General features: G+C 63.0%; 60 protein-coding genes and 1 other RNA gene (1 of these 61 only partly in view). 36 read left to right on the top strand and 25 right to left on the bottom strand.

Features of this window, described 5'->3' with window-relative positions:
• From M729_RS0119350 to M729_RS0119340, 3 genes are all read right to left on the bottom strand, one after another.
• Positions 1-1,363 carry the 5' portion of a phospholipase D-like domain-containing protein gene (locus M729_RS0119350; protein WP_027162553.1) on the bottom strand. The gene continues 794 nt to the left of window position 1, outside the view, so only the first 1,363 of its 2,157 coding nucleotides appear in the window; its start codon is at positions 1,361-1,363; the stop codon falls past the left edge of the window.
• Complete coding sequence (locus M729_RS0119345) at positions 1,360-1,803, bottom strand: hypothetical protein (protein ID WP_013529084.1); 444 nt, start codon at positions 1,801-1,803, stop codon at positions 1,360-1,362. Before M729_RS0119345 ends, M729_RS0119350 begins: the two co-directional genes overlap by 4 nt.
• Before the next feature lie 216 nt (positions 1,804-2,019).
• The gene (locus M729_RS0119340) at positions 2,020-2,901 is read right to left on the bottom strand and encodes a LysR family transcriptional regulator (RefSeq protein ID WP_013529085.1); all 882 of its coding nucleotides are present in this window, start codon (positions 2,899-2,901) and stop codon (positions 2,020-2,022) included.
• Positions 2,902-3,118: 217 nt separating this feature from the next.
• On the opposite strand from M729_RS0119340, the gene M729_RS0119335 reads away from it, so the two are divergent.
• Together M729_RS0119335 and M729_RS0119325 are read left to right on the top strand one after the other, a co-directional pair.
• Complete coding sequence (locus tag M729_RS0119335; protein WP_013529086.1) at positions 3,119-4,615, top strand: CoA-acylating methylmalonate-semialdehyde dehydrogenase; 1,497 nt, start codon at positions 3,119-3,121, stop codon at positions 4,613-4,615.
• Between the two features lie 315 nt (positions 4,616-4,930).
• Positions 4,931-5,230: a hypothetical protein gene (locus tag M729_RS0119325; protein WP_024502890.1), complete on the top strand. Its 300-nt coding sequence runs from the start codon at positions 4,931-4,933 to the stop codon at positions 5,228-5,230.
• Between the two features lie 52 nt (positions 5,231-5,282).
• Here M729_RS0119325 and M729_RS0119320 read toward each other — a convergent pair whose 3' ends face one another.
• Positions 5,283-5,975 carry a GntR family transcriptional regulator gene (locus tag M729_RS0119320; protein WP_050596296.1) on the bottom strand — a complete coding sequence of 231 codons (693 nt, stop codon included), beginning with the start codon at positions 5,973-5,975 and terminating at the stop codon, positions 5,283-5,285.
• Positions 5,976-6,044: 69 nt separating this feature from the next.
• Between M729_RS0119320 and M729_RS0119315 the strand changes: the two genes are divergently transcribed.
• The 13 genes from M729_RS0119315 to M729_RS0119255 all read left to right on the top strand — a co-directional run bounded on the left by M729_RS0119315 (position 6,045) and on the right by M729_RS0119255 (position 21,319).
• Entirely contained in the window at positions 6,045-6,938 is an 894-nt protein-coding gene (locus tag M729_RS0119315) for a dihydrodipicolinate synthase family protein (protein ID WP_024502892.1), read from the top strand.
• Positions 6,939-7,086: 148 nt separating this feature from the next.
• Entirely contained in the window at positions 7,087-8,319 is a 1,233-nt protein-coding gene (locus tag M729_RS0119310; protein ID WP_084652672.1) for an FAD-binding oxidoreductase, read from the top strand.
• A 32-nt stretch (positions 8,320-8,351) separates the two neighbouring features.
• Positions 8,352-9,353, top strand: coding sequence for a 4-hydroxyproline epimerase (locus M729_RS0119305; protein WP_013529091.1), 1,002 nt, complete (start codon positions 8,352-8,354; stop codon positions 9,351-9,353).
• Positions 9,354-9,687: 334 nt separating this feature from the next.
• Positions 9,688-10,590 carry a branched-chain amino acid ABC transporter permease gene (locus tag M729_RS0119300; RefSeq protein ID WP_013529092.1) on the top strand — a complete coding sequence of 301 codons (903 nt, stop codon included), beginning with the start codon at positions 9,688-9,690 and terminating at the stop codon, positions 10,588-10,590.
• A 4-nt stretch (positions 10,591-10,594) separates the two neighbouring features.
• Positions 10,595-12,190, top strand: coding sequence for a high-affinity branched-chain amino acid ABC transporter permease LivM (gene livM, locus M729_RS0119295; protein ID WP_013529093.1), 1,596 nt, complete (start codon positions 10,595-10,597; stop codon positions 12,188-12,190).
• Complete coding sequence (locus M729_RS0119290) at positions 12,190-13,746, top strand: ATP-binding cassette domain-containing protein (protein WP_027162550.1); 1,557 nt, start codon at positions 12,190-12,192, stop codon at positions 13,744-13,746. The genes livM and M729_RS0119290 overlap by 1 nt, the downstream gene beginning before the upstream one ends.
• Positions 13,746-14,474: an ABC transporter ATP-binding protein gene (locus M729_RS0119285; RefSeq protein ID WP_013529095.1), complete on the top strand. Its 729-nt coding sequence runs from the start codon at positions 13,746-13,748 to the stop codon at positions 14,472-14,474. The genes M729_RS0119290 and M729_RS0119285 overlap by 1 nt, the downstream gene beginning before the upstream one ends.
• A gap of 111 nt (positions 14,475-14,585) precedes the next feature.
• Positions 14,586-14,933, top strand: coding sequence for a DUF6867 family protein (locus M729_RS0119280; protein ID WP_013529096.1), 348 nt, complete (start codon positions 14,586-14,588; stop codon positions 14,931-14,933).
• Positions 14,934-15,070: 137 nt separating this feature from the next.
• Entirely contained in the window at positions 15,071-16,189 is a 1,119-nt protein-coding gene (locus M729_RS0119275; RefSeq protein WP_013529097.1) for a branched-chain amino acid ABC transporter substrate-binding protein, read from the top strand.
• Between the two features lie 291 nt (positions 16,190-16,480).
• Positions 16,481-19,939: a pyruvate carboxylase gene (pyc, locus tag M729_RS0119270; protein ID WP_027162549.1), complete on the top strand. Its 3,459-nt coding sequence runs from the start codon at positions 16,481-16,483 to the stop codon at positions 19,937-19,939.
• A gap of 159 nt (positions 19,940-20,098) precedes the next feature.
• Complete coding sequence (locus tag M729_RS0119265) at positions 20,099-20,359, top strand: DUF2312 domain-containing protein (protein WP_013529099.1); 261 nt, start codon at positions 20,099-20,101, stop codon at positions 20,357-20,359.
• Positions 20,360-20,559: 200 nt separating this feature from the next.
• The gene (locus M729_RS0119260; protein WP_027162548.1) at positions 20,560-21,000 is read left to right on the top strand and encodes a hypothetical protein; all 441 of its coding nucleotides are present in this window, start codon (positions 20,560-20,562) and stop codon (positions 20,998-21,000) included.
• A 7-nt stretch (positions 21,001-21,007) separates the two neighbouring features.
• Positions 21,008-21,319 carry a hypothetical protein gene (locus M729_RS0119255; RefSeq protein WP_027162547.1) on the top strand — a complete coding sequence of 104 codons (312 nt, stop codon included), beginning with the start codon at positions 21,008-21,010 and terminating at the stop codon, positions 21,317-21,319.
• A 100-nt stretch (positions 21,320-21,419) separates the two neighbouring features.
• Here the strand turns inward: M729_RS0119255 and msrB are convergent, their stop codons facing one another.
• The 5 genes from msrB to M729_RS0119230 all read right to left on the bottom strand — a co-directional run bounded on the left by msrB (position 21,420) and on the right by M729_RS0119230 (position 25,406).
• Positions 21,420-21,824: a peptide-methionine (R)-S-oxide reductase MsrB gene (gene msrB / locus M729_RS0119250; RefSeq protein WP_013529102.1), complete on the bottom strand. Its 405-nt coding sequence runs from the start codon at positions 21,822-21,824 to the stop codon at positions 21,420-21,422.
• A 192-nt stretch (positions 21,825-22,016) separates the two neighbouring features.
• Positions 22,017-22,814, bottom strand: coding sequence for an MBL fold metallo-hydrolase (locus M729_RS0119245; protein WP_027162546.1), 798 nt, complete (start codon positions 22,812-22,814; stop codon positions 22,017-22,019).
• Positions 22,815-22,833: 19 nt separating this feature from the next.
• Positions 22,834-24,024, bottom strand: coding sequence for a VWA domain-containing protein (locus M729_RS0119240; protein ID WP_027162545.1), 1,191 nt, complete (start codon positions 24,022-24,024; stop codon positions 22,834-22,836).
• A gap of 6 nt (positions 24,025-24,030) precedes the next feature.
• Positions 24,031-24,477: a GNAT family N-acetyltransferase gene (locus M729_RS0119235; RefSeq protein WP_027162544.1), complete on the bottom strand. Its 447-nt coding sequence runs from the start codon at positions 24,475-24,477 to the stop codon at positions 24,031-24,033.
• A 65-nt stretch (positions 24,478-24,542) separates the two neighbouring features.
• Positions 24,543-25,406: a LysR family transcriptional regulator gene (locus tag M729_RS0119230; RefSeq protein ID WP_024502900.1), complete on the bottom strand. Its 864-nt coding sequence runs from the start codon at positions 25,404-25,406 to the stop codon at positions 24,543-24,545.
• Between the two features lie 136 nt (positions 25,407-25,542).
• Here M729_RS0119230 and M729_RS01000000135450 point away from each other — a divergent pair, with 136 nt between their 5' ends.
• Positions 25,543-27,111: an MFS transporter gene (locus M729_RS01000000135450; RefSeq protein WP_050596297.1), complete on the top strand. Its 1,569-nt coding sequence runs from the start codon at positions 25,543-25,545 to the stop codon at positions 27,109-27,111.
• A gap of 15 nt (positions 27,112-27,126) precedes the next feature.
• Here M729_RS01000000135450 and M729_RS0119220 read toward each other — a convergent pair whose 3' ends face one another.
• Positions 27,127-27,966, bottom strand: coding sequence for a MoxR family ATPase (locus M729_RS0119220; RefSeq protein WP_013529106.1), 840 nt, complete (start codon positions 27,964-27,966; stop codon positions 27,127-27,129).
• 148 nt (positions 27,967-28,114) lie between these two features.
• Between M729_RS0119220 and ssrS the strand changes: the two genes are divergently transcribed.
• The 4 genes from ssrS (at position 28,115) to M729_RS0119205 (ending at position 30,685) form a co-directional block, all read left to right on the top strand.
• Positions 28,115-28,270: non-coding RNA, 6S RNA (gene ssrS, locus M729_RS1000000137390), on the top strand.
• A gap of 96 nt (positions 28,271-28,366) precedes the next feature.
• Complete coding sequence (locus tag M729_RS0119215) at positions 28,367-28,954, top strand: 5-formyltetrahydrofolate cyclo-ligase (protein WP_024502903.1); 588 nt, start codon at positions 28,367-28,369, stop codon at positions 28,952-28,954.
• Positions 28,955-29,024: 70 nt separating this feature from the next.
• The gene (locus M729_RS0119210) at positions 29,025-29,849 is read left to right on the top strand and encodes a YmdB family metallophosphoesterase (RefSeq protein WP_024502904.1); all 825 of its coding nucleotides are present in this window, start codon (positions 29,025-29,027) and stop codon (positions 29,847-29,849) included.
• A 74-nt stretch (positions 29,850-29,923) separates the two neighbouring features.
• Complete coding sequence (locus M729_RS0119205) at positions 29,924-30,685, top strand: TerC family protein (RefSeq protein WP_013529109.1); 762 nt, start codon at positions 29,924-29,926, stop codon at positions 30,683-30,685.
• Positions 30,686-30,910: 225 nt separating this feature from the next.
• On the opposite strand, the gene M729_RS0119195 is transcribed toward M729_RS0119205, so the two are convergent.
• Positions 30,911-31,393, bottom strand: coding sequence for an SRPBCC domain-containing protein (locus tag M729_RS0119195; RefSeq protein WP_027162541.1), 483 nt, complete (start codon positions 31,391-31,393; stop codon positions 30,911-30,913).
• A 52-nt stretch (positions 31,394-31,445) separates the two neighbouring features.
• Here M729_RS0119195 and M729_RS0119190 point away from each other — a divergent pair, with 52 nt between their 5' ends.
• From M729_RS0119190 to M729_RS0119180, 3 genes are all read left to right on the top strand, one after another.
• Positions 31,446-31,769 carry a helix-turn-helix domain-containing protein gene (locus tag M729_RS0119190; RefSeq protein WP_027162540.1) on the top strand — a complete coding sequence of 108 codons (324 nt, stop codon included), beginning with the start codon at positions 31,446-31,448 and terminating at the stop codon, positions 31,767-31,769.
• A 213-nt stretch (positions 31,770-31,982) separates the two neighbouring features.
• Positions 31,983-32,732 (top strand): YebC/PmpR family DNA-binding transcriptional regulator, encoded by a 750-nt coding sequence (locus M729_RS0119185; RefSeq protein WP_013529113.1) that lies wholly within the window; start codon positions 31,983-31,985, stop codon positions 32,730-32,732.
• A 38-nt stretch (positions 32,733-32,770) separates the two neighbouring features.
• The gene (locus M729_RS0119180) at positions 32,771-33,067 is read left to right on the top strand and encodes a SelT/SelW/SelH family protein (RefSeq protein WP_127218697.1); all 297 of its coding nucleotides are present in this window, start codon (positions 32,771-32,773) and stop codon (positions 33,065-33,067) included.
• A gap of 18 nt (positions 33,068-33,085) precedes the next feature.
• On the opposite strand, the gene M729_RS1000000137385 is transcribed toward M729_RS0119180, so the two are convergent.
• Both M729_RS1000000137385 and M729_RS0119170 read right to left on the bottom strand, forming a co-directional pair.
• On the bottom strand, positions 33,086-33,235 hold the full coding sequence (locus M729_RS1000000137385) for a hypothetical protein (RefSeq protein ID WP_013529115.1): 150 nt from the start codon (positions 33,233-33,235) through the stop codon (positions 33,086-33,088).
• A gap of 21 nt (positions 33,236-33,256) precedes the next feature.
• Positions 33,257-33,736, bottom strand: coding sequence for an anthrone oxygenase family protein (locus M729_RS0119170; protein WP_027162539.1), 480 nt, complete (start codon positions 33,734-33,736; stop codon positions 33,257-33,259).
• A gap of 126 nt (positions 33,737-33,862) precedes the next feature.
• Here M729_RS0119170 and M729_RS0119165 point away from each other — a divergent pair, with 126 nt between their 5' ends.
• Positions 33,863-34,504, top strand: coding sequence for a TetR/AcrR family transcriptional regulator (locus M729_RS0119165; RefSeq protein WP_027162538.1), 642 nt, complete (start codon positions 33,863-33,865; stop codon positions 34,502-34,504).
• A 128-nt stretch (positions 34,505-34,632) separates the two neighbouring features.
• Here M729_RS0119165 and rpmE read toward each other — a convergent pair whose 3' ends face one another.
• Positions 34,633-34,854: a 50S ribosomal protein L31 gene (gene rpmE / locus M729_RS0119160; protein ID WP_013529118.1), complete on the bottom strand. Its 222-nt coding sequence runs from the start codon at positions 34,852-34,854 to the stop codon at positions 34,633-34,635.
• Between the two features lie 206 nt (positions 34,855-35,060).
• On the opposite strand from rpmE, the gene M729_RS0119155 reads away from it, so the two are divergent.
• Positions 35,061-36,860: an ABC transporter transmembrane domain-containing protein gene (locus M729_RS0119155; protein ID WP_027162537.1), complete on the top strand. Its 1,800-nt coding sequence runs from the start codon at positions 35,061-35,063 to the stop codon at positions 36,858-36,860.
• A 27-nt stretch (positions 36,861-36,887) separates the two neighbouring features.
• Here the strand turns inward: M729_RS0119155 and M729_RS0119150 are convergent, their stop codons facing one another.
• The gene (locus M729_RS0119150; protein ID WP_027162536.1) at positions 36,888-38,375 is read right to left on the bottom strand and encodes a carboxypeptidase M32; all 1,488 of its coding nucleotides are present in this window, start codon (positions 38,373-38,375) and stop codon (positions 36,888-36,890) included.
• A gap of 140 nt (positions 38,376-38,515) precedes the next feature.
• On the opposite strand from M729_RS0119150, the gene M729_RS0119145 reads away from it, so the two are divergent.
• Positions 38,516-38,869: a DUF1304 domain-containing protein gene (locus M729_RS0119145; RefSeq protein ID WP_027162535.1), complete on the top strand. Its 354-nt coding sequence runs from the start codon at positions 38,516-38,518 to the stop codon at positions 38,867-38,869.
• Positions 38,870-38,944: 75 nt separating this feature from the next.
• Here M729_RS0119145 and M729_RS0119140 read toward each other — a convergent pair whose 3' ends face one another.
• The 9 genes from M729_RS0119140 to M729_RS0119100 all read right to left on the bottom strand — a co-directional run bounded on the left by M729_RS0119140 (position 38,945) and on the right by M729_RS0119100 (position 46,939).
• Entirely contained in the window at positions 38,945-39,379 is a 435-nt protein-coding gene (locus M729_RS0119140) for a hypothetical protein (protein WP_027162534.1), read from the bottom strand.
• A 238-nt stretch (positions 39,380-39,617) separates the two neighbouring features.
• Positions 39,618-40,649, bottom strand: coding sequence for a peptidoglycan -binding protein (locus tag M729_RS0119135; RefSeq protein WP_027162533.1), 1,032 nt, complete (start codon positions 40,647-40,649; stop codon positions 39,618-39,620).
• Position 40,650: 1 nt separating this feature from the next.
• Entirely contained in the window at positions 40,651-41,676 is a 1,026-nt protein-coding gene (locus M729_RS0119130; protein WP_013529124.1) for a MotA/TolQ/ExbB proton channel family protein, read from the bottom strand.
• A gap of 104 nt (positions 41,677-41,780) precedes the next feature.
• Entirely contained in the window at positions 41,781-42,467 is a 687-nt protein-coding gene (locus tag M729_RS0119125) for a hemolysin III family protein (protein WP_027162532.1), read from the bottom strand.
• Positions 42,468-42,571: 104 nt separating this feature from the next.
• Positions 42,572-43,372, bottom strand: coding sequence for an inositol monophosphatase family protein (locus M729_RS0119120; RefSeq protein ID WP_013529126.1), 801 nt, complete (start codon positions 43,370-43,372; stop codon positions 42,572-42,574).
• 85 nt (positions 43,373-43,457) lie between these two features.
• The gene (gene efp, locus M729_RS0119115; RefSeq protein WP_027162531.1) at positions 43,458-44,024 is read right to left on the bottom strand and encodes an elongation factor P; all 567 of its coding nucleotides are present in this window, start codon (positions 44,022-44,024) and stop codon (positions 43,458-43,460) included.
• A gap of 173 nt (positions 44,025-44,197) precedes the next feature.
• Entirely contained in the window at positions 44,198-45,238 is a 1,041-nt protein-coding gene (locus M729_RS0119110) for a tetratricopeptide repeat protein (protein WP_027162530.1), read from the bottom strand.
• A 1-nt stretch (position 45,239) separates the two neighbouring features.
• On the bottom strand, positions 45,240-45,887 hold the full coding sequence (locus M729_RS0119105) for a thiamine phosphate synthase (protein ID WP_013529129.1): 648 nt from the start codon (positions 45,885-45,887) through the stop codon (positions 45,240-45,242).
• Positions 45,888-46,021: 134 nt separating this feature from the next.
• The gene (locus M729_RS0119100) at positions 46,022-46,939 is read right to left on the bottom strand and encodes a DMT family transporter (protein ID WP_027162529.1); all 918 of its coding nucleotides are present in this window, start codon (positions 46,937-46,939) and stop codon (positions 46,022-46,024) included.
• Positions 46,940-47,074: 135 nt separating this feature from the next.
• Here M729_RS0119100 and M729_RS0119095 point away from each other — a divergent pair, with 135 nt between their 5' ends.
• The 3 genes from M729_RS0119095 to M729_RS0119085 all read left to right on the top strand — a co-directional run bounded on the left by M729_RS0119095 (position 47,075) and on the right by M729_RS0119085 (position 49,237).
• The gene (locus M729_RS0119095; RefSeq protein WP_027162528.1) at positions 47,075-47,554 is read left to right on the top strand and encodes an Lrp/AsnC family transcriptional regulator; all 480 of its coding nucleotides are present in this window, start codon (positions 47,075-47,077) and stop codon (positions 47,552-47,554) included.
• A 65-nt stretch (positions 47,555-47,619) separates the two neighbouring features.
• Complete coding sequence (locus M729_RS0119090; protein ID WP_027162527.1) at positions 47,620-48,348, top strand: class I SAM-dependent methyltransferase; 729 nt, start codon at positions 47,620-47,622, stop codon at positions 48,346-48,348.
• Positions 48,349-48,466: 118 nt separating this feature from the next.
• Positions 48,467-49,237: a sulfite exporter TauE/SafE family protein gene (locus tag M729_RS0119085; protein ID WP_013529133.1), complete on the top strand. Its 771-nt coding sequence runs from the start codon at positions 48,467-48,469 to the stop codon at positions 49,235-49,237.
• Positions 49,238-49,271: 34 nt separating this feature from the next.
• Here the strand turns inward: M729_RS0119085 and M729_RS0119080 are convergent, their stop codons facing one another.
• Positions 49,272-49,823, bottom strand: coding sequence for a DUF2269 family protein (locus M729_RS0119080; protein ID WP_027162526.1), 552 nt, complete (start codon positions 49,821-49,823; stop codon positions 49,272-49,274).
• Positions 49,824-50,155: 332 nt separating this feature from the next.
• On the opposite strand from M729_RS0119080, the gene M729_RS0119075 reads away from it, so the two are divergent.
• The 7 genes from M729_RS0119075 (at position 50,156) to ruvB (ending at position 54,557) form a co-directional block, all read left to right on the top strand.
• A complete protein-coding gene (locus M729_RS0119075) occupies positions 50,156-50,536 on the top strand; it encodes a hypothetical protein (RefSeq protein WP_013529135.1) in 381 nt (126 codons plus the stop codon).
• Between the two features lie 450 nt (positions 50,537-50,986).
• A complete protein-coding gene (locus M729_RS0119070; protein ID WP_013529136.1) occupies positions 50,987-51,520 on the top strand; it encodes a DUF1465 family protein in 534 nt (177 codons plus the stop codon).
• A gap of 75 nt (positions 51,521-51,595) precedes the next feature.
• Positions 51,596-52,105, top strand: a complete 510-nt coding sequence (gene ruvC / locus M729_RS0119065; RefSeq protein ID WP_027162525.1) for a crossover junction endodeoxyribonuclease RuvC — start codon at positions 51,596-51,598, stop codon at positions 52,103-52,105.
• Between the two features lie 56 nt (positions 52,106-52,161).
• Positions 52,162-52,431 carry an AbrB/MazE/SpoVT family DNA-binding domain-containing protein gene (locus M729_RS0119060; RefSeq protein ID WP_027162524.1) on the top strand — a complete coding sequence of 90 codons (270 nt, stop codon included), beginning with the start codon at positions 52,162-52,164 and terminating at the stop codon, positions 52,429-52,431.
• Positions 52,409-52,828: a type II toxin-antitoxin system VapC family toxin gene (locus M729_RS0119055; protein WP_027162523.1), complete on the top strand. Its 420-nt coding sequence runs from the start codon at positions 52,409-52,411 to the stop codon at positions 52,826-52,828. The genes M729_RS0119060 and M729_RS0119055 overlap by 23 nt, the downstream gene beginning before the upstream one ends.
• A 27-nt stretch (positions 52,829-52,855) precedes the next feature.
• Positions 52,856-53,476 (top strand): Holliday junction branch migration protein RuvA, encoded by a 621-nt coding sequence (ruvA, locus tag M729_RS0119050; protein ID WP_027162522.1) that lies wholly within the window; start codon positions 52,856-52,858, stop codon positions 53,474-53,476.
• A 43-nt stretch (positions 53,477-53,519) separates the two neighbouring features.
• On the top strand, positions 53,520-54,557 hold the full coding sequence (gene ruvB, locus M729_RS0119045; protein WP_023811851.1) for a Holliday junction branch migration DNA helicase RuvB: 1,038 nt from the start codon (positions 53,520-53,522) through the stop codon (positions 54,555-54,557).
• The last annotated feature ends 149 nt before the right edge of the window (positions 54,558-54,706 follow it).

Raw genomic sequence — 54,706 nt, 5'->3', positions numbered from 1 at the left:
CGTCATGGATGTTGCGGCCGCCGACGATGGCGCGCGACCGCCGTGGATCGTCGGCAAGCGTCGCCAGCATCTTGACGTGATGGACCTTGTGCAATTGTGAAATCTGCTCGTCGATCGGCGCGCCCCGGTCCGCCCGCCAGCGATATTCCTGCAGCCCGACATTGGGGAATTCGGTCGCCAGCCGATGCAGCATGGCGTCGTCCTTGTCGCGCTCCAGCACGTCGGTGACCAGGATGCGCACCTTGGTGCCGAGGGCTGCATGATGACGGATCAGCCGTTCGATGATGCGGCCGGAGAAGTCGGCCTTGAACTCCAGGGATGACAGATAGATCAGCTTCAGTTTTGGGGCCCTGGAGAAGTCGAGCGGCAGCTCCGGGTCGCCCTTGTCGATGGCGCTGTCGGACAGCGGCGCTCCCATCAGCGCCTCGACCTTGGCGTTGAAGCCATCGCGCGATTTGCGCAGCAGGCGCGGCTTTCCGATCGGCAAGGCACAGGTCTGCGACAGCCAACGGCTGGCATAGAAGGCGCGGCTGAGAGGATCGAGGCCGGTTGGGTCTGGCGTCGGGCAACGCTCGTAGCGACTGTCGAAAGCGGCAAGCGCCGGATCGGCGGTCTCTTCGCGTCGGATGGTGAGCGGCGCGCCGGCCGGAGCAAGGCTGGAGCGGATTCTTGCCGCGCAGCGGTTCAGGCCGTCACTTGGAAACAGGCTGACCGTATCGTCCTCGCCGGACAGGCGAAAGCGAAATGCCGTGCCCGTGGCGATGGTGCGTGAAGCGCCGCCGGCACGGATCGCCAGCGTGCCGTCGCAGACGCCTTCGATGTCGGCCGGTTGCTTGCCGGCCTGGCGCAGCACGATCTCGACGCTGCGCGCTTGCAGGCCGGAGAAATCGAAGGTCTTGGGCGCCGAAGGCCGCGCCGCCGCATCGATGTAGAGCGTCTGTCGCGACACCCGCCAGCGTCCGTCAAAATGACCCTCGCCGCTGTTGGCGCCGGCTGGCGGCAGATGCGTTTCGGCGACCGGCCCGGCGAGTTTTTGCAGCGTCCGGTAGGTCGCCTGGAAATCGCTGTTGGCGATCTCATGGCGGTCGTGGCCGAAAGGGCCGGTGCCGTTGGCGCGGTCCATGGCGCCAAGCTGATGGCGGGCGAGCAGCGCCAGGAAGCGTTTTTCGTAGTCGCTGGTGCCGGCGTCGCCGAAAAACTGCGCGGCGACGATCCGTGGCCCAGCTGTCTCCGCGGAGAGCGCGGGTCGCGCGCAAGCGCTCTGGCCTTGCAGGAGATCGCAGGCATTGCGACCAGTACCGGCACAGCCGGCAAGGACAGCCAGCCCGAACAGAACGACGGCGATGAATGCGCGACCCTTCACCCGGCCGCTCCGGTCTTCAGAGCGCTCAATTGCGCCGGATCGCGCGGCGGCATGAAGCCCTGGGGGAAGACCTTGCAGACGGGAATGGCGAAGGTGGCGATCAGCAGTTCGGCCTCGCCGCGCATCTTGCGCGGCGTTGCGTTGTCGTCACGGATCGCTTTCGCCGAGGCGACCAGGGCGCCGTCGCAGTCGCAATGGTTGTGGCGGGCGATGTAGCAGGCATCATGCGTCTGGCAGGCCGCGTCGAGGCGGTCGGCCGGTCGGGCCGACAGATCGCCGGTGCGGGTGCCGGGGCCGCAATAATTGCCGAAGACGAAAGGCGAAGGCCGCGCCATGGCGTAGCGGATCGGTTTGGGCAGTTCGGCCTCCGGAACCTTCGTCCACGGATTGGCGCAAGCGGAAACGAAAAGCAGCGGCAGGATGGCAAGAACGGCTCGCATGTCTATCCGCGCCAGCTTTCTGAAAGGTTTCCCACCCGGCGACCTGCCCGTGGCCGGTGACCGCACGCCTGATGCCACACTGGCCGGTTTTGTGGCAAGGAAAAGGCGGCACGGCCAAAGCGTATCGCGTTTGATCGGATTCATGCGATGCGCTTTAGCGTCTTAGTTTATGCATGTCGTTCGCCCAAAACCGAGATCAGTTTTGGGCGACATGCCTCAGACGAACAGGTTCCGCTCCCGCTCCACCATCTTGGTGATGAAGCTGGCGACGATCTGGACGCGGCGCAGCGGCCTGACCGATTCGTGATAGACCAGCCAGTAGGCGCGGCGGATGGGTGCCACGACATCGACCGGGACGAGTTCCGGCATCGAGCGGGCGACGAAGGTGTGCAGGATGCCGATGCCGGCGCCCGAGCGCACTGCTTCGGCCTGGCCGAGCGCCGAGGAGATGGCGAAACTGGTGCGCCAGTCCGCGCTGAATTCGGCCGCGTAGTCGAGCGAAGGGCTGACAATGAGATCCGGCACATAGCCGATAAGGGTGTGCTGGCCGAGTTCGGCCGCTGTTTTGGGCAGACCATTGGCATCGACATAAGCGCGCGAGGCAAACAGGCCGAGCGAATAGTCGACCAGCTTTCCCGCCACCAGCCGGCCTTCGGTCGGCCGCTCGACAGTGATGGCGATGTCCGCCTCGCGGCGCGACAGGGAGAAGGAGCGCGGCACCGGCACCAGCTGGATCGTCAACTCGCGGTGCAGGGCGGTCAGCGCGCCAAGGCGCTTGGCCAGGAAGGCAACGCCAAAACCGTCCGGGGCGCCGATGCGCACCGTGCCGGAAACATCGTCGCCTTCGCCTGATATGGTCGAGCGCGCGGCGATCATGTCGCCCTCCATGCGCTCGGCAATGTCGAGGAAGCGCTCGCCGGCGGGAGTCAGCTCGCTGCCGGTGGTCAGCCGGCGAAACAGCTTTGTCCGCAGCGCATCCTCGAGTGCGGCGATGCGGCGTGAGACGGTGGCGTGGTTGAGCTCCAGCCGTTTGGCGGCGCCAAGGATCTGGCCGGCACGCGCCACGGCAAGGAAGATGCGGACGTCATCCCAGTTCATGGGGATGGTCCAGATGACAATCGCTGACGCCGCGTCCTGTGGTGGGAACTCAATCTCTCAATCCCTGCTGCTATCAGACGGGTCTCCGCATTTGCGAGAATTGATGCTCGTCCGTCAACCGCTATCTACTTTCCGCACAACGGTTGCGTTCTCCGTCGCGTTGCCATCCGCCGGCCAAAGGCGGACAATGCAGCATCACAAACAAGGGAGAGAAATCATGATCGACTATGGTCATTTCATCGGCGGCAAGCATGTCGCCGGGACCAGCGGCCGCAAGCAGGATGTCATGCAGCCGATGGATGGCTCCGTGCGCGGCACGGTGGCGCTGGCATCACAGGCGGAACTGCGCGCTGCGGTGGAGAACGCCAAGGCTGCGCAGCCGAAATGGGCCGCAACCAACCCGCAGCGTCGCGTGCGCGTGCTGATGAAGTTTCTCGAACTGGTCGCCCGCGACTATGACGAACTGGCCGACATCCTGGCGCGCGAGCACGGCAAGACGATCGCCGACGCCAAGGGCGACATCCAGCGCGGCCTCGAAGTGGTCGAAGTCTGCATCGGCGCGCCGCACATGATGAAGGGTGAATTCACCGACGGCGCCGGCCCCGGCATCGACGTCTATTCGATGCGCCAGCCGCTCGGCGTCGTCGCCGGCATCACACCGTTCAACTTCCCGGCAATGATCCCGCTGTGGAAGATCGCGCCGGCCATCGCCTGCGGCAACGCCTTCATCCTGAAGCCTTCGGAGCGCGATCCGGGCGTGCCGATGCGCATCGCCGAACTGTTCCTCGAAGCTGGCCTGCCGGCGGGCATCCTCAATGTTGTCAATGGCGACAAGGACGTGGTCGACGCCATCCTCGACGATCCCGACATCAAGGCCATCGGCTTTGTCGGCTCGACGCCGATCGCCCACTACATCTATTCGCGCGGCACGGCCGCCGGCAAGCGCGTGCAGTGCTTCGGCGGCGCCAAGAACCACATGATCATCATGCCCGATGCCGACATGGACCAGACGGTCGACGCGCTGATCGGCGCCGGCTACGGCTCGGCCGGCGAGCGCTGCATGGCGATCTCGGTTGCCGTCCCGGTCGGCAACGACACCGCCAACCGGCTGATGGAAAAGCTGATCCCGCGCGTCGAAAGCCTGAAGGTCGGTCCTTCGACCGACTCTTCCGCCGATTTCGGCCCGCTGGTGACGCGCCAAGCCCTGGAGCGGGTCAAGGGCTATGTCGACACCGGCGTCAAGGAAGGCGCCAAGCTGGTGGTCGACGGCCGCGGCTTCTCCATGCAGGGCTATGAAGACGGCTACTATATGGGCGGCTGCCTGTTCGACAACGTCACCGCGGACATGCGCATCTACAAGGAAGAGATCTTTGGGCCGGTGCTGTCGGTTGTGCGCGCGCCGACCTATGAGAGCGCGATCAAGCTCGCCAACGACCACGAGATGGGCAATGGCGTCGCCATCTTCACTCGTGACGGCGATGCCGCGCGCGATTTCGCAAGCCGTGTCCAGGTCGGCATGGTCGGCATCAATGTGCCGATCCCGGTGCCGATCGCCTACTACACCTTCGGCGGTTGGAAGGCGTCTTCCTTCGGCGACCTCAACCAGCACGGCCCGGACGCGTTCCGTTTCTACACCAAGACCAAGACGGTGACCTCGCGCTGGCCGTCCGGGATCAAGGACGGTGCCGAATTCGTCATCCCGACGATGAACTGACCGGACGATTTCCTGGTTACGCGTCCTCGCCTTCGGCTGCGGTCGCGCGGGCAGGCATCAAGGACGGTGCCGAATTCGTCATCCCGACGATGAACTGACCGGACAACAGATTGATTTTGAATTTGAGGCCCGGGCGCTCGCGCCCGGGCCTTTTTGCAGTCCGGCGACGACCCTATCTGCGTGAACGCTAATGTGATGGAACCAAGTGGGCATCTGCCGTCTTGGTTTGCAGTCCTGCCGCAAGGAGGTACGGCAGATCAAGCAACGGCGCTGGCGACAGCTTCGGGGACATCGTCTGGCGCAAGGAGGTGTCAGATGACCCGTCTTGTGGCAACGCTATTTTTCGCGGCGGTTTCCGCGTTTGCCGCCGTCCCGGCGATGGCGGAGCAATGCGCAGCCCGTGCGGATATGATCAAAGCGCTCGGGGAAAAATTCCACGAAAGCGAGGCTGCGCGCGGCCTGGTCAACCCGAGCGTCATTCTTGAGATATTCGTCTCCGACCAGGGCACCTGGACGATCCTTGCCACCGACACGCATGGTCAGAGCTGCGTCATCACGGCGGGCGAAGGCTGGGACGGTTCGTTGATGGCGGCGGCTGCCTTGCCAGGGACGTGATCCGAGCTTCGAGGAAGCACCGGCGACGAAAGCGCATCGGATTAAAAGACGTTCAGCGCGTCGCCGCCGTTTCGGCGTGGCCGCGGAGCAGCGCCATCAGGCGTTTGGCATCCTTGGCCGCGGCCTCCTCGTCGCCGGCAAGGATCGAGCGGATCAGCGCGACATGGTGCTCGGCGGATTCGGCAAGACCGGTCTCGGCCTTGTAGCGGAACCAGAAGCGGCGGCTGTGGGTCTGCAACGGGGCGGCCAAACGGGCGGCGAAGGGATTGTCGGCAGCGAGCGCCAACGCTTCGTCAAGTGCCTTGTCGGCCTGAATGAAGGCAAGCACGTTGCCCGAGATCACCGCTTTCTGCATGGCAAGCGCTGCTTCGTGAAACAGGTCGGCGGCCTCGCGGGTGACGAAGCGGGCGGCCGAGCGGGCCAGCACCACCTCGACGCCGCGACGCGCGTCGAGCACGCGCAGCCAGTCGCCGGGATGCAGCGGGGCGATGGCGATGCCTGCGCGCGGCCTGATGTCGAGCAGCCCTTCCCAGGCCAGCCGCTGGATCGCCTCGCGCACCGGTGTCCTGCCAAGCCCGAGCCTGTCGATCAGGGCGCCCTCGGTGACGAAGCTTGCCGGGGCCAGTTCGAGCGTGACGATCATGTGCTCGAGCACATGGTAGGCCCTGGTCGCGGCCGGCTCCGCCGAGGTGCTTGCTGCCGTGGATATCAAATGCGCTCTCCTGATATATCTTGAATATATCATAACGGATTTCTCATTGACAGCGGGTTTGTTAATAGATATACCAGTGATATATCAGATGGAGAGATGATCATGTGGACCGGAGTTTTTCCTGCCGTCACGACCAAATTCACCGCGGATGATCGCCTCGATCATGCCGAGATGGAGCGCTGCTTCAACCTGCAGATGGAAGCTGGCTGCGACGGCATCATCGTTTGCGGATCGCTCGGCGAGGGGCCGATGCTGTCGCCCGATGAGAAGATCGAGGTGCTGAAGACCGCACAAAAGGTCGCCGGCAAGAAGCCGGTGCTGCTGACGGTCAACGAGGCCGGCACACGCGAGGCCGCCAGCATCGCCAAGCGCGCGAGCCGGGAAGGCGCCAACGGCCTGATGGTCGTGCCGAGCCCGATCTACCACACCAATGCGGAAGAGACGGTCGCGGCGCTGCGCGCGGTCGCGCAGGCTGGCGACCTGCCGGTCATGATCTACTCCAACCGGCTTGCCTACCGCGTCGACGTCAGCGTCGACCAGATGGAGGAGCTGGCGTCGGACGAGCGCTTTGTCGCGATCAAGGAATCCTCCGACGACATCCGTCGTTCGACCGAGATCATCAATCGCCTGGGCACTCGCTACGACCTGTTCACCGGCGTCGACAATCTGGCCTTCGAGGCGCTGTCGGTCGGCGCCATCGGTTGGGTGGCCGGACTGGTCACCGCGTTCCCGCGCGAGACGGTCGCCATCTACCAGCTGATGAAGCAGGGTCGCCGCGAAGAGGCGCTCGGCATCTACCGCTGGTTCCGGCCGCTGCTCGATCTCGACGTCTCGACCTATCTGGTCCAAAACATCAAGCTTGCCGAAGTGTTCGCGATCAACACAAATGACCGCGTTCGCATGCCGCGACAGCCGCTGTCTGGCGATCGCCGCAAGTCCGTCGAGAAGATCGTCAAGGATGCGCTCGCGGTGCGGCCGACACTGCCGCAGTTCTGAGGCTTCTTCTTCCTGTTCGCAGGGAGAAGATGGTGGCAGCCAGATAAGGGGCAGCGCCCACGTGCAAGGAAATTCCAAGTCGACAGAAGCGGGGCGCAGCCCCTCATCCGCCCTTCGGGCGCCTTCTCCCCGTGAACGGGGAGAAGGGTTGGACATAGCCATCGTCGGTGGCGGCATCATCGGTATCTGTGCCGCTGCTTCTCTCGCTGAGGCGGGACGCAGGGTCACCGTCTTCGATCGCACAGGCATTTGCGAGGAGACGAGCTCGGGCAATGCCGCCGCCTTCGCCTTCTCCGACGTGCTGCCGCTGGCGCACAAGGGCATGATGCGGCAGCTGCCGAAATGGCTGGCCGATCCGCTCGGCCCGCTCAGCATCCCGCCCGCCTACCTGCCGACGCTTCTGCCCTGGCTGATCCGCTTCTGGCGCGCCGGTGCGCCGGGGAAATACGAGGCGAGCCTTGCCGCTCAAGCAGGCATGATGAAGCTTGCCGAGGCGGAGTGGATGGGCTTGCTCGACCGCTCCGGCACGCGGTCGATGCTGCGCGAGGATGGCTCGCTCGAGCTTTACGAAAGCGAAGCCGAATTTCAGGCCGGGCTGCCCGGCTGGGCGGCGCGTAAGCGTTTCGGCATCGGTTTCCGCCACGTCGAGGGCGAGGAACTGGCCGCCTTGCAGCCGGGCCTGTCGCCGCGCTTCATCAAAGGCACATTCGTGCCGGGATGGAAGACGGTCGCCGACCCGAAACTGCTGGGCAAAGCGGTGTGGACCTATGCGCAGGCCAAGGGCGCTCGCTTTGAGCTGGTCCGGATCAGCCAAGTCGCGGCGGATCAGGATGGAGCGACGCTGACGTTGGCAGACGGCACGACCAGACAGGCCCGGCACCTCGTCGTCGCCGCCGGCGCCTGGTCGCATCTGCTGGCCAAGCAACTCGGCGATCGCATTCCGCTGGAGACCGAGCGCGGCTACAACACCACCTTGCCCACGAGTGCCTTCGACGTGAAGCGGATGCTGATCTTCTCCGGCCATGGTTTCGTCGTCACGCCGCTCGAAACGGGCCTGCGGGTCGGCGGCGCCGTCGAACTCGGCGGCATCGAGCGGCCGCCCAATTATGCCAGGTCGAAGGCGCTGCTGCAGAAGGCACAGAAATTCCTGCCGGGGCTCGATCCCTCGGGCGGGCGCGAATGGATGGGGTTCCGCCCCTCGCTGCCGGATTCAGTGCCCGTCATCGGCGGCGCGCCGGGAAAGCGGTCGGTGGTCTATGCCTTCGGCCATGGCCATCTCGGCCTGACCCAGGCGGCGGCCACCGGACGGTTGATCAGGGATCTTGTCCTGGGGCAGATTCCGCCGATCGATCTGGCCCCCTTCAGTCCGCAACGATTTTGATTTTTTCGGGTTTTTGATTTTCGAGGAGCGTCATGGCCAAGAAATCCTTCTTCTGCATAGACGGCCACACCTGCGGCAATCCTGTGCGGCTGGTCGCCGGCGGCGGCCCGCTGTTGCAGGGCGCGACGATGATGGAGCGGCGTGCGCATTTTCTGGCCGAGTATGACTGGATCCGCACCGGGCTGATGTTCGAGCCGCGCGGCCACGACGTGATGTCCGGTTCGATCCTCTATCCGCCGACGCGCGAGGATTGCGACATCGCCATCCTGTTCATCGAAACCTCCGGCTGCCTGCCGATGTGCGGCCATGGCACGATCGGTACGGTGACGATGGCCATCGAGCACGGACTGATCAAACCAAAGACGCCGGGCGTGCTCAGGCTCGACACGCCGGCCGGGCTGGTCGTCGCCGAATACAAGCAGGTCGGCGACTATGTCGAGGAGGTGCGCATCACCAATGTGCCATCCTTCCTCCATGCCGAGGGGCTGACGGTCGAATGCCCTGGGCTCGGTGAAATCACCGTCGACGTCGCCTATGGCGGCAACTTCTACGCCATCGTCGAACCGCAGGAGAACTATCGCGACATGGCCGATCATTCGGCGGGCGACTTCATCGCCTGGAGCCCGGTGGTGCGGCAGCGGCTCAACGAGAAATATTCCTTCGTGCATCCGGAAAATCCTGGCATCAACCGGCTGTCGCACATGCTGTGGACCGGTGCGCCGACGGTGGATGGGGCGGATGCCCGCAATGCCGTGTTCTACGGCGACAAGGCGATCGACCGCTCGCCCTGCGGCACCGGCACCTCGGCGCGCATGGCGCAGCTTCATGCCAAGGGCAAACTCAAGGCCGGAGACAGCTTCGTGCATGAATCGATCATCGGTTCGCTGTTCAAGGGCAAGGTCGAAAAGGATGTCAGCGTGGCCGGCAAGCCGGCCATCATTCCCTCGATCGGCGGCTGGGCGCGCATGACCGGACTGAACACCATCTTCATCGACGACCGCGACCCGTTCGCGCACGGGTTTGTTGTCAAGTGATGGGAATCCTGCCCTTGCGGAAAGCAACGACCTGAAAAATGGACCGTGCCAAAAACGCAAGGATTCCTTTCATCACCTAATTTTGACGGCGATTTCTTCGAAACGGAGCGCATGATGCGGTCGAATCGTCAAAGACATTGCGTTATGCCAATGGTAGGGTCCGCGATAGTCCAGGGGTCGGATGATGGAAAACGGGCAATCGGGCGGCGTGCTTCGAAAACACGCATGACGATTGAAAAATGACGTTGCAATCCGGGCTCGAAACTTTACGACTAGGGGAAATACGAAAAGGAATGCGTCTGCATGGGCGACATTCCAGGGGAGCCATGTACACATGCAGTACTTTGTCCAGCAGCTTATCAACGGGCTGACGCTGGGATCGATCTATGGGCTGATCGCGATCGGCTACACGATGGTCTACGGCATCATCGGTATGATCAATTTCGCCCATGGCGACATCTTCATGGTGGGTGCCTTCACGGCACTGATCGTCTTCCTCGCCCTTGGCGCGCTGTTCTATTCCGTGCCGGTTGTGCTGGCGCTGCTGATCATGATGATCGTGGCGATGCTGCTCACCAGCCTCTACAACTGGACGATCGAAAAGGTGGCCTACCGGCCGCTGCGCGGTTCGTTCCGACTGGCCCCGCTGATCACTGCCATCGGCATGTCGATCGCGCTGTCGAACTTCGTCCAGGTGACGCAGGGTCCCCGCAACAAGCCGATCCCGCCGATGGTCAGCCAGGTTTACAACATCAACGGCATCAGCGTGTCGCTGAAGCAGATCATCATCGTCGTCGTCACGGCGCTGCTGCTGGCGCTGTTCTGGTATCTGGTCAACAAGACCTCGCTTGGACGAGCGCAACGGGCCTGTGAGCAGGACCGCAAGATGGCGGCGCTGCTCGGCATCGATGTCGACCGTACCATCTCGATCACCTTCATCATGGGTGCGGCCCTTGCCGCGGTCGCCGGCACTTTGTTCCTGATGTATTACGGCGTCATTGCCTTCTCGGATGGTTTCACGCCGGGCGTGAAAGCCTTCACGGCGGCGGTGCTGGGCGGCATCGGTTCGCTGCCGGGCGCGGTGGTCGGCGGGCTGATGATCGGCTTTATCGAGAGCATGTGGTCGGCCTATTTCTCGATCGACTACAAGGATGTCGCGGCGTTCTCGATCTTGGCCATCGTGCTGATCTTCCTGCCTTCCGGCATATTGGGCCGGCCAGAAGTCGAAAAGGTCTGAGACTATGGCCGTCACCGTATCTCCGGAGCGCGACACCGTCGCCACCCCCATGCAGCGCGCATTGCGCGAGGCGCTCTATGCCGCTGCCATATCGTTTGGCCTGTTCGTGCTGTTCATCGGCCTGAAGACCGGCCAGAACATTTCCAATGAACTGGTCCTGACGACACGCTGGGGCCTGCTTGCCGCCGTGGTTATCGCCACGGCTGTCGGGCGCTTCCTCTATGTCGCCTATGGACAGCCCTTCCTGGCCAACCAGAAGATCACCGACGTCGCCACCGGCCTGCTGCCGGCCAGCGTGGCGTCACGCTTCTTCCAGTTGCCGGCCTTCATCGTGGCCTTGGTCGCGGCGGTGGTGTTGTTTGCGGTCAACAGCTCTCTCGTCGGATGGGTGGGAGCGGAGCCGGCGGGCTATCTGCAGTTCCTGCGCGCCTTGTCGGTCATCTATGTGCTGGCCTGCGTGATCTATTATTTCCGCGGCTTCATTCATGCCAACTTCACCAAACTCGGCATTGCCGCGCTGATCCTCTATCCGATCCTGGTGGTGGCGATCCTGTCGCTGATGTCCTGGTCGTTCGTCGGCGGACTGCAAGGCTCGCTGAAATGGGTCGACAATTTCGGCATCCAGATCCTGATCTATGTGATGCTGGCCTGGGGCCTGAACATTGTCGTTGGCCTCGCCGGCCTGCTCGACCTCGGTTATGTCGCCTTCTACGCGGTCGGCGCCTATGCCTATGCGCTGCTCGGCACGCAGTACGGCCTGTCGTTCTGGATCCTTTTGCCGGCCGCCGGCGCCATGGCCGCTTTCTGGGGCGTGCTGCTCGGTTTCCCGGTGCTGCGCCTGCGCGGCGATTACCTGGCGATCGTCACCTTGGCTTTCGGTGAGATCATCCGCCTGGTGCTGATCAACTGGCGGGAGGTCACCAACGGTTCAGCCGGTATTTCCGGCATCCCGAAGGTCACCTTCTTCGGCCTGATGACCTTCAACGTGTCGGACCCCAATTACGTCGCCAAGGTGCTGCATCTGGCGACATCGAGCGCCTACTACAAGATCTTCCTCTATTACCTGATCCTGGCGCTGGCGCTGCTGACAGCCTTCGTCACCATCCGGCTGCGGCGCATGCCGGTCGGCCGTGCCTGGGAAGCGTTGCGCGAGGACGAGATCGCCTGCCGCTCGCTCGGCATCAACACCACCACCACGAAGCTTACAGCCTTTGCCACGGGTGCGATGTTCGGCGGCTTCGCCGGCGCGTTCTTCGCCGCGCGGCAGGGCTTCGTCAGCCCGGAATCCTTCGTCTTCCTGGAATCGGCCATCATCCTGGCCATCGTGGTTCTCGGTGGCATGGGCTCGCTGGTCGGCATAGCGGTCGCCGCAATGGTGATGATCGGCGGCACCGAGGCGTTGCGCGAACTCGACTTCCTCAAGCAGGTCTTCGGACCGGACTTCACACCGGAACTCTACCGCATGCTTCTGTTCGGCATGGCCATGGTCATCGTCATGCTGTGGAAGCCGCGCGGCTTCGTCGGCAGTCGCGAACCAACCGCCTTCCTGAAGGAGCGAAAGGCCGTCTCAAGCTCCTTCACCAAGGAAGGACACGGCTGATGAATGCGAACCCTGTTCAGAAAGCCGCTTCGGGCATGAACGACGCTATCCTTCAGGTCGATCATCTGTCGATGAAGTTCGGTGGCCTGGTGGCCATCGGGGATCTGTCTTTCGCCGCCAAGCGCGGCGAGATCACCGCGCTGATCGGCCCCAACGGCGCCGGCAAGACCACGGTGTTCAATTGCATCACCGGCTTCTACAAGCCCTCGGAAGGCATGATCACGCTCAACCGGAACGATGGTTCGACCTTCCTGCTCGAGCGGCTGCCCAACCATGAAATCCCGGCGCGCGCCAAGGTGGCGCGCACCTTCCAGAACATCCGCCTGTTCTCCGGCATGACCCTGCTGGAGAACCTGCTGGTCGCCCAGCACAACAAACTGATGAAGGCATCGGGGTACACGGTGCTTGGCCTGTTCGGCTTCAGTGGCTATCGCAAGGCCTCGGCCGAATCGGTGGAACTCGCCAAGCATTGGCTGGAAAAGGCCGATCTTGTCGACCGTGCCGACGACCCGGCCGGCGACCTGCCCTATGGCGCGCAGCGCCGTCTCGAGATCGCTCGCGCCATGTGCACGGGACCCGAGCTTCTGTGCCTCGACGAGCCGGCGGCCGGCCTCAATCCGAAGGAATCGGCGGCGCTCAACGAGCTGCTGATCGACATCAAGAACACATCCGGCGCCTCGATCCTGTTGATCGAGCACGACATGTCGGTGGTCATGCAGATCTCCGACCATGTCGTGGTGCTGGAGTATGGCCGCAAGATCTCCGACGGCAGTCCGCAGTCGGTGCGCACCGATCCGCGCGTCATCGCCGCCTATCTCGGCGTCGACGACGAGGAAGTCGAAGCGGTCCTTACCGAAGTCGGCGACGAAGATGTCATCGAACAGCTCGATACGGGGCCGGATGCCGCGCACGGTCCGGGAACATCGTCGTCCTATCTCGCCGGGCCGGTGACCGACACGGTCGGCCATAGTTCGGGCGAGCGGGTTACGGTGGCCAAGGGAGCGTCAAAGGCCGGTCAGGTCGACGCCAGGTCGCTCGCCGCGGCAAACAAGGCAGCCTCGCTGGCAGCCGTGCCGCCGGCGAAGGCAAAGCCTGCTCCGAAAGCGACGTCGAAGGCGGCAACCGGCACGGCGGCGAAGTCGACCGCATCCGCCAAGCCTGCGGCGAAGACTGGAGAGATCTCCAACCGGCTGGCTGCGCCTCGCGGCGGCAAGGCCGACAATTTGACCCGCATAAAGGGCATCGGTACGGTCAACGAGAAGAAGCTCAACGACCACGGCATCTTCCACTTCGACCAGATCGGCGCCTGGAAAAAGGCCGACGTCGAGGCCGCCGAAGCCTATCTTGCTTTTGACGGACGGATCGCGCGCGAGGAATGGGTCAAACAGGCCAGGCTGCTCGGCCAGGGCAGGGACACGGAATTTTCGCGCCGCGTCGACGCGGGCAAGGTGGCGACGAGCCATGCTTCCGCAAAGACTGCAAAGGCAGCCTCCGGAAAGACCGCGAGCAACACCGCTGCCAAGCCCGTGGCGGGCAAGCGTGGAGGGGGCAAGTGATGGCCGCGACAACGCTGCTCGATATCAAGGGCGTGCAGACCTATTACGGCAACATCCGGGCGCTGAACGGCGTCGATGTCACCGTCAAGCAGGGTGAGATCGTGGCGCTGATCGGTGCCAATGGCGCCGGCAAGTCGACGCTGATGATGACTATTTTCGGTGCGCCGCGGGCTCGCGCCGGGACTATCACCTTTGCCGGCACCGACATAACCCAGATGCCGACGCACGAGATCGCGCGCATGCGCATTGCCCAATCGCCCGAGGGCCGGCGGATCTTTCCGCGCATGACGGTGATGGAAAACCTGCAGATGGGCGCCAGCCTCGACAACCTCAAGCACTATGACGAGGACGTCGAGAAGGTGTTCACGCTGTTCCCGCGTTTGAAGGAGCGCATCACCCAGCGCGGTGGCACGCTGTCGGGCGGTGAGCAGCAGATGCTGTCGATCGGACGCGCGCTGATGGCACGGCCGAAGCTGCTTTTGCTCGACGAGCCGTCGCTGGGTCTCGCGCCGCTGATCGTCAAGCAGATCTTCGACGCCATCCGCGAACTGAACCGCACCCAGGGGCTGACCGTGTTCCTGGTCGAGCAGAACGCCTTCGGCGCGCTCAAGCTCGCCACGCGCGGCTACGTCATGGTCAACGGCAATGTGACGATGAGCGGTACCGGCAAGGAACTGCTCGCCAATCCGGAAGTGCGCGCCGCCTATCTCGAGGGCGGGCACCACTGAGTTCGAAGCGGAATGCGTGCACCGCTATTCCGCTCCAGATTGTTTGTTTGTCGCATGATCTTTGTCCGGAAAGTCCGCAACTTTTCGGGATCATGCTAGGGAGACTTCACCATGCAGGGCATTCTTTACGAGGAACCCTCGATCTGGCAGTTCTTCTTCGTCACCTGTCTGCTCGGCGGCTGGGCGGCGTGGATGACGGGCAAGGCCAGTGCCCAGACGTGGCGCAGCTTCATCCAGCTGTTCGCCTATGTGCTGGGCCTCGGCATCGCGATCCGCTTCATCCATCACGCGCTGTTCGGCGGCACCATGTTCTCGCTGCATTATTATGTCGTCGACACCATCGTGCTGATGATCCTCGGCTTCGTCGGCTATCAATACACGCGCACCAACCAGATGGTGACACAGTATAATTGGCTCTACGAAAGAGCTTCACTCTTGAGCTGGAAACCGAAAGGTTGACGTTCATCATTAACGCCGCCTCGAAATTGAATCGGCGTGACAAGTGCCTGAAAATCGGCAAACTATGCTTTCTGCGATAAGGGTGGGCATCGCATGAAAGCTTCATCCACGCCCACTCCGTTAATGGGAGCGTTTAAATGAAAAAGTCACTTTTGTCCGCCGTCGCCCTGACCGCGCTTGTCGCGTTCGGCGGCAGCGCGTGGGCTGACGTAATGATGGGCGTCGCGGGCCCGATCACCGGTCCGAACGCCGCCTTCGGCGCGCAGCTGCAGAAGGGGGCGGAAGCTGCTGTCGCCGACATCAATGCCAAGGGCGGCATCAACGGCGAGCAGATCAAGCTCGAAGTCGGCGACGACGTCTCCGATCCGAAGCAGGGTATCTCGGTCGCCAACAAGTTCGTCGGCGACGGCGTCAAGTTCGTGGTCGGCCACTTCAACTCCGGCGTCTCTATCCCGGCATCTGAAGTCTATGCGGAAAACGGCATCGTCGAAGTGACGCCGGCCGCGACCAACCCGCAATTCACCGAGCGCGGTCTGTGGAACGTGTTCCGCACCTGCGGACGCGACGACCAGCAGGGCAGCATTGCCGGCGCGTATCTCGCCGCCAACTTCAAGGACGCCAAGATCGCTGTCGTTCACGACAAGACCACCTATGGTCAGGGCCTTGCCGACGAAACCAAGAAGGCGATGAACGCCAAGGGCGTGACGGAAGTCATGTATGAAGGCATCAATGTCGGCGACAAGGACTTCTCGGCGCTGATCGCCAAGATGAAGGAAGCCGGCGTTTCCATCATCTATTGGGGCGGCCTGCACACCGAAGCCGGCCTGATCATCCGTCAGGCGGCCGACCAGGGCCTCAAGGCAACGCTGGTTTCCGGCGATGGCATCGTGTCGAACGAACTGGCTTCGATCGCTGGCGACGCAGTTGCGGGCACGCTCAACACGTTCGGCCCGGATCCGCGCCTGATCCCCGCCAACAAGGAACTCGTCGAGAAGTTCCGCGCGCAGGGTTTCGAGCCGGAAGCCTACACGCTCTACTCCTACGCCGCCGTGCAGGCGATCGCGGAAGCAGCGACCGCTGCCAAGTCGAACGACCCGCAGGCAGTTGCCAAGGCGCTGCATGAAAACGGCCCCTTCAAGACCGTTCTCGGCGACCTGTCCTATGACGCCAAGGGCGATCCGACGCTGCCCGGCTACGTCATGTACGAATGGAAGAAGGGCGACGACGGCAAGTACACCTACGTCCAGAAGATGTAAGCTCGTCAGTCTCCAGACCATTTACGGATGCCCGGCGCCTCGCGCCGGGCATTTTCTTTTGCCATCGTCATGTTCAGGGGCGGCCGGTGGAGCCGATGCTTAGCCGGGCAATGATCGTGCATTAACCGGAAAGCCGGCTCTTTTTTGGCTGTTCGGAGGAATGGGAAAGGTCCTTGGCGCAATGTTTCCATTTCAATCGGTTTAAATGCGCGTCAATTTCGTTTGCACTGCAGCATTTTCACGCTAATCATTGCGCCGATTTCTCTTCCTTCCGTCGCTGGAGCCCAGTCCTTGGCCATCACGAAGATCCTCGTCGCCAACCGGTCCGAAATCGCCATTCGCGTCTTCCGCGCGGCCAACGAACTCGGGCTCAAAACCGTGGCGATCTGGGCGGAGGAAGACAAATACTCCCTGCATCGCTTCAAGGCCGACGAGAGCTACCAGGTCGGACGCGGGCCGCATCTGACCAGGGACATGGGGCCGATCGAAAGCTATCTGTCGATCGAGGAGGTGATCCGCGTCGCCAGGCTGTCGGGTGCCGATGCTATCCATCCCGGCTACGGATTGTTGTCGGAAAGTCCCGAATTCGCCGACGCCTGTGCCGAAGCCGGCATTACCTTCATCGGGCCGAGGCCGGACACAATGCGGCGGCTCGGCAACAAGGTCGCGGCGCGCAATCTCGCCATCGAGGTCGGCGTGCCGGTGATCCCCGCCACCGATCCGTTGCCGGATGACATGGAGACGGTCAAGACACTGGCCAAGGAAATCGGCTATCCGGTGATGCTGAAGGCATCATGGGGCGGCGGCGGCCGCGGCATGCGGGCCATCCGCGCCGAAGCCGACCTTGCCCGTGAAGTCACCGAAGGCAAGCGCGAGGCGAAAGCCGCCTTCGGCAAGGACGAGGTCTATCTCGAAAAGCTGATCGAGCGCGCCCGTCATGTCGAGGTGCAGGTGCTGGGCGATACCCATGGCAATGCCGTGCACCTGTTCGAGCGCGACTGTTCGATCCAGCGCCGCAACCAGAAGGTCGTCGAGCGGGCGCCGGCGCCCTATCTCGAAATGTCGCAGCGCGAGGAGCTTTGCGGCCATGCGCTCAAGATCGCCCGCGAGACCAGCTATATCGGCGCCGGCACGGTCGAGTTCCTGCAGGATGCCGACACCGGCCAATTTTATTTCATCGAGGTCAACCCGCGCATCCAGGTCGAGCACACCGTCACCGAGCAGGTGACCGGCATCGATATCGTCAAGGCGCAGATCCATATCCTCGACGGCTTTGCCATCGGCACACCGGAATCAGGCGTGCCGGCGCAGAAGGACATAAGGCTGAACGGCCACGCGCTGCAGTGCCGTATCACCACGGAAGATCCCGAGCACAATTTCATCCCCGATTACGGCCGCATCACCGCCTATCGCGGCGCGACGGGCTTCGGCATCCGCCTCGACGGCGGCACCGCTTATTCGGGCGCGGTCATCACCCGCTTCTACGATCCGCTGCTGGAGAAGGTGACGGCGTGGGCGCCGACGCCGGCCGAGACGATCGCCCGCATGAATCGGGCGCTGCGCGAGTTCCGCATCCGCGGCGTCGCCACCAATTTGACCTTCCTCGAAGCGATCATCAACCATCCGAGCTTCGCCGACAATTCCTACACGACCAAGTTCATCGACACGACGCCGGAACTGTTCCAGCAGGTCAAGCGCCAGGACCGCGCCACCAAGCTCATCAACTATCTCGCCGACGTCAGCGTCAACGGCCATCCTGAGACGCGCGGCCGACCGCAGCCGAAGGCCGACGCCGCGGCACCCGTGGTGCCTTACCTCAACGGCAATGTGCCCGGCGGCAGCAAGCAGAAGCTGGATGTGCTGGGCCCGCAGAAGTTCGCGGCCTGGATGCGCGATCAGAAGGAGGTTCTGGTCACCGACACGACGATGCGTGATGGCCATCAATCGCTGCTGGCGACGCGCATGCGCACGCATGACATTGCCGGCATCGCCGGTACCTATGCGCGTGCCTTGCCGCAGCTTCTATCGCTGGAATGCTGGGGTGGCGCCACCTTCGACGTCGCCATGCGCTTCCTCACCGAGGATCCGTGGGAGCGGCTGTCGCTGGTGCGCGAGGCGGCGCCCAATCTGCTGTTGCAGATGCTGCTGCGCGGTGCCAATGGCGTCGGCTACACCAACTATCCCGACAATGTCGTGCAGCATTTCGTCAAGCAGGCAGCAAGCGGTGGCATCGACCTGTTCCGGGTCTTCGATTGCCTGAACTGGGTCGACAACATGCGCGTCGCCATGGATGCGGTCGGAGCCGAGGGCAAGCTGATCGAAGCGGCGATCTGCTACACCGGCGATATCCTCGATCCGGCGCGGGCGAAATACGACCTCAAATACTATGTCGGCCTAGCCAGGGAATTGCAGGCGGCCGGCGCCCACATCATCGCCGTCAAGGACATGGCCGGCCTGCTGAAGCCTTCCGCAGCACGCGTGCTGTTCAAGGCGCTGCGCGAGGCGACCGACCTGCCGATCCATTTCCACACCCACGACACGTCGGGCCTGTCGGCGGCGACGGTGCTGGCGGCGGTGGAAAGCGGCGTCGACGCCATAGACGCGGCGATGGATGCCTTCTCCGGCAACACCTCGCAGCCATGCCTTGGCTCACTCGTCGAGGCGCTGAAGGGCACCGAACGCGACCCCGGTCTCGACCCGCAATGGATCAGGAAGATCTCGTTCTACTGGGAAGCGGTGCGCAACCAGTACGCCGCATTCGAAAGCGACCTCAAGGGGCCGGCCTCGGAAGTCTATCTGCACGAGATGCCGGGCGGGCAGTTCACCAATCTGAAGGAACAGGCTCGCTCGCTCGGATTGGAGACGCGCTGGCACGAGGTGGCGCAGACCTATCACGACGTCAATCTGATGTTCGGCGACATCGTCAAGGTGACGCCGTCGTCCAAGGTCGTCGGCGACATGGCATTGATGATGGTCAGCCAGGACCTGACCGTTGCCGATGTCGAAAACCCGGATAGGGATATCGCCTTCCCGGATTCGGTCGTCTCGATGCTGCGCGGCGATCTCGGCCAGTCGCCAGGCGGGTGGCCGGCGGCGCTGCAGAGGAAGGCGCTCAAGGGCGACAAGCCGATCACGGTGCGGCCCGGCTCGCTGCTCAAGCCAGCCGACCTCAAGGCCAACCGCAAGGAAATCGAGGAGAAGCTCGAGCGCAAGCTGTCGGAGTTCGAATTCGCCTCGTGGCTGATGTATCCGAAGGTGTTCACGGATTTCGCCGGCGCGCAGGAAACCTATGGGCCGGTCAGCGTGCTGCCGACGCCGACGTATTTCTACGGCATGAAGCCGGAAGACGAGATCTTCGTCGACATCGAGAAGGGCAAGACGCTGGTGGTGCGCTGCCTGGCCATCGGCGATGTCGACGAGAAGGGCATGGTCACCGTGTTCTTCGAGCTCAACGGCCAGCCGCGCCGTGTCAAGGTGCCCGACCGGGCGCATGGCGCGTCCGCCGCCAAGGCCCGCCGCAAGGCCGAACCCGGCAACGAGGCGCATGTCGGCGCACCGATGCCGGGCGTCGTTTCTGCGCTTTCGGTGGCTGCCGGCCAGGCTGTGAAGGCCGGTGACGTGCTGCTTTCCATCGAAGCGATGAAGATGGAGACGGCGCTGCATGCCGAGCGCGACGGCACGGTCGCCGAGGTGCTGGTCAAGGCAGGCGACCAGATCGATGCCAAGGATCTGCTGATCGCTTTCAGCTAATTGATACCTTCCTGGGGATCGCTGTCCGCATCGTGGCGGCAGCATCAGTTCGATCATCGATAACAGCTTGACCCGCCGCCGCCGGTCGGGCATCGAGCCCGCTCAATTCGCCGCTGCATGCATCCCGAGTCGCGGCGCAGAAACGATGTGGAGAAAAATATGGCCGACGATATCACCGATACCAGCCAGACTGTTGCCGCCGGCCAGCTGCGTGCCTTCATCGAGCGCATAGAGCGGCTCGAGGAAGAGAAGAAGACCATTTCCGACGACATCAAGGAAGTGTTCGCCGAGGCCAAGGGCACAGGCTTCGACACCAAGGCGATGCGCACGATCATCCGGCTGCGCAAGAAGGACCAGGCCGAGCGTCAGGAAGAGGAAACCATCCTCGATCTGTATAAGGCCGCACTCGGCATGGTGTAGAGACCGTCTGGAATTCTACTCCGGCGGCCATCTGGTGGCGTTTTCTGCGCTTCCCTAGTTCTACTGCAATGCAGTAGAACTGAGCTCACGTACTTTAAGTACGCTCCGCTCCGGTTCTCGAAACCACCACCATATGACTCGCCGGAGCGAATTTCGAAACAGTCTCCGGCCGAGCATGATGCCGAAGCGAGCATCGAGCCATGAGCGAATTCGACTTCGGCGCCCGCCGCGCCTCTGAATTCCGCCAGCGCGGCTTCTGGACGCTGTTCGCCGAGCGGCATCCGGAAGAAAGGGCTCTGATGGCGAGGCGCGGACCCTGGTTCTGGCAGCGCGGGCTGCCCGATTTCGCCTTGGTCCTTTCCATGTATGTCGCGCCGGCGCAGAACCAGGTCGGCGTCTTCTTCGGCCGCAACGAGAAGTTCGGCGCCACGCAAGCGTGGTCGCGGTTGAAACCGTTCCAGCCTGATATCGAAGTCAGGCTGAAGCTCAGGCCGGAACAGAGTTGCGAGGATCTCGGCATCAATTCGATGTGGCGGGTGAACTGCTATGCCGAGGACAACTGGCCAGCCATGGCCGACTGGCTGGTGACCGAATGTTCGCGCTTCGAGCGCGCGGTAACCGAAGTCCTGAGGCAGGGATAGACATCCGGTGTTGCCAGAGGGTATCGGCTCCTTTTTCCGCTCACGCTGGCAAGGCCAGGTGCCGCTCGACCGGCTGTTCTGGCGCGACCTTGTTCTTGTCGGCACGGCGCTCAACGTCGCATCTCTGGTGGCCGCGATCGTCCTGCTCGGACTGAAGCTGCCGCTCGCGCTGGTTCTGGCGGTGCATTTCGCACCGGTGCCCTACAACCTCTTTCTGACCTTTTCCGTATGGCGAACCACGGAAAAGGCCAGTGGCGCCAAGGCCTCGCTGATGACGCTCGGCGCCACATTATGGCTAATCCTGACGGTCGTGGTCTGAGAGCGGACACGGGCGCCCACCGCGTTCGCCGGGTTCGGCCGGGGGGCAATGAAAAGGGCGGCCGCAGCCGCCCTTTTCATTCATTCAATCGAATTTCGGTTCAGGCCGCCGGCTCGAATTTCAGCGCCACGCCGTTGATGCAATAGCGCAGGCCAGTCGGCGGCGGGCCGTCCTCGAAAACATGGCCGAGATGGCTGCCGCAGCGGGCGCAATGGCATTCGGTGCGAACCATGCCGTAGCTGCGGTCGACGGTGTTTTCGACCGAACCCGGCACCGGGTCGTTGAAGCTCGGCCAGCCGGTGCCGCTCTCGAACTTCAACTTGGATTCAAACAAAGGCTGGTCGCAGCCGACGCAGGAAAAGGTGCCGGCGCGCTTCTCGTAGAGCAAAGCGCAGCTTCCCGGCCGCTCGGTGCCGTGGCCGCGCATGACGGCATACTGCTCCGGCGTCAGCCGGGCGCGCCATTCGGCGTCGGTGCGGGTTACAGGGTAGGTGTGGGTGTCCATGTGATCTCCTCAGCCTTGCCGGCTCGCCACTACAGCGCCGCGCGCCCATCGCACGCGCAAAGGACGCTATAGTACTTTGGTTTTGCGCATAATCCGAACCGGAAGTTCGGGATCATGCGCGGATTGCAACCTCATATTCGCACCAAGATAGGCATTTGTTGCGCGATTTGCCCGCATTTTCGATCGTGATCTTTATGCGATCGCCCTGAGATAGCGATCGACCGAAGCAGCCAACGCCGCTTTTGCGCCCCCGATGACATTCTGGTTCCACCATGCACCATAGATATGGTCGAACGCGAATGGCTCCAGTGCCGCCGCGATGCGGCGCACGGCCGCTGCATTGAGCGGAATGTAGTTCGGATAGCTGTACATGAAGCTGACATGGCGGCGCGTCGGCGTCACCTGCAAGATATCGCCGGCCAGCAAGACGTCGCCGACATCGCGTTTCCAGTGCAGTACCTGACCGCCGGCAAAGTGGCCGCCGCAGCGGATGAGCGTCAGCGAAGGGTTTATGGCCAGCGTCTCGCCTTCCCAACTGACGATCGCCTTGTGCGGTCGCATGATCCATTGGCGGTCATCGGCATGGAGATAAATCGGCACGTCGCCAAACGCCTCGCTCCAACTGGCCATCACCGAATAATAGTGGCAGTGCGAGATGGCGATCGCCGCCAGGCCACCGCGGCGGTTGATCTCGGCCACCGCCTCGTCGCTGACCATCGAAACGCAGTCCCACAGCACGTTGCCGTGTGGCGTCTGCGCCAGCAGCGCCCGTTGGCCGATGGCGAAGCGCGGCTCGATGCCGAAGGCGAGAACGCCGGCATCGTCCTTCATCACAAGCCGGTGTCCTTCGGCAAGTTCCTCCGGCGTGATCCACGCTTGGCCCTCCCAGCGCACATATTGGCGCTCGTCCTCGCAGATCGGGCAATGTTCTGGCGGCGTCTCTGTCGCCGCGAACTGGACGCCGCATTGCAGGCAGAGGAAGCAGGTCATCGGATCTCCTGTCGGTCTTTCAGTGCTTTCTTGAAAGCTGCTTGGTCGCGCCCTCAAGCCCGGCCAGCGTCAGCGGGAACATGCGGCCGCCGAAGATGTCGCGGATCATCGCAATCGAATGGGTGTAGCCCCAGTTCTTGGGGTCTTCGGGGTTCAGCCATACCGCGTTCGGCCATTGCTGCAGCAGACGGCCGAGCCAGACGCTGCCCGCCTCCGGATTCCAGTGCTCGACCGAACCGCCGGGGTGAGCGATCTCGTAAGGGCTCATCGAGGCGTCGCCGACGACGATCACCTTGTAGTCCGGCCCATATTTGTGGAGCAGGTCGAAGGTCGGAATCACCTCGGCATGCCTGCGGCGATTGTCCTTCCACACGCCCTCATAGAGGCAGTTGTGGAAATAGAAATATTCGAGCTGGCGGAATTCGGCGCGGGCGGCCGAGAACAGCTCCTCGACGCTTTTGATGTGGTCGTCCATCGAACCGCCGACATCGAAGAACATCAACAGCTTCACCGCGTTGCGCCGCTCTGGCCGCGTCTGCACGTCGAGATAGCCGTGTTCGGCCGTGGCATGGATGGTTCCGGGCAGGTCGAACTCCTCCTCGGCGCCCTCACGCACCCAGCGGCGCAGGCGTTTCAGCGCGATCTTGATGTTGCGGGTGCCGAGTTCGACGGCATCGTCAAAATTCCTGAACTCGCGTTTGTCCCAGACCTTCACCGCGCGGCGGCTGCGGCTTTCATGCTGGCCGATGCGCACGCCTTCGGGATTGTAGCCATAGGCGCCGAAAGGCGAGGTGCCGCCGGTGCCGATCCATTTCGAGCCGCCCTGGTGACGGCCTTTTTGCTCCTGCAGCCGCTGTTTCAATGTCCCCATCAGTTTCTCGAAACCGCCGAGCGCCTCGACCAGTTTTTTCTCCTCGTCGGTCAGGTGCTTTTCGGCGAGGCGGCGCAACCATTCCTCGGGGATGTTGGCGATATCGACTGCATCCGGCCCGCCCAGTGCTTCGATGCCCTTGAAGACATGCGCGAACACCTGGTCGAAGCGGTCGATATGGCGCTCGTCCTTCACCAGGGCGGCGCGGGCGAGGTAATAAAAACCTTCGACGTCGTAGTCGACCAGCCCAGCTTCCAGACCCTCCAGCAGCGACAGATATTCCCTGAGCGAGACGGGAACGCGTGCTGCCTTCAGTTCGAGGAAGAAGGGGATGAACATGGCCGGTTACAGCAAATCATACTCGATGAAGCCCGTGCGGCGGGCGACGTGGTCGTAAAGCTTGCGCGCGGTGGCGTTGGTCTCGTGCGTCATCCAGTAGACATTCTTGACGCCGATCTTTGCCGCCTCTTCCTTCACTGCGTTGATAAGGGCGGCGCCGATCCCCTTGCCGCGCACATCCGGGTCGGCGAACAAATCCTGCAGATAGCAGTTGTTTTTCTCCGACCAGCCGGAGCGGTGGTACAGGTAGTGCGTGAGACCGACCGCCTTGCCGTCCAGTGTGGCGATGAAGCCTTTTGGCTCGAATTCGCCCGGAGTGAACAGCCGCTTCCAGGTGATGGCATAGACCTCTTCCGGCAGCTTCGTCTCATAGAAGGTGAGATAGTCGGTCCACAGGCGCCGCCAATCGGCGTGGTCGGACTGCGCGAGCGGGCGGACGATTATCTCGGACATTTCGTTCCCTCTGAAGTCTGGAACCCGATCCATACCAATAGAATCGGGATCAGGAACACCCTTGCCTATTCGGCAGGCGAACTATATTCGCGAAAAGCGGTCGCGAGCATGTGCAGCGCCTCCCGCGCCCGCGGCGGCAGAGCGTGCGACTGCAAAACGATCTCGGACGGGGGAATTGGTGGCAGGCCGAGTTTGCGGCCCACCTCGATCAAGCCCGGGGGCACAACCCGGTAAGCGAGGGCGGAAAGGGCAAAGCCCGCCGATACCGCGATGTTGACGGCAGCGCCGCCGCCGCCGACGAAAGCCTCATTCCAGGCGATGCCTGCCCGGTCCAGCGCCTCGACCGCTCTCATACGGTCCGGGCAATTGCATCTGGTGCTTAAAAGAGCGAGGCGCAGGGGCGTGCCTGGTCGCCATTCGAAGCCAGGTGCCGCGAACCAGCCATAGTGGGTGCGCGACAAAGCTTCACCGCGTCGACTGTCATCTTCCTGGTGCACAATCACCGCATCGAGTTCGCCGCGATCGAAAGCTTCTTCCAGCATGGAGCTGGTATCGATCCGTATGTTGAGCGCGAGCGACGGATCGTGGGCATGAAGCTGGGCGATCAGCGTGGAAAGCTCAGGCCCCGCGACATGATCGACGAAGCCGAGCGCAAGCCGACATGGCGCCGCGGAAAATTCCGCGACGGCGCGTTCATGGGCGGCAAGGAATTCGCGGGCCACGGGCAGGAAGACAGCCCCCCTTTCCGACAGTGCCACGCGGCGCGGGGTTCGTTCGATCAAACGTGCGCCGAGCTTTTCCTCGAGCCGCCGCAACTTGACGCTGATCGTCGCCTGGGTGCTGCCAAGTGCTGCAGCCGCCCGGGTGAAGCTCTGCAGGTCGGCCACCATGACGAAAGTGCGCACGGCATCGACATCGAGACTGGCCATCTCCGGCATTCCATTTTGTTATCTCTGAAATAGAAATGCATAGTCTTTTTTCATGGTCAAGCCTCGTCTATGTCATCTCGACCGCAGTTTGAAGAGCCAGCCCGGTTCCAGAATGCTTCGACAGAAAGTGATCGACATGACGTTTCAAATCGACCGAAACACCGTTGCGCTTGCCGGGGCCTGCCTTGCCTCGCTGTTGTTCGGCCTCGAAATCTCCAGCGTCCCGGTGATCCTTCCGAAACTGGAAAGCGTGCTCGCCGCTGACTTCAAGGATCTGCAATGGATCATGAACGCCTACACCATTGCCTGCACCACGGTGCTGATGGCGACAGGAACGCTGGCCGACCGCTTCGGCCGCAAACGGGTGATGGTGATCGCCACCATCGCCTTCGGCCTGGCCTCACTGCTGTGCGGCCTCGCGCCGAGCGCTTCGCTCCTCATCATTGCACGCTTCCTGCAAGGCCTGGCGGGAGGGGCGATGTTCACTTGCAGCGTGGCCGTCTTGTCCCACCAGTTTCAGGACGGCAGCGAACGCGGCAAGGCTTTTGTGGCCTGGAGCGTCGTCTCGGGGATCGGGCTTGGCTTTGGTCCCGCCATCGGTGGATTGATCGTCGCGTTCTCGAGCTGGCAGTGGGTGTTCCTCATCCATGTGCCGCTTGCCATCCTTGCGCTGGTCTTCATCGGTGCCGGTGTCACCGAATCACGCGACCACAATGCCCAGAAGCTTGACCGTGCCGGTATCCTGACGCTCTCGTTCGCGGTGTTCGGCTTCTCCTATCTGATCACGCAAGGGGCCGATCTCGGCTCTGGCGCCCGCATCGGCGTAGCAAGTGCTGCCGTGCTGGCCTTCGCCGCGTTCCTCGTTGCCGAGAAGATCAGCCCCTACCCGATGTTCGATTTCTCGGTGTTTCGGATCCGTCAATTTTCGGGAGCGATCATGGGCGGCATCGGCATGAATTTCAGCTATTGGCCGTTCATCATCTATCTGCCGATCTATTTTTCGGGTGTGCTCGGCTACGACAGCACCACGACCGGCCTGCTGCTGCTCGTCTACACGCTTCCCTTGATGCTGATGTCCTCGACCGCCGAGCGCCTGCGCGCCCGCTATCAGGCGCGGGTGGCGATCCCGCTCGGGTTGCTGACATTGGGGGTCGGCTTTATCGCCATGAGGATAGGTTCGAGCCTTGAGGGAACCAGCTGGCTGACCATGCTGCCCGGTACGCTGATCGCCGGTATCGGTATCGGCCTCACCAACTCACCGACCACCAACACCACGACGGGTTCGGTGTCGCCGGATCGCGCCGGCATGGCTTCGGGCATCGATATCAGCGCGCGGCTGATCACGCTCGCCATCAACATCGCGGTGCTGGGCCTGCTGTTGACGCAGGGAATTGCTTCCTATCTCAAAACCGCATTGGGCACGGCCCTTGACCCGGACGAATTGCGCGCGTTGGCGGAAAAGATCGCCACCGGAAATCTCGATGGCCTCTCGCAATATTGGCCCAGGCTGGCGACCCTCGACCCGTCCGGCGCGCTTGCGCATGCCGCCTTGGTCAACGGTTTTGGCTGGGTGATGCTCTATAGCGGGATCGGCGTTCTTGCCCTTGCCGTCATCAGCTTCGTCGTCTTCGGCCCCAGAAACGTCGCGCCGCAAGAGGCAAGGGACCGTCATCGTGCTCAGGGCGCAAGCGAAGCTCGATCATAGCCAGTGCCCGGCGCCTCACCCTTGCCTGCGCGCCATGAAGGCAAGCCGCTCGAACAGATGGACATCCTGTTCGTTCTTCAACAATGCGCCATGCAGCTTGGGCAACGCGTTCTTCGGGTCGGCGCGCAGATCCTCGGGCGCGATATCGTCGGCGACCAGCAGGCGGATCCAGTCGAGCGCCTCGGAGGTCGACGGTTTTTTCTTCAGCCCCGGCACTTCGCGGATCTCGTAGAACTGGGTGAGGGCTGCCCGAACCAGGTTCTGCTTGATGCCGGGATAGTGGACGTCGACGATTCTGTGCAGCGTGTCGACGTCGGGAAAGCGGATGTAATGGAAGAAGCAGCGGCGCAGGAACGCGTCCGGCAACTCCTTCTCGTTGTTGGAGGTGATGATGACGATCGGCCTGACGGCGGCGCGGATGGTTTCGCCGGTCTCGTAGACGAAGAACTCCATCCGATCGAGTTCCTGCAGGAGATCGTTTGGGAATTCGATGTCGGCCTTGTCGATCTCGTCGATCAAGAGCACGACCTTCCTGCCGGCGGCGAAAGCCTCCCAGAGTTTGCCGCGCTTGATGTAGTTCCTGATGTCGTTAAAGCGCTCGTCGCCCAACTGGCTGTCGCGCAGCCGCGAGACGGCATCATATTCGTACAGGCCCTGCTGCGCCCGCGTCGTCGACTTGACGTGCCATTCGATGAGGTCGAGGCCGAGTGCAGCCGCCACCTGGCGGGCCAGTTCCGTCTTGCCGGTGCCGGGCTCGCCCTTGACCAGCAAGGGTCGCTCCAGCGCGATCGCCGCATTGACGGCCACCATCAGATCCTTGTCGGCGACATAGGCCGCCGTGCCTTCGAAACGCATTCTTGCTCCTCGGTTGGTCATCGCGACCGTAAGGACGAGGCCGTGCCTGTGCAAGGGTGAGGTGTTGGCGGCGCGAGGGCCTGAACCCAACACGGAAAGAGTGCCCGTCTCACTGGCGCTTAGCCGGCCGGCAGCCTATATTGGGCGGGACGGTCTGTGCTTCCCGGCAGGAGAACATTTTCCCCGGGGCCTTAACGATCCTTAGGGAGCTGTCCCTGGGAAGACCCGTGGGTTTTCTCACACGGCGCCCACCTACTTTGTAGGTTCCCGGGATCGCTCTCTCCACCGGTTGTGTGGATCGTCACTTATTGCCACGCGTCCCGCATTTCGGTGGATGATTGCGGTGGAAAACGTCGCTCCCAACACTCCATCCAGATCTGACCTTTTCTACCCTGACTGCATGACCTCTCTCAAAGACCTCAAAAAGCAGCTTCGCCGCGAGGCCCTCGGACGCCGCGATGCGCTCGACGAATTCTGGCGGGTGGAGGTCGCGCTTGAAATGGCAGAGACGGCACGCGATCACCTCCACATTGAGCCGGGCCAGATCGTTTCCGGCTTCTGGCCGATGCGCTCGGAAGTCGACGTCAGGCCGCTGATGTTTGCCTTGCGCGAAAGGGGCGCGCGGCTTTGCCTGCCGGCCATTCTCGACAAAACCACGATCGTCTTTCGCGAACTGGTGCGCGGCGCGCCGATGGTCGAGATGGGTTTCGGCACGGTCGGCCCGCATGAAGAAGCAGAAGTGCTCGACCCCTCGGTGATGCTGGTGCCGCTCGCCGCCTTCGATGCGCGCGGCCATCGCATCGGCTATGGTGCCGGCTATTACGACCGCGCCATCGCCAAGCTGATCGACAAGGGACAGCCGCCGCGGCTGGTCGGCATCGCCTTCGACTGCCAGGAGGTGGCAATGGTGCCGGATGAGGAACATGACGTCGTCATTCCGGAAATACTGACCGAGAGCGGGTTGCGCCGCTTCGCGTCAAAATTGTAGATAAAAGGACGCATGATCTTTCACAGACGTCATGCAGCTTTTGCTTCGCTGACCTTCGGTGCGGGATCATATGAGACTTCTCTTCCTCGGTGACATGGTTGGAAAGACAGGACGGACGGCGGTGTGGGAACAGCTGCCCGGCTTGATCTCCGACTTCAAACTCGATTTCGTCATCGTCAACGGTGAGAACGCCGCCGGCGGCTTCGGTATCACCGAAGATATCTTTCGCGAGACGATCGCGGCCGGTGCGGATGTCGTCACAACCGGCAACCATGTCTGGGACCAGCGCGACGCACTCGCCTTCGCGCCGCGCGAAGAGCGCTTCCTGCGCCCCTCGAACTTTCCCAAGGGCACGCCCGGGCGCGGCTCCGGCGTCTACATCGCCAGGAGCGGCGCGCGCGTGCTGGTCGCCAACATCATGGGCCGGGTGTTCATGCATCCCGAACTCGACGATCCCTTCCAGGCCGGCGAACGCGAGCTTGCCGCCTGTCCGCTCGGCGAGCAGGCGGATGCGGTGATCATCGACTTCCACGCCGAGGCGACCTCGGAAAAGATGTGCTTCGCGCATTTCGTCGACGGCCGCGCCAGCCTCGTCGTCGGCACCCACACCCACCAGCCGACCGGCGATCACCAGATCCTCAATGGCGGTACCGGTTATATGTCCGACGCCGGCATGTGCGGCGACTATGATTCCTCGCTCGGCATGGACAAGGAGGAGCCGCTCAATCGGTTCCTGTCGAAAGTGCCGAAAGGCCGCTTCGAAGCGGCGACCGGACCGGCGACATTGTGCGGCGTCGGCGTCGATATTTCCGACCGCACCGGGCTGACCGAGCGGATCGCGCCGTTTCGTCGCGGCCCGCGGCTGGAGGAAACCGCACCGTCCTTCTGGTCATGACATTGATATAGGCACGCTTAGTACCTAACTGCCGGCGACACTGCTCTAGATCGTTAAAAGAGGGGACGACCTCCATGCAGCTCATCGAATTCCTGGCGCCGCATTTTCAATTTGTGTCCGATCCAACCGCCTGGGTCGCGCTGCTGACGCTGATTGTGCTCGAGGTCGTGCTCGGCATCGACAATCTGATCTTCATCTCGATCCTGACCAACAAGCTGCCGGAAGCACAACGGGCCCGTGCCCGCCGGCTCGGCATCTCGGCGGCGCTGATCATGCGGCTGGTGCTGCTGGCCACCATTTCGATCATCGTCCAGCTGACCACGCCGGTATTCACGGCCTTCGGCCATGGTTTTTCCTGGCGCGACCTGATCCTGATCGCCGGCGGCCTGTTCCTGGTCTGGAAGGCGACCAAGGAGATCCATCACACGGTCGATCCCGATGACCACAAGGATACGATGATGGGCGAGACGCTGCAGATCAGCCTCGCCGGCGCGATCTTCCAGATCCTGCTGCTCGACCTGGTCTTCTCGATCGATTCGATCATCACCGCCGTCGGCATGACCGACGAGATCGCCATCATGTACATCGCCGTGATCGTGGCAGTCAGCGTGATGATGCTGGCGGCCGGGCCGCTGGCCAACTTCATCGCCAAGAACCCGAGCATTGTCATGCTGGCGCTGGGCTTCCTTTTGATGATCGGCATGACACTGATCGCCGACGGCATGGGCTACCATGTGCCCAAGGGCTACATCTATGCGGCGATGGGCTTTTCGGCATTGGTCGAGGGGCTCAACATGCTGGCGCGGCGGCGCAAGAAGCCGGGCGGCGGGCATTGAGGCAAGAGCAGCAGGGACCTTAGCCAGAATCAGCGCGATCAGTTGGCCAAGCTGGCTGAATTGCCTGACAGCGAGATCGATATCTTGGACATTCCGGAAGCTCCGGCCGAGAATTGGATTCAAGCTCGTCGCGAGCAGGAAAAGCGGCGATCCCAAGCCCGCCGGATCAGCATGCCGGCTTCGGCGGTCGGTTTTTCGTGGATGTCCATGGAATGCTCCTAATGGTCAGATATTGGTCTCGTTGGCGGGTTCGCCTTTCATCTCGCTGCGGTAGTAACCGTCGCGCAAATTGATGCCGTACTCGACATAGGCCTTCATGCAGGCCAGCATCTGCGACCAGCCCTCGCAATTGAGGTAGGACTTCTTCAGGCCGACCGCGCCTTCCTGCCAGCCGCTCTCGGCGATGGTGACGAAGGTGCCGCCATCGTCCAGCGGTTCGAAGTTCATCTCGATGCGGGTTTTGTAGGCCGGCTTGCCGTCCTCATCGGTGGCATCCCAGCGCAGCACGATGCGGCGGTCCTTGACCACTTCGTCGACCTCGACCGGCACCTTGCCCCACCAGACGACGCCGGCGCCGGCTTCCAGCGGGGCGCTGGCGCCGCCGATCGTGGTGAAATAGCCGCTCAGTTTCTTCGGATTGGCGACTGCGTCGAAGACGTCGGCGACCGGCTTGCCGATGCGTCCGGAAACACTGAATCCAAGTGACATATCCACAGCTCCTTCCCTTGATCGGTTCAACAATATGTTATATAAACATAACATGTCAAGCCGATCGCAAGACGACAATGTTTTCAAGGCGCTGGCGCATCCGCGGCGGCGCGAAATGCTGGATCAGCTGAAGGACGCGCCGAAGACGACCGGCATGCTGTGCGAGGCCTTTGCCGATATCGATCGCTGCACGGTCATGCTGCATCTGAAGGTGCTGGAGGAGGCCGACCTGATCGTTGCGCGGCGCGACGGCCGCGAGCGCTGGAACCATCTCAACGCGCTGCCGATCAAGCAGATCCACGACCGCTGGATCAGCCAGTATGCCGGCCATGCGCTCAGCATCATCGACCGACTGAAGTCGGACCTCGAGGCGTGAGCGGCCGCAGCAGGTCACGTCTTGCGCCGCATGCGCGGTGCGGCTGGACGAATTGAGCCGATTTATCTATAAGCCGGCCATTCCGACAGAGAACGCCGTGCTTCCAAGAGGTGCACCTGGGACGCTCTGAAATTTTGAATTCGGGCATTGCGGAAGACGAGGTCAGATCACTTCGCTTCGCGATGCTCTAGCCGAGAAGACGACAGGGGTGCCATGGCTGGCCATTCACAGTTCAAGAACATCATGCACCGCAAGGGCCGCCAGGATGCGGTGCGGTCTAAAATGTTTTCCAAGCTGGCGCGCGAAATCACCGTCGCCGCTAAAAGCGGGACGCCCGATCCATCGATGAACCCGCGCTTGCGGCTGGCGATCCAGAACGCCAAGGCGGTGTCGATGCCGAAGGACAACATCCAGCGCGCCGTCAACAAGGCCTCGATGGGCGATGCCGAGAATTACGAAGCCGTGCGCTATGAGGGCTATGGCCCGGGCGGCGTCGCCGTCATTGTCGAGGCGCTGACCGACAACCGCAACCGCTCGGCGTCCAATGTGCGTGCTGCCTTCACCAAGGCCGGCGGCGCGATGGGCGAAACGGGCTCGGTTTCCTTCATGTGGGACCGCGTCGGCGAGATCTATTATCCGGCATCGGCCGGCAGCGCCGACAAGGTCATGGAAGCGGCAATCGAAGCCGGCGCCGACGACGTGGAAACCGACGAGGAAGGCCACACCATCTATTGCGCCTTCGAGAATCTCGGTGAGGTGTCGAAGGCTCTGGAAACCTCGCTCGGCGAGGCAGAATCGGTGAAGCTGATCTGGCGGCCGCAGAACAACGTTCCGGTCGACGAGGAGCGGGCACAGTCGCTGATGAAACTGGTCGCCACGCTCGAGGACGACGACGACGTGCAGAGCGTCTACGCCAACTTCGAAGTCGACGACGAGACCATGGCCAAGCTCAGCGCGGCATGAGCGGAGCTCAGCCCGGCATGAGCGGAGCTCAGCCCGGCATGAGCGAGCAGATCCTCCCCGCCATCCGCATCACCTATTGCACGCAGTGCCAGTGGCTGCTGCGCGCCGGCTGGATGGCGCAGGAGCTGCTGTCGACCTTCGGCACGGACCTTGGCGAGGTGACGCTGGTGCCGGGCACCGGCGGCATCTTCACCATTTCCTGCAATGACGTGCTTGTCTGGGATCGCAAGCGCGACGGCGGTTTTCCGGACGCGGCCAAGCTGAAGCAACTGGTCCGCGATGTCATTGATCCGGACCGCGACCTCGGTCATTCCGATCGGAAGACAAAGGCGTAGAGGCCGCCGGCGCTGCCGTCACTTGCGTCGCCACGCTCCGAAGGCGGCGCCAATCGCAATACCCACGGCGACGCCCATCGGAAGGTCATCCAGAGCGGTGCCGACCGCGGCACCGACACCAACTCCGATTGCCATGCCGAAGGCCATATTCGAATATTGATCCTTCATCGGTGGCTCCATCCATCCTTTTCAACGCGCGGCGAACCAGAAGGATGCCAGCGCGGCTATGCCGCTGATGGTGCGGACATGGTTCCACATCACCCACTCGTTGAGGTAGCGCGACCACAGGCTTGCGCCATTGCTGCTGGCCGGATCGACGGCGGCGAGCGCATCGTTGAGCGGGACGTTGAAGATCATCGTCACCACCACGATGCCGATGAGATAGAGCAGGCTGCCGGCAACCAGCCAGAGCGAGCCTGGCTGGTTCCAGCCGATCACCGCACCGATGGCGACAACGATGCAGACGAGAGCCGTGCCGAACAGTGCTGTCATGAACAGCGGCGTCACCGCTGTGACGTTGATGGAATTCATCGCGGCAATGCCGCTTGCGGCTGGCATGCGGGCGAGGCCCGGCATGACGAAGCTGGAGAAAGCAAAGAAGACGCCGCCGACGACGCCTGAGCCAAGTGCGGCAATGAAGATGAGAGTGGGAAGAAGTTTCGCGATCATGTCAGTTGCTCCAGATGCCCATTGTGCTTTCCTTCGCATAAACGTGATTAATCCTCACATTTGCAAAACGTGATAAACCCTCGTATTTTTCGAGTCAAGTGATTTTGGCGGCATTTGGAGTCAGGTATGGAAGACGCGGCAACCCCCGTTTCCGCACAGAAGCAGGCTGCTTCACAGCGTCGGGCGCCGAGCCAGCAGCGCAGCCGCGAGCGGGTCGAGCGCATGCTGGCGGCTGCCTCGGCGCTGATCGCCGAGCAAGGCAGCGATGCCATGCGCATGGGTGAGGTGGCGGAGCGCGCTGGGGTGTCGATCGGGTCGCTTTACCAGTTCTTTCCGGACAAGCGGGCGATCATCTGGGCGCTGGCCGAGCGCTACACCGCCGAAAGCCAGTCCTGCATTTCGGCAGCACTGGCTGGTATCAGCGACGCCGAACGCCTGCAGTCCGCGTTTTCAGAGTTGGTCGACATCTATTACCGGCTGTTCCTGGCCGAGCCGGTGATCCGCGACATCTGGTCGGGCACGCAGGCCGACAAGGCGCTGCGCCAGCTCGAACTCGCCGACAGCCGCGCCAACGCCGAATTCCTCAGCGCGGTGCTGAAACGGCTGCGGCCGGCAGCCGATCCGGCGACACTGGAAACCACGGCGTTTCTGGTCTGGCAGATGGGCGAGGCCGCCATGCGGCTGGCGATCTCGGTTGAGCGGCAGGAGGGCGACAGGCTGGTCGCCGCCTACAAGCGCATGGCGTTAAGGGAATTGCTGGCCGAGTAGGACCGCGCCGCAACAAAAAACCCGCCACAAGGGCGGGTTTTCGATCTGTGAAAGCTCGTTTGGCTTAAGTTCTTACTTGACGCAAGTCGTTATCCCAAAACCGCTTGGCACTTTTGGGCGACATGCAATTAGATGCCGAAACCTTCGAAACGCTTCTTGAACTTCGACAGGCGGCCGCCGCGGTCGAGCAGCGTCTGCTGGCCGCCGGTCCAGGCCGGGTGGGTGGTCGGGTCGATATCGAGGTTCATCGTATCGCCTTCCTTGCCCCAGGTCGAACGGGTCGTGTATTCGGTGCCGTCGGTCATGACGACCTTGATGGTGTGGTAATCGGGATGGATGTCGGTCTTCATGGTTCGGTTCCTGGCTTGCCGGCGCTGCCGACGGGCATAAGCCTGCGTCGATGCGCCCCTTTTTAAAACTCGAAGCCGCAGCTATTGAGGAGCCACGGCTTCTAAAACGGTCGGCGAGCCTATACATCAGCCGGAATTGAATCACAAGGCCGCGGCAAGCGCATATTGAGGCGCAGACCCCAAGGACGGCTGGAGGAAACATCGGGATGGCGCAAATCACCAGCGCAGACGAGCGCCGGCGTTCGCTCAAGCCGCTCAGGCGCCTGTTCCCCTACATCACGCACTACCGCACGCTGGTCGTCGGCGCCATTATCTCGCTGGTCATCGCGGCGGCAACCACGCTGGCGCTGCCGCTGGCGGTGCGACGCATGATCGATCATGGCTTCTCGTCGTCCAGCACGACCTTCATTGCCGAATATTTCGCAGCGCTGGTGGCTATGGCCGCCCTGCTGGCGGCGGCATCGGCCGGCCGCTACTATTTCGTCATCACGCTGGGCGAGCGCGTCGTCGCCGATATCAGGCGCGATGTGTTTGCCCATGTGACGACGCTGTCGCCTGCCTTCTTCGACACCGCCCAGTCGGGCGAGATCGTGTCGCGGCTTGCCGCCGACACGACGCAGGTCAAGTCGGCGGTCGGAGCGACGGCCTCGGTGGCGCTGCGCAATGTCATCCTCGGCCTTGGCGCGGTGGGGATGATGGTCATCACCAGCCCGAAACTGTCCGGCCTGGTCATCGCGGCAATACCCGTGATCGTGCTGCCGCTGGTCGCCTTCGGCCGTTCGGTGCGGCGCAAATCACGCCAGGCGCAGGATACGCTGGCCGATGCCACCGCCTATGCCAGCGAGCAGATCGGCGCGGTGCGCACGCTGCAGGCCTTCACCAATGAGAAGCTGGTCACCGGGCATTTCTCGGCTGCGGTGGAAGCTGCTTTCGAGGCGGCACGCTCCTCGATCTTCGCGCGCTCCTTCCTTACCTTCTTCGCCATTTTCACCATCTTCTCGTCCGTCGTGGCGGTGCTGTGGTTCGGCTCGCGCGACGTGCTCGAAGGCTCGATATCGCCAGGCACGCTCGGCCAGTTCCTGCTCTATTCGGTGTTCGCCGCCGGCGCGCTGGGCGCGCTGTCGGAAGTGTGGGGCGAACTTGCGCAAGCGGCGGGTGCTGCCGAACGGCTGACCGAGATCCTGGCCGAGAAGCCGGCGATCCAGGCTCCCGCCGATCCGAAGCCGCTGCCGGCCGTCGCCAAGGGCGCGATCGTCTTCGACAATATCTCCTTCTCCTACCCGGCAAGGCCCGACCGCGCCGCCGTGCACGGCTTAAGCTTTCAGGTCATGCCGGGCGAGACGGTGGCGATCGTCGGGCCGTCAGGGGCCGGCAAGAGCACGGTGTTTTCGCTGATCCTGCGTTTTTACGATCCTGAAACAGGCAAGATCCTGATCGACGGCGTCGATGTGCGCGAGGCCGATCCCGTTTCGGTCCGCCAGCGCATCGCCATCGTGCCGCAGGACGTCACCATTTTCGCGGCAAGCGCGCGTGACAATATCGGTTTCGGCCGGCCGGGAGCCAGCAAGACCGAAATCGAGACGGCGGCGAAGGATGCACTTGCCGATGAATTCATCCTCAAGCTGGAAAAAGGCTATGACAGCCAAGTCGGCGAGCGCGGCGTGACGCTGTCAGGCGGTCAGCGCCAGCGGGTTGCGATCGCCCGTGCCATCTTGCGCGACGCGCCGATCCTGTTGCTCGACGAGGCCACCTCGGCACTCGACGCCGAAAGCGAAACGCTGGTGCAGACGGCATTGGAACGGCTGATGCAGGGCCGCACCACGATCGTCATCGCCCACCGCCTGGCAACGGTGCTGAAGGCCGACAGGATCCTGGTCATGGATGGGGGCTCGATCGTCGAGGAAGGCACGCATCAAAGCCTTGTCGCCAAGGGCGGCATCTATGCACGGCTGGCCAAGCTGCAGTTCGAAACCGGCGCCAGTGCTTTCAGGGGCGCGGCGGAATAGGCAGATCTGCCGCTGTGGCGACAGCCGCTATGCGGCTCCATAGCGCTGTTTCAGATGGTTCACGAAATAGGTGGCGTTGAGCTTTTCGCCTGTGGCGCGTTCGAGCAGGTCCGGCGTCGACCAGCGTGACCCCTGTGACCAGATTTTTTGGCGGCGCCAGTCGTTGATCGCCTCGAAATTGCCTTTGGCGAGATCCTCGTCGGCGGCAGGATGCTCCCGCGTCAGCGCCGCCCATTGCTGGGCCGCCATCATCGCGCCAAGCGTGTAGGAGGGGAAGTAGCCGAAAGCTGCCCCGGGCCAATGCACGTCCTGCATTGGCCCGTCGGCTGGGTTGTCGATGGTGGAAAGGCCGAGATAGTCGCGCATCTTGGCGTCCCAGGCTTCGGGCAGATCGGCCACCTCCAGCCGGCCCGAGACGAGTTCCTGTTCCAGTTCGTAGCGCAGGATGACATGCAGGGGATAGGTCACCTCGTCGGCATCTACCCGGATCAGGCCGCGTCCGACGCGATGCACATGCGGCAGGATGTCGTCGAGCGACCAGGCTTCGCCGAGATGTTTTTCAACCACTGGCAGCGCCCAGCGCCAGAAGGCCGGGTTGCGGCCTAGCTGCTTCTCGACGAACAGGCTCTGGCTTTCATGCACGGCCATGCCGCGCGCTTTGCCGAGCGGCCAGTGCGACCATGCCTTGGGCAGGTTCTGTTCGTAGAGCGCATGGCCGGTCTCGTGCAGCACGCCCATCAGCGCCGACAGGAAGTCGGACGTCTTGTAGCGGGTGGTGATACGCACGTCGCTCGGCACGCCGCCGCAGAAAGGGTGGTGCGACACCGACAGCGACCCATGCGTCAGGTCGAAGCCGACTGCCGTCATCATGGCAAGGCCGAGCTCGCGCTGCCGATCGATCGCATAGGTGCCCGAAAGCGGCTTCAGCGGGCGCTTGCGCTGCCGTGCATCCTGGATCGCCAGCGCCTCCGGCACGAAACTTTTCAGAAAAGCCTTCAGGTCGGTGAACACAGGCGTGATGTCGGCGGTGCGGTTGCCGGGGTCGTACTGCTCCATCAGCGCGTCATAGGGGGCCAGGCCGAGCACATCGGCACGCAGCGTCGCCTCCTCGCGCACCAGCGCCACGACGCCCTCCAGCGCCGGCTGGAAGCCTGCCCAGTCGTTCTTGGCGCGCAGGCCGCGCCACAGCTGCTCGCAACGCATGCGCGCGGTCGTCTGGCGTTCGACGAATTCGACCGGCAGGCAGGTCAGGTTGGTGTATTGCCGCCGCAGTTCCGAGACGGCGGCGCGCTGCTCCTCCCCCATCGCTTCCTGTTCGGCCGCGGCGATCCAGTCTGCTATCTCGGGCGCCGTTGCTCTGGTGTGATACATGCCGGCCAGTGCCGACATCGCCTCGGCACGCTTCTCGCCGCCGCCGACGGCCATGTGCGTGGCCTCATCGGCACCGAGGATGGCCAGCGCATGCTCGAGCGCTTCGAGCTTGTGACCGAGGTCGTCGAGTTTCTGAAAGGACATGGCGACTTCCGTGATTGGGACGGCGCGAAAAGACACCAACGCAAAAGCGTTGGCAACCCTCGGATGCCGTCCGGCAAATGCACCTTGCGCAGGCGAGGCCGCGCATGAAATGCTGCCGGCAACACATCAAGGGGGGAAAAATGATCGGCAACATCCTGGTCGGGCTGGTGGCCTTGATCCATGCCTACATCGTCTATCTGGAGATGGTGCTGTGGGACACGCCGCGCGGGCACAAGGCTTTCAACCTGACCCCGGAATTCGCCAGTGCCTCGAAAGTGCTCGCGGCCAATCAGGGACTCTATAACGGGTTCCTCGCCGCCGGGCTGGTCTGGGGGCTATACCTTGGTGCGGCCGGTTTCCAGGTCAAGGTCTTCTTTCTGGCTTGCGTGGCCATTGCCGGCCTCTATGGCGCGGCAACGGTCGGGCGCAAGATCCTGTTCATCCAGACCGTGCCGGCGATGATCGCCCTGATCGCGGTATTGCTCGGCTGGTAAAAAGGACGCCCGCGGGATCGCTCTCGAAGGCGCCAGGCGGTTCCTTCCTCTTGGACCGTTTCGGGCGCTACGGCCTCAGCCGTTCGGGTAATTGCCGCCGTCGGCGCCGTCGCCGATCATGAAGCCGCTGCCGGTGTCGATCATCAGCCGCTGGTCGACATTGTCGAGACGGCGCAGCAGATCATGGTATTGCGCGGCCGGTATCCTGCCGTGATCGGAGGCGGCGACTTTCTCTGCCGCCTGACTGATGTGGGCCGTGCGCATTTCCAGGCGTTCCGCCACAGCCGGGGTGATGTTGTTGGCCTGTCTTGCGTCCACGATGCCCTGCCGGACGCCCTGCACCTGTTGGATAAGCGCCTCGACACGCGGGCCAGTCATATCGGTTGGATCGGTCGCGTCGAGAGCGCCCTTGTGATGGCCCGCGGCATAGGCGCCGGCAAGCGGAACGGCGATGAGGAGCGCCGTGAGTGTTGCAGTTCTAAGCGAGGTCTTGGGAGTAAAAGAGCGCATCACGCGTCTCCTCTTGTAGAGGGAGGCGGCGGTTGTCTGCCTGCCTTCCAGCCTTGGGCCGTCCGGTTCCGTCGCGTCGCGATGAGGGGGATTCATCGCCGGCGGTTCTCGGCCCGGGCGGCAGGCTAGGACCGCCCTGCGATAATGTGTAATTAAAAAAAGATAATCTTTTCAGGCCTTGCCGGCCTCCATCTGCGCCCTAGGGTTGAGCCGGCGAACAAGTTCGCGTGATTTTGGATCAACGTTCGGTGAGCTTCAGTTCAATACGGCGGTTCTTGTTGCGCGCCTCTTCGGTGTCGGCGGGATCGAGGGGCTGGAACTCACCGAAGCCTGCCGCGACCAGGCGGTTGGCCGGCACGCCGTTCTCGATCAGAAATTTCACCACCGAGGTCGAACGCGCCGTCGACAGTTCCCAATTGTCGCGGTAGCGGCCGGTGCCGGAGAGCGGCTTGTTGTCGGTATGGCCGTCGACGCGCAGCACCCAGTTGATCTCGGGCGGGATTTCCTTCTGCAACTCGATGATGGCGTCGGCGAGTTTCTTCATCTCGACCTTGCCGGCATCGTTGATCACCTCAGAGCCGGTCGGGAACAGCACTTCCGACTGGAAGACGAAGCGGTCGCCGACGATGCGGATGTTCTCGCGGTCGGCGAGGATTTCGCGCAAACGGCCGAAGAAGTCGGAGCGGTAGCGGTTCAACTCCTGCACGCGCTGCGCCAGCGCGACGTTGAGGCGGCGGCCGAGATCGGCGATCTTGGTGTTGGAATCGCGGTCGCGGATTTCCGAGACGTTGAGCGCATCCTCGAGCGCGCCGATCTGCTTGCGCAGTGCCGCGATCTGCTGGTTGAGGATCTCGACCTGGCTCAGCGCCTGCTGGCTGATCTGGCGCTGGCTGTCGAGTTCGCCGCCGAGCGCCGCTGCACGCTGGTTGGCGGCGTTGCCGGCACCGGCGCCTTGCGCCAGCAACTGTTCGAGCCGGCTCTTTTCCGCTTGCGCGGCCGACAGCGACGCCTGCAGATTGGCCAGTGAATCATCCTTGTCCTGCGCCGTCGAGCGCTCCAGCGCCAGCAATTGGGTCAGTTCGTTGATCTGCGAGTTGAGGCGCGAGAGCGCCGTATCCTTGCCGGAGATTTCGCGTCCCAGCAGGAACTGCGCCAGCACGAAGACCGTGAGCAGGAACATGATCGCCAAAAGCAGCGTCGACAGCGCGTCGACGAAGCCCGGCCAGTAGTCGATGCGGCGATCGGTGCGCCGGCCCCTGGCGAGTGCCACGTCAGTGCACTCCGGGCTTCTTCAGGGCATCGGCGATCTTTTCCAGCGTGTTGCGCATCGCCTTCTGCTCGTCGGACTGGGCCTCGACCCAGTCGCGCATGATCTGCTGTTCCGAGCGCATATTCTTGACCAGGCCGGAAATGCCGTCGGCGAGATTGGCCATGGCGGTGGCGACGCGCGGGTTGGAGCCGCCGCCATTCTCCTGCATCGAGCGCAGCCGTTCCGACAGCACCCGGATCTCGTCGGAGGATTCGGTTTTGGCCGGGTCGGCGACGACGATGTCCGACGACAGGTCGGTGACCGAGGAAAGCCAGTTTTCCAGTTCGGTGTAGAAGCGCGTCTGGGCGCGGCCGGCCTGCAGGTCGAGGAAGCCGAGCACCAGCGAGCCGGAGAGGCCGAACAGCGAGGACGAGAAGGCGGTGCCCATGCCGGCCAGCGGCGCCGAAAGCCCCTGCTTCAGGGAATCGAGCACCGCGGCGGCGTCACCGGTGCCGGGATCGAGCGATTCGATGGTTTCGCGGATCGAGCCGATGGTGTTCAACAGTCCCCAGAAGGTGCCGAGCAGGCCGAGGAACACCAGCAGGCCGACGAGATAGCGCGAGGTGTCGCGGCTTTCGTCGAGGCGCGTGGCGATGGAATCGAGCATGGTGCGCATCGAACTGGTCGAGAAGGCCATCGCCGAGGAACGGCCGATCATCGCCTTCATCGGCGCCAGCAGCACCGGTTCGGTCGTCTCCGAGCCGGCACGGAAGGAGTTGACCCAGCGCACTTCGCGAAACAGTCGCCCAACCTGGGCGAAGGCCAAAAGGATGCCGACCACCAGCACGCCGACGATCAGGCCATTGAGGCCGGGATTGCTGCCAAAGGCGGTTGAGATCTGTCGGGTGAGGATGGCGGCGATGAAGGCGACGATGACCAGGAAGATCACCATGGTCAGCAGAAAGACCTGCGGGCTCGATAATTTATGCGGGTCGTAGATCAGGACATCAGAACGTCTGCCCATGCCGAAGGATCTGAGAAAAGCCATCCGTGCCCCGTTTCCGATGCCGCCGCCGATCACGTAAACCGCGACTCTAAACGGAATTGTGACCAAATTGAATGGCGCTTGGCAATATTGCCGCGTCGATAGTGTCAGAGGCGATTGATGACCAGACAGTCGACCATGGCGGCCAGATGCAGGCTGGCGCCGGTGACGACGAAACCGTGCCACAGCGCATTGTGGAAGCGCAGCCCCTTCCAGGCGAAGAAGATGACGCCGCAGGAGTAGACGATGCCGCCGGCAACGATCAGCGCTATCGATGTCGTCGGTAGCGTCTGGACAAGCGGCTTGACCAGGATGATGCCGCTCCAGCCAATGGCGAGATAGAAGCCGATCGCCAGCCGGTCGAAACGGCCGGGAAAGAACACCTTGATGGCAATGCCCAGCGCTGCCGCGGTCCAGACCAGCACGATCATCCAGCGCGCCAGCGGCGAGCCTTCGAGCTGCGCCAGGAAAGGCGTATAGGTCGCGGCGATCAGCAGATAGATCGCGGCGTGGTCGAAACGCCGCAACACCCATTTTGCCGGCGACGAGACCGGCCACAGATTGTAGGTCATCGACACCGAGAGCACGGTGAGCAGCGAAACCACGTAGAAGGCGGCGGCGATGTATTCGCCGGGTCCGACACGAAACGCCGCCAGCGCCAGCAGCGCGGAACCGGCCGATATCGCCAGCACGATGCCGACCGCGTGGACGATACCGTCGGCGATCATCTCGGCACGCGAATAGTGCCAGCGTCCGATGAAGGGGATATCGGGGTAGGGTTCGTTGTCTCTCACTAAGCCGGGTTCCTGCGCCGCGCCCTCTAATCTGGGCGCATGCCGGCCAGTATTTCAAGCTTCCGTTGCGGTTTTGCGACTGCGGCGTATCAGCGCCGTGGCTGTCAACGAGAGGAGAGCGGCTTCTTCACGACCTTGAGCAAAGCGCGCTGGATGATCTCGTTGCCGGCGACGACCGAACCGTTGTCGAGCATGTCCTGGCCGCCATCCATGTCAGAGACGAAGCCGCCCGCCTCGCGGATCAAAAGCAGCCCGGCGGCGATATCCCAGGCAGACAGGCCGGTTTCCCAGAAGCCATCCATGCGGCCGGCAGCGACATAGGCGAGATCGAGCGATGCGGAGCCGAGGCGGCGGACGCCGGAAACCTCGGCCATGACGTTGCGCAGCTCGACGAGGAAATTGCCGTGGTGGCCGCGGCCGAGATGCGGCATGCCGCAGCCGATGACCGTGTCGACCAGCTTGATGCGGCCGGCGACGCGCAAGCGGCGGTCGTTCATGAAGGCGCCGCCGCCGCGTTCGCAGGTGTAGAGTTCGTCCATCGCCGGATTGTAGATGACGCCGGCGACGATTTGGCCCTGGCGCTCCAGCGCGATCGAAACGGCAAAGAGCGGAATGCCGTGCAGGAAATTGGTGGTGCCGTCGAGCGGGTCGACGATCCAGCGATGCTGGCCGTCGTCGCCTTCGACCACGCCGCGCTCCTCCATCAGGAAGGAATAGCCGGGCCGTGCCTTGGACAGTTCGGCGAAGACGATGTCCTCGGCCTTGCGGTCGGCCTGGCTGACATAGTCGCCGGGGCCCTTCATCGAGACCTGCAGGTTCTGCACTTCGCCGAAGTCGCGCGACAGCGAGCGGCCGGCCTTCATTGCGGCCTGGACCATGACGTTGAGAAGGGCTGAGCGTGCCATAGTGCTTTTTCCCGGTGCTGCGCTTTAAATTCTGCCTCGATGCACGTCGGTGACCCGGAACCGGGCCACTTTTGGGCGACATGCGTCAGTCGGCGCGGCGCACGTAAGTGATTTCGTTGGTGTCGACGATGATGCGTTCGCCGGCGCCGATGAAGGGCGGCACCAGGACGCGGATGCCGTTCTCCAGGATCGCCGGCTTGTAGGACGATGCCGCCGTCTGGCCCTTCACCACCGGGTCGGCCTCGGTGATGGTCAGCGTCACATAGTCGGGCAGCGAAATGCCGATCGGCCGCTCTTCGTAGAGCTGGACCGTTACCATCATGCCGTCCCGCAGGAAGGCGGCGCGATCGCCGACGAAGTCCTTGTTCAATTCGAGCTGCTCGTAGCTCTGGGTGTCCATGAACACCAGGGCGTCTTCCTGCGCGTAGAGGAAGGAAAAATCCTTCAGGTCGAGCCGGATCTGTTCGACCGTTTCGGCCGAGCGGAAGCGCTCGTTGAGCTTGGTGCCGTTGATGAGGTTCTTCAGTTCGACCTGATTGTAGGCGCCGCCCTTGCCAGGCTTGACGGTGTTGGTCCTGACCGCCACCCAAAGGCCGCCATCATGCTCGATGACATAGCCGGGACGGATTTCGTTGCCATTGATCTTGGCCATGATGAGATGATCCGGAATGATGCCTACGGCCACGCCGTTGGTATGGGATGTTCGCTGGGAAAGCGATTTCGGGCTCCCAAGACCACAAATCGCCAGAAGAGGCAAGGGAGCGGGCAGGTTGCGACCAGGCAAGGGAGCCGGGGTTGCACTTGCAATGACCGTGAGAACCGCCGTCAAGGCAGTCGGTTGGCCTTCTGCAGCGCCTGCTTGGTTTGGTCGTCGTCCAGCCCCTGCAGGAAGTCGTCCATCTGCGGATCGATGAGGCCGGCGCGGCGGGCAATGATGTACCAGGCACCGGCAAGCACAAGGTCCGGATCGGTGCCGATGCCTTGCATATAGAGCTTGGCCAGGCGGTTCTGGGCGGCAACATTGCCGCCCTCCGCCGCCTGCTTCATCCAGCCGAAGGCGGATTTCAGGTCGCGCGCACCGCCGCGGCCTTCGATCATCCAGGCGGCGAGATCGATCTGCGCGGTGTCGTAGTTCTGCCTTGCGGCCTGCGCCAGCAGGCGCCTTGCCTGGGCATCGTCGCGTGGCTTGCCGCCGACACCGTTGGCGTAGATCTGCGACATTGCATATTGCGCGTCCGCGAGGCCGGTCGCAGCGGCGCGTTCATAGTAGGAGACCGCCTTGGCCATACCGGCGTCGCCGGGGTCCTGCTGGACCAGCATCTGCGCGAAATTGAATTGCGCCAGCCGGTTGCCGGCTTCGGCTGCGGCCTGCATCAGGGCGTAGGCCTCTTTTCCATCCTTTTTGACATAGCGGCCGTCGAGCAGCATCAGCGCATACTGGAACTGCGATTCCGGCACACCCTGTTCGGCGGCCAAGGCGTACCATTTCGCCGCCTGCGCCGAATTGACCGGTACACCGAGACCTCGCGACAGGATCTCGGCCACCAGGGTCTGCGCCGCCGGGTCGCCGTTTTGCGCCCGGACCAATGCCAGATTGTAAGCTGTCTTGTAGAGGCCGCGCTGGAAGGCGCCATAGGCCGCGTCGGCGGGTTTTGCGCCGAAGCGGTCGGGATTGACGGCGTCGGCCGACGGCAGCGGCGCAGGCTCGGCCGTGGTGGCGGGCTGCGGCAACGGCTTGTCGATCGGCTTATCGATGTGGACGCCGATTTCCGGCTTGGGCTGCGGCAAGGGGATGGTCTCCGCGGCCGCCGCCTGGACCATCAGCACCGCAAGCAGAGCCTGGATGGGAAGCGTCGCCGATGACATTTCAGTCCTCGAAACGCGGCGCAGTCTCGTCGAGCAGCGCGTTGGCGGTGGCGACCGCTGTCCTGGGGTCGGTGCCGTCGGCGAACACGGCGCTCGACAGCGCCACGAATTCAGCGCCGGTGGCGCCCACGGCTTCGACCGAGGCGATGTCGGATCCGGCCATGACGATGCAAGGGATCTGGATCATGTCCGCCCACCATGCGCCGAGCGACAGGTTGCGCGGGTGCGGTTCGGGCTTGTTGTCGTAGCCGAAGCGGCCGAAGAAAATGTAGTCTGGCCGCGTCTCGCCAAGCTCGAGCGCGTCGTCACGCGTCTTGGCGCCTCCGGTGCCGACCATCATCTTTGCCTGGAAATGCTCGATTGTCTCGGCGAGTTCGGCCTTGGAGACTTCGACATGGATGCCGTCGGCCTGGACGCGGCCGGCTATGCGGGTGTCGCCGGCGATGATGACAGCAACGCCGGCGGCTTGCGCTGCCGGCACGATCCGTTCGGCGAAAGCCTGGAACGAGGCTTCATCCATGCCGTTCTCGGGCAGGATCAGCGAAGCGACATCGCCACCATCGAATGCCGTGACAATACGGGCCGCCGGCACGCCGGGCGGCGCGATCAGCACGATGCGACAGCGATTGGGGGGCGTTGCTTCATTCATGGTTCTTCGGGTCCCGCGTTTCGCCTATGCCGGGCGAAGATGGTTGGATTGCGGCATAGAGCAAAGTGCCCGCCTTGAACAGGCGGGCAGTCGGGATCGCGATGTTTGATCCGCCGGGCAGCCGGCGGGCCGCTTCACTTGATCGGGTGCGGGCTCGCGACGGGCGGTTTGCCCTTCCACAGCGTCCAGCCGAGATTCATGCCGGCGGCGGCGATCAGGATGGCGGTGGCGCCGACGACCTGGCTCAGATGCAGCCGATGGCCGAAGGCGACGACGTCGACCAGGATGGCGACGACGGGATAGATGAACGACAGCGATCCCTGCAGATGCGTCGGCAGCTTCTGGATGGCGCCGTACATCAGTATGTACATCAGGCCGGTGTGGACGATGCCGAGCGTCGCCAGCATGGTCCAGCTCCAGGCATCGGCTGGAAGCCGGGATAGATTGGCGAACGGCGCCAGCATGACGACGCCGACGCAGACCTGTATCAGCGCAATCAGATGCGGTGGCGTGCCCTTGAGCTTCTTGGTGACGATGGCGGCGACGGCCCAGAAGAAGGCCGCGCCCAATGCCATGACGATGCCGGTGAAATAATCCGTGCCGGCCATGCCGGCATTGGGGCCGGCATCGGGAGCCGACTGCACGATCAGCACCATGCCGGCGAAGGCGATGGTCAGCCAGGTCAGCTTGGTCAGGCTCAGCCGCTCGGCGAAGAAGAGCGCGCCGAAGCCGACCAGCATGAAGGGCTGCGTGTTGTAGACGGCGGTGGCGATCGAGATCGACGCGCGCGAGAAAGCGCTGAACAGCAAAAGCCAGTTGACGACGATGGCGACGCCGCCGAGCGCGGCGATGCCGATGATGCGCAGCGACAGCCTGTTGCGCAGCAACCCCAGCCCGGCGCAGATGATGAGCAGCGTCAGCGCGCCGAAAGCGCAACGCCAAAACACCACATCCATGATCGGCTGGCCGGACAGGACGACGAACCATCCGATCGTTCCCAGGATGGCCATTGCGGCGGACATTTCGACCGTGCCGCGTACTGTCTCGTTCACAACAAACCTCCTTATCGGTTGAGCCGCCATAATCTCAAGCGGTCGCGAAGCTTTCCATCAGATTGGAAAGGGTGTATGGCCTATTGGCCTAATTATATTAGGAGAAAGCTCCCAGCTGTCGGGAAAAGGAAAAAGATGCTGGACGATCTCGACCGAAATCTCCTTGAAATCCTGGTCAAGGATGCGCGAACCTCGCTGAAGGAGCTGGCCGCCCAGGTCGGGCTGTCGTCGCCAAGCGTTTCGGAGCGGCTGCGACGACTCGAGGAGCGCGGCGTCATCCGGGCGTTCACCGTCGAGATCGATCCGCTCGCGCTCGGCTATACCTTGCAGGCGATCGTGCGCATCCGGCCTCTGCCGGGCAAGCTGCACATCGTTCAGAAGCTGATCGAGGACATCCCCGAATTCGGCGAATGCGACAAGATAACGGGCGATGACTGCTTCGTCGCCCGGCTGTTCGTACGCTCGATCGGCGATCTCGACGGGATTCTCGACCGTATCGCCGACAAGGCGGAGACAAGCACCGCCATCATCAAGGCGCAGCCGATCCGGCGGCGGCCGCCACCGCTCGACGCGGCTGCTTCTCGGGATAGGGCAAAGGTCTTGCATGCCTCCTGATCGAGCCGGGTGGAAAGCCGGTGGCCGCTTGGTTAGTGTGCCGACCAAATGAGACCGAGACTGTCATGGCGCAGAACATATACGACCGTGAGGATTTCTTCGCAGGCTACAGCCAACTCGGCCGTTCGGTCGAAGGGCTGGAGGGTGCCGCCGAGTGGCCGGCAATGCGCGCGATGCTGCCCGATGTCGGCGGCTTGAGGGTCGTCGATCTCGGCTGCGGCTTCGGCTGGTTCTGCCGCTGGGCACGCGAGCATGGGGCGGCGCAGGTGCTTGGCCTGGACTTGTCGGAGAAGATGCTTGCCCGAGCAAGGGCCGCCGGCCCGGATGCAGGGATAAGCTATGAGACGGCCGATCTCGATCGGCTCAGACTGCCGGAAGCCAGCTTCGATCTCGTCTACAGTTCGCTCGCCTTGCACTATGTCGAGGATGTGTCGCGTCTGTTCGGGACCGTGCATCGGGCCCTGGCGCCTGGCGGGCATTTCGTCTTTTCGACGGAACATCCGATCTTCATGGCGCCGACCAAACCCGGCTGGGTGATCGATAGCGAAGGCCGAAAGACTTGGCCTGTCGACCAGTATCTGGTGGAAGGACCGCGCAGCACGGACTGGCTGGCGAAGGGCGTCGTGAAACATCACCGCACGATCGGCACCACGCTCAACGCTCTCCTGCAGGCCGGCTTCACCATCGCGCATGTCGAGGAGTTCCGTCCGACATCAGAGCAGATCGCGGCCAAACCCGAACTGGCGGAAGAGCTCGAGCGGCCGATGTTCCTGCTGGTCTCGGCGCGTCGGTAGGCACAGGCCTGCGTCGGCCCGCATGTGCGGCCGCCACGCTCATATTTGCTGTCGCTCCGCCCGACATTCTGGGCTATTCAAGCGTCGACACGCTTTCCCTCTGGACCAGTCCCCTCCCATGTCAGGCCTGCTTCTCGATCCGTGGTTCTATGCGGCCGCCATTCCGGCGGTCATTCTGGTCGGCCTGTCGAAGGGCGGCTTTGGCGGTGCCGTCGGTTTCGTCGGCGTGCCGCTGATGGCGCTGACCATGCCACCGGTGCAGGCGGCGGCCATCCTGCTGCCGATCCTGTGCCTGATGGACATCGTCTCGGTGTGGACGTGGTGGGGCGTTTACGACCGCAAGATGCTGGTCGACATGATGCCGGGCGCCGTCATCGGCATCGGCCTTGGCTGGCTGACGGCGGCACTGGTGACCGAAGAGGCGGTGCGGCTGATCGTTGGCGCCGTCGCCATCATCTTCGTCCTGCGCTGGCTCTATCTGCAGTTCCGCCACGGCGCCGATCACGCGGCCGCGCCCAACCGCGTGGCCGCCGCCGTCTGGGGCACGGTCGCCGGCTTCACCAGCTTCGTTGCCCATGTCGGCGGTCCGCCCTTCCAGGTCTATGCCTTGCCGATCCGTCTCGATCCGAAAGTTCTGTCGGGCACCGCAGCGATCTTCTTTGCCGCCACCAACGCGCTGAAGCTGGTGCCCTATTTCGCGCTCGGCCAGTTCGACACCGCCAATCTGACGGCATCGGCGGTGCTGATGCCGCTGGCGCCGCTGTCGACCATCGCCGGAGCGTGGCTGGTGCGCCGCATGCGGCCGGAAACCTTCTATCCCTTCACCTACGCAACCGTCGCGGTCGTGGCGCTGAAGCTGCTGTGGGATGGCATTGTCGGCCTGATGTAGAAAGGCCGCCGCGCAGCCGCCCCGTCATTAGGGGTCAGGCGGCGCTTGGCACCAGACGACGGTTGCCGCCAAAAGCCAGTGTCGCGCCGACCATAACGACCAGCACCATGCCGGCAAGGATGCCGATGTCATGCACGGTCGGTTTGAGCACCATGTCCGCAATGATCACCAGCATCACCGCATAGTCGAAACGTGCCGCGCTCATCATGCGCTGGCCGATGGCCAGAACCTCTGGCGTGACGCCCTCCTTGGCGATCATTGCGCCCATGCGCTCCCCGGTCGGCTTGAAGATGAACATGCCGATCGAAAAGGTCGTGGCGTATCCCGCCAGGCCGATCAGGATCCACAGCTCGGAGAAGCCGACCCAGAACCAGCACATGATGAGGCCGAAGATCAGCGTCAGCATTGACATCGGCGCAAAGAACCTGCCGCCCAGCTGACCGCTGGCGCGCATTGCCTGCAGCTTTTCCTCGATGTTGCCCGCGCGCTCGGCAAGCATGCCCAGCAGGAACAGTACGAAGCCACCGCCGACCCACAGAATGGCGGTAGTGACGTGGAGGAATTTGACGATCGAGTACCAGTCCATGGGTTGCTCCTGCAGTGTCCGGTCAGGTTTGCGGCGGCGCCGATTTGCGCCGGCCGTCAGAGGAGCGGGCGTTTAGCGTGGCGCCTGTTTCGGAACGATGTCGCGAAAAATCCGGCTCTGTTTCAGCTTACGGCCAACGCGCGAGGTCGCAGATTGTGAACGCATTATCTGATTTTCTGCTAATGTACGAATCGTCGGGAGGGGGTTGGCGCGACATCGTCTGGATACGCTGCCGATATTAGTGCGCCAATGCCGGGAGCCCGATGGCGACAACAATCGCCTGACGATCAACCCATTCCCGCAAGCGGGAAAAGGCAATTCGGGGGACCATTATGCAAGGGATAGCACGGAATTTCTTCACGCTGGCCATCATCTATTCGCTGTGCGGCATGGCGCTCGGCCTGTACATGGCGATCAGCCAGGATCACGGCCAGATGCCGACCCACGCCCACACGATGGTGGCCGGATGGCTGATGTCGGCGGTCTTCGCCTTCTTCTACCATTTGTTTCCGGCAATCGGGCAGAAGACGCTCGCCACAGTTCATTTCTGGCTGACGGCGGTCAGCGGCATCGGCCTGCTGATCGGCCTCTATTTCCTGCTTGCCGGCAATGCCGCGATCGAACCGCTGGTGGCGGCCTCCTCGATGGGCTTCTACGCAGCCATGCTGCTGTTCGCCTTCATCGCCTTGCCGGCGGTCTGGAAGACCGCTTGAGCCGAGCCTAAGGGAAGGTGAGGCTGTGCCGGCGGTCTGGAAGACCGCTTGAGCCGAGCCTGACGCAGGAGGTGCTGTGCTGTTACGGCACAGTATGGCGGCGTTCGGTCAAAAAACATCCGCACCGTTAAGGCTTCATTAAGCTTTACAGGTGTTTACTATGTTCATCCAGTGATCTGGATTCTTACCGAGTGGTTGGAGCCACTTTGTTTGACGCCTCCCTGTTAAACTCCTGAGAGCCGCCTTATCCGCGGCTCTTTTTTTGTCTCGATTTCTCTTTTTTTGTCCGCACCCCAGGGGGGCCGCCCGACAGGGGTGCCGTTAACCTTCTGTTAAACATGTGCTTGCCTTCACCGGTGACGAAGCGCATTTTCAAGCTTCAGTCAGATAGGGTTCCGGGTGTATCGGCAGGGAGCCGAATCGGCCGGTTGCAAGTGCAGGGGCGTATCAATGAACGAGCCTTCGAAGGGCAGTGCGAAAACCGTCAAGCTGGCGGAACGCCGGGTTTTCTCGCAATCCTTCAAGCCGCTTTACCAGGAAGGCATGGGTCTGGTCGAACAGGCCGCCGAATATCTCGACGGCAAGGGCCGGGCCGAGGCGAAGAAGCTGTCGCGGCTGGCCGCCACGCTCTACGCGGCCGAATCGATGCGGCTGACCACCAGGCTGATGCAGGTTGCCTCCTGGCTGCTTTTGCAGCGCGCCGCCAATTCCGGCGAGATGACCCGTGACCAGGTGGCATCGGAAAAGTCCAAGGTGCGCCTCGACACCGCTTCCGCCCATGACGAAGCCGCCGGTTGGGCCGAACTGCCCGAGGATTTCCTCGACCTCGTCACCCGCTCGCTGCGCCTGCAAGCGTTGGTGCGCCGCATGGACGACGAGATCTATGGCTCCGGCGCCATGGTCGACATGCAACCGATGGCTCGCCGCCCCAACCCGGTTTCCGACCAGATCAGCCTGCTCAACACGGCTTTCGCTCGGGGTTAGACCGCGGTCCGCCTTCTGTTTCCGGTTTGTTCACATTTCGCTGGCATCGCTGTCCGCCGGAGGTAAACTCGGCAAATGGCGGAAGCGATTCGCATCATCGGTCTCGATCCCGGGCTTCGGCGCACCGGCTGGGGCATCGTCGAAAGCCTCGGCAATTCGCTGCGCTTCATTGCTTCCGGCACTGTGAAGTCGGACGACAAGGCGGCATTGGCAACACGGCTGTGCCAGCTGCATGACGGGCTGACCGAAGTCCTGCACAGCGCGATGCCGCACGAGGCGGCGGTCGAACAGACCTTCGTCAACAAGGACGCCGTGGCGACGCTGAAGCTCGGCCAGGCACGCGGCATCGCCATGCTGGTGCCGGCGCGTGCCGGCCTCGTCGTTGCCGAATATGCGCCTAACGCCGTAAAAAAGGCGGTGATCGGCGTCGGCCATGGCGACAAGAAGCAGATCCACATGATGGTGAAGGTGCTGTTGCCGAAAGCCACCTTCGACACCGAACATGCCGCCGACGCGCTGGCCATCGCCATCTGCCACGCGCATCACCGGCAAAGCGTGGCCTACAGGATGGCGCTGGCCGGCTAGCTATGTTCTTGACTTGTTCACGTTGCAGGGATAAGTAATACCGCAGAGGTATTACCATGCGCGTGACCACAAAGGGGCAAGTCACAATCCCCAAGCCGATAAGGGACCGTCTGGGCATCGCCCCGGGCTCCGAGGTGGAGTTCGTGGCCACCGACGAGGGCGTTCGGCTGGTTGCCGTCAACGAGAACCTCTCCCAGGAAGAGAAATTGCGCAGGTTCAGTGATGTCCTCGACCGGATGGAGGGGACGTTGGATCTGGGAGGCATGACCACCGATCAGTACATGGAGTGGTTGAGGGGGCCGCGTGAAGATCTCGACGTTGATTGACACAAATGTCCTGATCGACGTTTGGGGCCCAGCCGGACCGCTGAAAGGATGGTCGGCATCGGCAATCGCCTCCTGCCGCCGCGACGGCGAGTTGGTAGTCAATACGATCGTCTGGTCCGAGTTGGCGCCGTTGATCGCGACGGAAACGGCGCTTCGAAAAGCAGTCGACATGCTTGAGATGGATCGCGAACTTGTACCTTGGGACGCGGCATTCCTTGCCGGCGTCGCGCATTCCCGCTATCGCCGGGCCGGTGGCATCAGGGAAAGAACCTTGCCCGATTTCTTTATCGGCGCTCACGCGACCGTCGCTGGACATCGTCTTTTGACCCGCGACGCTGCTCGTTACCGCAGTTACTTCCCGGAGCTCGACATCATCTCTCCTGAGACGCACCCATGAGAGCCCATCTTCCATGAAAGGTCTGGCATGATCGGCAAGCTCAAGGGCACGCTCGACGAGGTCGACGAGGATCATTGCCTCGTCGATATCCATGGCGTCGGCTATGTTGCTTATTGCTCGGCGCGCACGCTGGCGGCGCTGCCTTCGCTGGGCGAAGCGGTGGTGTTGTTCATCGAGACCTATGTGCGCGAGGACATGCTGCGCCTCTACGGCTTCCAGTCGCAGCTCGAGCGCGAGTGGTTCCGGCTGCTGATGAACAATGTGCCGGGTGTCGGCGCCAAGGTGGCGCTGGCCATCCTGTCGACGCTGGCGCCGGCCGACCTCGCCAACGCGATTGCGCTGCGCGACATCGCCATGGTTTCGCGCGCACCCGGCGTCGGCAAGAAGGTGGCCGAGCGCATCGTCACCGAATTGAAGAACAAGGCGCCGGCCTATGCCGGCACCGCCTCGGGCACCATCGGGCTGAAGCAGGAACTCGGCGACGGCGTGGCCTCCGCGCCGATCACCGACGCGGTCTCGGCGCTGGTCAATCTCGGCTATTCGCGCGACACCGCCGCCAATGCGGTGGCGGCAGCGCTGAAGACGGCGGGCGAGGATGCCGATGCGCCGAAGCTGATCCGCTTTGGGCTGAAGGAACTGGCGCGGTGAACCGTCGCTTGTTCAGCTCCTTGCCGTGTGCAAGGAAGGCGGCATGAGCCTGTCGCCCCGCCTGATTGCACCGGAAAAACGCGGCGAGGATGCCGAGCAGACCTTGCGTCCGCAGACGCTCGACGATTTCGTCGGCCAGGCGGCGGTGCGGGCCAATCTCAAAGTGTTCATCGAGGCCGCCAAGGGCCGCAACGAGGCGCTCGACCATGTGCTGTTCGTCGGGCCGCCTGGTCTCGGCAAGACGACGCTGGCGCAGATCATGGCGCGCGAGCTCGGCGTCAATTTCCGCTCGACCTCCGGCCCGGTCATCGCCAAGGCCGGCGATCTCGCGGCGCTGCTGACCAATCTCGAAGAAGGCGACGTGCTGTTCATCGACGAAATCCACCGGCTGAGCCCGGCGGTGGAGGAGATCCTCTATCCAGCAATGGAGGATTTCCAGCTCGACCTGATCATCGGCGAAGGCCCGGCGGCGCGCTCGGTCAAGATCGACCTCGCCCGCTTCACGCTGGTCGCCGCCACCACGCGGCTCGGCCTGCTCACCAATCCGCTGCGCGATCGTTTCGGCATTCCGGTGCGGCTCAATTTCTACACGGTCGAGGAACTGGAGCAGATCGTGCGGCGCGGCGCGCGCATCCTGCAGATGCCGCTCGGCGACGATGGCGCCCTGGAGATCGCACGGCGCGCGCGCGGCACGCCACGCATCGCCGGCCGGCTCTTGCGCCGCGTGCGCGATTTCGCCTCGGTGGCCGGCGATGGCCATGTCGACCGCAAGATCGCCGACGAAGCGTTGACCCGGCTGGAAGTCGACGCGCTCGGCCTCGACGCGCTCGACCGCCGGTACCTCAGCATGATCGCGCGCAATTTCGGCGGCGGGCCGGTCGGCATCGAGACGATCGCCGCCGGCCTGTCAGAGCCGCGCGATGCCATCGAGGACATTATCGAGCCTTATCTGATCCAGCAGGGTTTCATCCAGCGCACGCCGCGCGGCCGCATGCTGACGGCCAATGCCTGGCGCCATCTCGGCCTCGACGCGCCGAAGGATCTGGCGCAACAGCAGATCAACCTGTTCCAGGAAGAATAGCGCTCAGGGCGATCAGGCGCAGGTTCCGGGCCGACAAAATCTGTGAGCGGCCTGCGCAAAATATCCTCGGCTTCGTCGGTTTGCCGGCGCATTCGTCGGCTCTGGTGGCGGTGCCATCCCGGGGCAATCTCGCTCCGATGGTTTGCCGG

Source organism: Mesorhizobium sp. WSM1293 (assembly GCF_000513875.1).
Classification (GTDB): domain Bacteria; phylum Pseudomonadota; class Alphaproteobacteria; order Rhizobiales; family Rhizobiaceae; genus Mesorhizobium; species Mesorhizobium ciceri.
This window is presented reverse-complemented; position numbering and strand designations above follow the sequence as displayed.

What these genes read in the sequence shown, in the direction of transcription:
- M729_RS0119265 (WP_013529099.1), top strand. Translation starts at nt 20,099, where the DNA reads ATGGCCGACGATATCACCGATACCAGCCAGACTGTTGCCGCCGGCCAG.
- M729_RS0119285 (WP_013529095.1), top strand. Translation starts at nt 13,746, where the DNA reads ATGGCCGCGACAACGCTGCTCGATATCAAGGGCGTGCAGACCTATTAC.
- M729_RS0119080 (WP_027162526.1), bottom strand. Translation starts at nt 49,823, where the DNA reads ATGGACTGGTACTCGATCGTCAAATTCCTCCACGTCACTACCGCCATT.
- M729_RS0119130 (WP_013529124.1), bottom strand. Translation starts at nt 41,676, where the DNA reads ATGGCTTTTCTCAGATCCTTCGGCATGGGCAGACGTTCTGATGTCCTG.
- M729_RS0119220 (WP_013529106.1), bottom strand. Translation starts at nt 27,966, where the DNA reads ATGCGTTTCGAAGGCACGGCGGCCTATGTCGCCGACAAGGATCTGATG.
- M729_RS0119190 (WP_027162540.1), top strand. Translation starts at nt 31,446, where the DNA reads ATGTCAAGCCGATCGCAAGACGACAATGTTTTCAAGGCGCTGGCGCAT.
- msrB (WP_013529102.1), bottom strand. Translation starts at nt 21,824, where the DNA reads ATGGACACCCACACCTACCCTGTAACCCGCACCGACGCCGAATGGCGC.
- M729_RS0119240 (WP_027162545.1), bottom strand. Translation starts at nt 24,024, where the DNA reads ATGTTCATCCCCTTCTTCCTCGAACTGAAGGCAGCACGCGTTCCCGTC.
- M729_RS0119195 (WP_027162541.1), bottom strand. Translation starts at nt 31,393, where the DNA reads ATGTCACTTGGATTCAGTGTTTCCGGACGCATCGGCAAGCCGGTCGCC.
- M729_RS0119110 (WP_027162530.1), bottom strand. Translation starts at nt 45,238, where the DNA reads ATGTCATCGGCGACGCTTCCCATCCAGGCTCTGCTTGCGGTGCTGATG.
- M729_RS1000000137385 (WP_013529115.1), bottom strand. Translation starts at nt 33,235, where the DNA reads ATGAAGGATCAATATTCGAATATGGCCTTCGGCATGGCAATCGGAGTT.
- M729_RS0119075 (WP_013529135.1), top strand. Translation starts at nt 50,156, where the DNA reads ATGCAAGGGATAGCACGGAATTTCTTCACGCTGGCCATCATCTATTCG.
- M729_RS0119305 (WP_013529091.1), top strand. Translation starts at nt 8,352, where the DNA reads ATGGCCAAGAAATCCTTCTTCTGCATAGACGGCCACACCTGCGGCAAT.
- M729_RS01000000135450 (WP_050596297.1), top strand. Translation starts at nt 25,543, where the DNA reads ATGACGTTTCAAATCGACCGAAACACCGTTGCGCTTGCCGGGGCCTGC.
- M729_RS0119300 (WP_013529092.1), top strand. Translation starts at nt 9,688, where the DNA reads ATGCAGTACTTTGTCCAGCAGCTTATCAACGGGCTGACGCTGGGATCG.
- M729_RS0119150 (WP_027162536.1), bottom strand. Translation starts at nt 38,375, where the DNA reads ATGTCCTTTCAGAAACTCGACGACCTCGGTCACAAGCTCGAAGCGCTC.
- M729_RS0119145 (WP_027162535.1), top strand. Translation starts at nt 38,516, where the DNA reads ATGATCGGCAACATCCTGGTCGGGCTGGTGGCCTTGATCCATGCCTAC.
- M729_RS0119215 (WP_024502903.1), top strand. Translation starts at nt 28,367, where the DNA reads ATGACCTCTCTCAAAGACCTCAAAAAGCAGCTTCGCCGCGAGGCCCTC.
- M729_RS0119210 (WP_024502904.1), top strand. Translation starts at nt 29,025, where the DNA reads ATGAGACTTCTCTTCCTCGGTGACATGGTTGGAAAGACAGGACGGACG.
- ruvC (WP_027162525.1), top strand. Translation starts at nt 51,596, where the DNA reads ATGGCGGAAGCGATTCGCATCATCGGTCTCGATCCCGGGCTTCGGCGC.
- M729_RS0119105 (WP_013529129.1), bottom strand. Translation starts at nt 45,887, where the DNA reads ATGAATGAAGCAACGCCCCCCAATCGCTGTCGCATCGTGCTGATCGCG.
- livM (WP_013529093.1), top strand. Translation starts at nt 10,595, where the DNA reads ATGGCCGTCACCGTATCTCCGGAGCGCGACACCGTCGCCACCCCCATG.
- M729_RS0119325 (WP_024502890.1), top strand. Translation starts at nt 4,931, where the DNA reads ATGACCCGTCTTGTGGCAACGCTATTTTTCGCGGCGGTTTCCGCGTTT.
- M729_RS0119335 (WP_013529086.1), top strand. Translation starts at nt 3,119, where the DNA reads ATGATCGACTATGGTCATTTCATCGGCGGCAAGCATGTCGCCGGGACC.
- M729_RS0119205 (WP_013529109.1), top strand. Translation starts at nt 29,924, where the DNA reads ATGCAGCTCATCGAATTCCTGGCGCCGCATTTTCAATTTGTGTCCGAT.
- ruvA (WP_027162522.1), top strand. Translation starts at nt 52,856, where the DNA reads ATGATCGGCAAGCTCAAGGGCACGCTCGACGAGGTCGACGAGGATCAT.
- M729_RS0119060 (WP_027162524.1), top strand. Translation starts at nt 52,162, where the DNA reads ATGCGCGTGACCACAAAGGGGCAAGTCACAATCCCCAAGCCGATAAGG.
- M729_RS0119120 (WP_013529126.1), bottom strand. Translation starts at nt 43,372, where the DNA reads ATGGCACGCTCAGCCCTTCTCAACGTCATGGTCCAGGCCGCAATGAAG.
- M729_RS0119185 (WP_013529113.1), top strand. Translation starts at nt 31,983, where the DNA reads ATGGCTGGCCATTCACAGTTCAAGAACATCATGCACCGCAAGGGCCGC.
- M729_RS0119155 (WP_027162537.1), top strand. Translation starts at nt 35,061, where the DNA reads ATGGCGCAAATCACCAGCGCAGACGAGCGCCGGCGTTCGCTCAAGCCG.
- M729_RS0119320 (WP_050596296.1), bottom strand. Translation starts at nt 5,975, where the DNA reads ATGATATATTCAAGATATATCAGGAGAGCGCATTTGATATCCACGGCA.
- M729_RS0119260 (WP_027162548.1), top strand. Translation starts at nt 20,560, where the DNA reads ATGAGCGAATTCGACTTCGGCGCCCGCCGCGCCTCTGAATTCCGCCAG.
- M729_RS0119095 (WP_027162528.1), top strand. Translation starts at nt 47,075, where the DNA reads ATGCTGGACGATCTCGACCGAAATCTCCTTGAAATCCTGGTCAAGGAT.
- M729_RS0119090 (WP_027162527.1), top strand. Translation starts at nt 47,620, where the DNA reads ATGGCGCAGAACATATACGACCGTGAGGATTTCTTCGCAGGCTACAGC.
- M729_RS0119290 (WP_027162550.1), top strand. Translation starts at nt 12,190, where the DNA reads ATGAATGCGAACCCTGTTCAGAAAGCCGCTTCGGGCATGAACGACGCT.
- M729_RS0119140 (WP_027162534.1), bottom strand. Translation starts at nt 39,379, where the DNA reads ATGCGCTCTTTTACTCCCAAGACCTCGCTTAGAACTGCAACACTCACG.
- M729_RS0119245 (WP_027162546.1), bottom strand. Translation starts at nt 22,814, where the DNA reads ATGACCTGCTTCCTCTGCCTGCAATGCGGCGTCCAGTTCGCGGCGACA.
- M729_RS0119230 (WP_024502900.1), bottom strand. Translation starts at nt 25,406, where the DNA reads ATGGCCAGTCTCGATGTCGATGCCGTGCGCACTTTCGTCATGGTGGCC.
- M729_RS0119280 (WP_013529096.1), top strand. Translation starts at nt 14,586, where the DNA reads ATGCAGGGCATTCTTTACGAGGAACCCTCGATCTGGCAGTTCTTCTTC.
- M729_RS0119085 (WP_013529133.1), top strand. Translation starts at nt 48,467, where the DNA reads ATGTCAGGCCTGCTTCTCGATCCGTGGTTCTATGCGGCCGCCATTCCG.
- rpmE (WP_013529118.1), bottom strand. Translation starts at nt 34,854, where the DNA reads ATGAAGACCGACATCCATCCCGATTACCACACCATCAAGGTCGTCATG.
- M729_RS0119315 (WP_024502892.1), top strand. Translation starts at nt 6,045, where the DNA reads ATGTGGACCGGAGTTTTTCCTGCCGTCACGACCAAATTCACCGCGGAT.
- M729_RS0119070 (WP_013529136.1), top strand. Translation starts at nt 50,987, where the DNA reads ATGAACGAGCCTTCGAAGGGCAGTGCGAAAACCGTCAAGCTGGCGGAA.
- M729_RS0119170 (WP_027162539.1), bottom strand. Translation starts at nt 33,736, where the DNA reads ATGATCGCGAAACTTCTTCCCACTCTCATCTTCATTGCCGCACTTGGC.
- M729_RS0119165 (WP_027162538.1), top strand. Translation starts at nt 33,863, where the DNA reads ATGGAAGACGCGGCAACCCCCGTTTCCGCACAGAAGCAGGCTGCTTCA.
- M729_RS0119340 (WP_013529085.1), bottom strand. Translation starts at nt 2,901, where the DNA reads ATGAACTGGGATGACGTCCGCATCTTCCTTGCCGTGGCGCGTGCCGGC.
- M729_RS0119180 (WP_127218697.1), top strand. Translation starts at nt 32,771, where the DNA reads ATGAGCGAGCAGATCCTCCCCGCCATCCGCATCACCTATTGCACGCAG.
- M729_RS0119275 (WP_013529097.1), top strand. Translation starts at nt 15,071, where the DNA reads ATGAAAAAGTCACTTTTGTCCGCCGTCGCCCTGACCGCGCTTGTCGCG.
- efp (WP_027162531.1), bottom strand. Translation starts at nt 44,024, where the DNA reads ATGGCCAAGATCAATGGCAACGAAATCCGTCCCGGCTATGTCATCGAG.
- ruvB (WP_023811851.1), top strand. Translation starts at nt 53,520, where the DNA reads ATGAGCCTGTCGCCCCGCCTGATTGCACCGGAAAAACGCGGCGAGGAT.
- M729_RS0119235 (WP_027162544.1), bottom strand. Translation starts at nt 24,477, where the DNA reads ATGTCCGAGATAATCGTCCGCCCGCTCGCGCAGTCCGACCACGCCGAT.
- M729_RS0119345 (WP_013529084.1), bottom strand. Translation starts at nt 1,803, where the DNA reads ATGCGAGCCGTTCTTGCCATCCTGCCGCTGCTTTTCGTTTCCGCTTGC.